The 57,671-nt window shown below is 52.7% G+C and carries 43 protein-coding genes (2 of these 43 cut by a window edge); 40 read left to right on the top strand and 3 right to left on the bottom strand.

The window, feature by feature from the left end:
- The 26 genes from QWJ34_RS20155 to QWJ34_RS20030 form a co-directional block, all read left to right on the top strand.
- Positions 1-108 carry the 3' end of a ComFC family protein gene (locus QWJ34_RS20155; RefSeq protein WP_302730633.1) on the top strand. It extends 897 nt beyond the left edge of the window, so only the last 108 of its 1,005 coding nucleotides appear in the window; its start codon lies off the left edge, out of view; it ends in the stop codon at positions 106-108.
- A gap of 160 nt (positions 109-268) precedes the next feature.
- Entirely contained in the window at positions 269-673 is a 405-nt protein-coding gene (locus tag QWJ34_RS20150; RefSeq protein ID WP_302730632.1) for a TIGR03826 family flagellar region protein, read from the top strand.
- 198 nt (positions 674-871) lie between these two features.
- On the top strand, positions 872-1,147 hold the full coding sequence (flgM, locus tag QWJ34_RS20145; RefSeq protein WP_302730631.1) for a flagellar biosynthesis anti-sigma factor FlgM: 276 nt from the start codon (positions 872-874) through the stop codon (positions 1,145-1,147).
- Between the two features lie 146 nt (positions 1,148-1,293).
- Positions 1,294-1,797 carry a flagellar protein FlgN gene (locus QWJ34_RS20140; RefSeq protein ID WP_302730629.1) on the top strand — a complete coding sequence of 168 codons (504 nt, stop codon included), beginning with the start codon at positions 1,294-1,296 and terminating at the stop codon, positions 1,795-1,797.
- A gap of 21 nt (positions 1,798-1,818) precedes the next feature.
- The gene (gene flgK / locus QWJ34_RS20135; protein WP_302730628.1) at positions 1,819-3,423 is read left to right on the top strand and encodes a flagellar hook-associated protein FlgK; all 1,605 of its coding nucleotides are present in this window, start codon (positions 1,819-1,821) and stop codon (positions 3,421-3,423) included.
- 28 nt (positions 3,424-3,451) lie between these two features.
- Complete coding sequence (flgL, locus tag QWJ34_RS20130) at positions 3,452-4,366, top strand: flagellar hook-associated protein FlgL (protein WP_302730626.1); 915 nt, start codon at positions 3,452-3,454, stop codon at positions 4,364-4,366.
- 17 nt (positions 4,367-4,383) lie between these two features.
- Positions 4,384-4,953 carry a DUF6470 family protein gene (locus QWJ34_RS20125; RefSeq protein ID WP_302730624.1) on the top strand — a complete coding sequence of 190 codons (570 nt, stop codon included), beginning with the start codon at positions 4,384-4,386 and terminating at the stop codon, positions 4,951-4,953.
- A 106-nt stretch (positions 4,954-5,059) separates the two neighbouring features.
- Positions 5,060-5,521, top strand: coding sequence for a flagellar assembly protein FliW (locus tag QWJ34_RS20120; RefSeq protein WP_302730622.1), 462 nt, complete (start codon positions 5,060-5,062; stop codon positions 5,519-5,521).
- Between the two features lies 1 nt (position 5,522).
- Complete coding sequence (gene csrA / locus QWJ34_RS20115; RefSeq protein ID WP_302730620.1) at positions 5,523-5,771, top strand: carbon storage regulator CsrA; 249 nt, start codon at positions 5,523-5,525, stop codon at positions 5,769-5,771.
- Positions 5,772-5,927: 156 nt separating this feature from the next.
- Positions 5,928-6,743: a flagellin N-terminal helical domain-containing protein gene (locus tag QWJ34_RS20110; RefSeq protein ID WP_302730618.1), complete on the top strand. Its 816-nt coding sequence runs from the start codon at positions 5,928-5,930 to the stop codon at positions 6,741-6,743.
- Between the two features lie 198 nt (positions 6,744-6,941).
- Positions 6,942-8,816, top strand: a complete 1,875-nt coding sequence (locus tag QWJ34_RS20105; RefSeq protein ID WP_302730616.1) for a glycosyltransferase — start codon at positions 6,942-6,944, stop codon at positions 8,814-8,816.
- Between the two features lie 681 nt (positions 8,817-9,497).
- Entirely contained in the window at positions 9,498-12,158 is a 2,661-nt protein-coding gene (locus QWJ34_RS20100; RefSeq protein ID WP_302730615.1) for a CDP-glycerol glycerophosphotransferase family protein, read from the top strand.
- Positions 12,159-12,187: 29 nt separating this feature from the next.
- Positions 12,188-12,571: a glycerol-3-phosphate cytidylyltransferase gene (gene tagD / locus QWJ34_RS20095; protein WP_302730614.1), complete on the top strand. Its 384-nt coding sequence runs from the start codon at positions 12,188-12,190 to the stop codon at positions 12,569-12,571.
- Positions 12,572-12,776: 205 nt separating this feature from the next.
- Positions 12,777-13,163 (top strand): flagellar protein FlaG, encoded by a 387-nt coding sequence (locus tag QWJ34_RS20090; protein ID WP_302730612.1) that lies wholly within the window; start codon positions 12,777-12,779, stop codon positions 13,161-13,163.
- 16 nt (positions 13,164-13,179) lie between these two features.
- On the top strand, positions 13,180-14,802 hold the full coding sequence (gene fliD, locus QWJ34_RS20085; RefSeq protein WP_302730611.1) for a flagellar filament capping protein FliD: 1,623 nt from the start codon (positions 13,180-13,182) through the stop codon (positions 14,800-14,802).
- Between the two features lie 43 nt (positions 14,803-14,845).
- Positions 14,846-15,250, top strand: coding sequence for a flagellar export chaperone FliS (gene fliS, locus QWJ34_RS20080; RefSeq protein WP_302730610.1), 405 nt, complete (start codon positions 14,846-14,848; stop codon positions 15,248-15,250).
- Positions 15,243-15,578, top strand: a complete 336-nt coding sequence (locus QWJ34_RS20075; protein ID WP_302730609.1) for a hypothetical protein — start codon at positions 15,243-15,245, stop codon at positions 15,576-15,578. Before fliS ends, QWJ34_RS20075 begins: the two co-directional genes overlap by 8 nt.
- A gap of 270 nt (positions 15,579-15,848) precedes the next feature.
- Positions 15,849-16,046 (top strand): cold-shock protein, encoded by a 198-nt coding sequence (locus QWJ34_RS20070; RefSeq protein WP_037287260.1) that lies wholly within the window; start codon positions 15,849-15,851, stop codon positions 16,044-16,046.
- A 199-nt stretch (positions 16,047-16,245) separates the two neighbouring features.
- Positions 16,246-16,983 carry a hypothetical protein gene (locus QWJ34_RS20065; RefSeq protein WP_302730605.1) on the top strand — a complete coding sequence of 246 codons (738 nt, stop codon included), beginning with the start codon at positions 16,246-16,248 and terminating at the stop codon, positions 16,981-16,983.
- A 210-nt stretch (positions 16,984-17,193) separates the two neighbouring features.
- Entirely contained in the window at positions 17,194-21,132 is a 3,939-nt protein-coding gene (locus QWJ34_RS20060; protein ID WP_302730604.1) for a collagen binding domain-containing protein, read from the top strand.
- 209 nt (positions 21,133-21,341) lie between these two features.
- Positions 21,342-24,887: a collagen binding domain-containing protein gene (locus QWJ34_RS20055; protein WP_302730603.1), complete on the top strand. Its 3,546-nt coding sequence runs from the start codon at positions 21,342-21,344 to the stop codon at positions 24,885-24,887.
- Positions 24,888-25,065: 178 nt separating this feature from the next.
- Positions 25,066-25,548, top strand: a complete 483-nt coding sequence (locus QWJ34_RS20050; protein ID WP_302730737.1) for an Rpn family recombination-promoting nuclease/putative transposase — start codon at positions 25,066-25,068, stop codon at positions 25,546-25,548.
- A 185-nt stretch (positions 25,549-25,733) separates the two neighbouring features.
- Positions 25,734-26,300, top strand: a complete 567-nt coding sequence (hpf, locus tag QWJ34_RS20045) for a ribosome hibernation-promoting factor, HPF/YfiA family (protein WP_302730601.1) — start codon at positions 25,734-25,736, stop codon at positions 26,298-26,300.
- A 197-nt stretch (positions 26,301-26,497) separates the two neighbouring features.
- Positions 26,498-28,948, top strand: coding sequence for a preprotein translocase subunit SecA (secA, locus tag QWJ34_RS20040; protein WP_302730599.1), 2,451 nt, complete (start codon positions 26,498-26,500; stop codon positions 28,946-28,948).
- A gap of 180 nt (positions 28,949-29,128) precedes the next feature.
- Positions 29,129-30,242 (top strand): peptide chain release factor 2 gene (gene prfB, locus QWJ34_RS20035; RefSeq protein ID WP_302730597.1). Its coding sequence is split into 2 segments (ribosomal slippage): positions 29,129-29,200 and positions 29,202-30,242, totalling 1,113 coding nucleotides; the frame shifts between segments, so codons are not numbered across the junction.
- A 10-nt stretch (positions 30,243-30,252) separates the two neighbouring features.
- Positions 30,253-31,134 carry a YitT family protein gene (locus tag QWJ34_RS20030; protein WP_302730595.1) on the top strand — a complete coding sequence of 294 codons (882 nt, stop codon included), beginning with the start codon at positions 30,253-30,255 and terminating at the stop codon, positions 31,132-31,134.
- 178 nt (positions 31,135-31,312) lie between these two features.
- Here QWJ34_RS20030 and QWJ34_RS20025 read toward each other — a convergent pair whose 3' ends face one another.
- Entirely contained in the window at positions 31,313-32,398 is a 1,086-nt protein-coding gene (locus QWJ34_RS20025) for an Rpn family recombination-promoting nuclease/putative transposase (protein ID WP_302730594.1), read from the bottom strand.
- A 289-nt stretch (positions 32,399-32,687) separates the two neighbouring features.
- On the opposite strand from QWJ34_RS20025, the gene argC reads away from it, so the two are divergent.
- The 8 genes from argC (at position 32,688) to QWJ34_RS19985 (ending at position 43,881) form a co-directional block, all read left to right on the top strand.
- On the top strand, positions 32,688-33,740 hold the full coding sequence (gene argC, locus QWJ34_RS20020) for an N-acetyl-gamma-glutamyl-phosphate reductase (RefSeq protein ID WP_302730592.1): 1,053 nt from the start codon (positions 32,688-32,690) through the stop codon (positions 33,738-33,740).
- Positions 33,741-33,786: 46 nt separating this feature from the next.
- Positions 33,787-35,016, top strand: a complete 1,230-nt coding sequence (argJ, locus tag QWJ34_RS20015) for a bifunctional ornithine acetyltransferase/N-acetylglutamate synthase (RefSeq protein ID WP_302730590.1) — start codon at positions 33,787-33,789, stop codon at positions 35,014-35,016.
- Between the two features lie 279 nt (positions 35,017-35,295).
- Positions 35,296-36,063 (top strand): acetylglutamate kinase, encoded by a 768-nt coding sequence (argB, locus tag QWJ34_RS20010; protein WP_302730736.1) that lies wholly within the window; start codon positions 35,296-35,298, stop codon positions 36,061-36,063.
- A gap of 358 nt (positions 36,064-36,421) precedes the next feature.
- Positions 36,422-37,600: an aspartate aminotransferase family protein gene (locus QWJ34_RS20005; protein ID WP_302730588.1), complete on the top strand. Its 1,179-nt coding sequence runs from the start codon at positions 36,422-36,424 to the stop codon at positions 37,598-37,600.
- 114 nt (positions 37,601-37,714) lie between these two features.
- A complete protein-coding gene (gene argF, locus QWJ34_RS20000; protein WP_302730587.1) occupies positions 37,715-38,671 on the top strand; it encodes an ornithine carbamoyltransferase in 957 nt (318 codons plus the stop codon).
- A 125-nt stretch (positions 38,672-38,796) separates the two neighbouring features.
- Positions 38,797-40,026: an argininosuccinate synthase gene (locus QWJ34_RS19995; protein ID WP_302730586.1), complete on the top strand. Its 1,230-nt coding sequence runs from the start codon at positions 38,797-38,799 to the stop codon at positions 40,024-40,026.
- An 879-nt stretch (positions 40,027-40,905) separates the two neighbouring features.
- Entirely contained in the window at positions 40,906-42,309 is a 1,404-nt protein-coding gene (gene argH / locus QWJ34_RS19990) for an argininosuccinate lyase (RefSeq protein WP_302730585.1), read from the top strand.
- 480 nt (positions 42,310-42,789) lie between these two features.
- Positions 42,790-43,881: a GGDEF domain-containing protein gene (locus QWJ34_RS19985; RefSeq protein WP_302730584.1), complete on the top strand. Its 1,092-nt coding sequence runs from the start codon at positions 42,790-42,792 to the stop codon at positions 43,879-43,881.
- 140 nt (positions 43,882-44,021) lie between these two features.
- Here the strand turns inward: QWJ34_RS19985 and QWJ34_RS19980 are convergent, their stop codons facing one another.
- A complete protein-coding gene (locus QWJ34_RS19980) occupies positions 44,022-44,804 on the bottom strand; it encodes an alpha/beta hydrolase (RefSeq protein ID WP_302730583.1) in 783 nt (260 codons plus the stop codon).
- Positions 44,805-45,027: 223 nt separating this feature from the next.
- On the opposite strand from QWJ34_RS19980, the gene QWJ34_RS19975 reads away from it, so the two are divergent.
- The 3 genes from QWJ34_RS19975 to QWJ34_RS19965 are packed head-to-tail and all read left to right on the top strand — an operon-like array spanning position 45,028 to position 48,034.
- A complete protein-coding gene (locus tag QWJ34_RS19975) occupies positions 45,028-45,582 on the top strand; it encodes a prepilin-type N-terminal cleavage/methylation domain-containing protein (RefSeq protein WP_302730581.1) in 555 nt (184 codons plus the stop codon).
- Positions 45,563-46,192, top strand: coding sequence for a type II secretion system protein (locus tag QWJ34_RS19970; protein ID WP_302730579.1), 630 nt, complete (start codon positions 45,563-45,565; stop codon positions 46,190-46,192). Before QWJ34_RS19975 ends, QWJ34_RS19970 begins: the two co-directional genes overlap by 20 nt.
- Positions 46,193-46,240: 48 nt before the next feature.
- A complete protein-coding gene (locus QWJ34_RS19965; protein ID WP_302730577.1) occupies positions 46,241-48,034 on the top strand; it encodes a hypothetical protein in 1,794 nt (597 codons plus the stop codon).
- A 194-nt stretch (positions 48,035-48,228) separates the two neighbouring features.
- Here QWJ34_RS19965 and QWJ34_RS19960 read toward each other — a convergent pair whose 3' ends face one another.
- A complete protein-coding gene (locus QWJ34_RS19960) occupies positions 48,229-53,334 on the bottom strand; it encodes a choice-of-anchor A family protein (RefSeq protein WP_302730575.1) in 5,106 nt (1,701 codons plus the stop codon).
- Positions 53,335-53,761: 427 nt separating this feature from the next.
- Between QWJ34_RS19960 and QWJ34_RS19955 the strand changes: the two genes are divergently transcribed.
- The 3 genes in view from QWJ34_RS19955 to QWJ34_RS19945 are tightly spaced (at most 53 nt apart) and all read left to right on the top strand, a layout consistent with a single transcriptional unit that may run on beyond the window.
- A complete protein-coding gene (locus tag QWJ34_RS19955; protein WP_302730573.1) occupies positions 53,762-55,426 on the top strand; it encodes a GspE/PulE family protein in 1,665 nt (554 codons plus the stop codon).
- Between the two features lie 53 nt (positions 55,427-55,479).
- Positions 55,480-56,529 (top strand): type IV pilus twitching motility protein PilT, encoded by a 1,050-nt coding sequence (locus QWJ34_RS19950; RefSeq protein WP_302730571.1) that lies wholly within the window; start codon positions 55,480-55,482, stop codon positions 56,527-56,529.
- Positions 56,529-57,671: the 5' portion of a type II secretion system F family protein gene (locus QWJ34_RS19945; RefSeq protein WP_302730569.1), read on the top strand. 66 nt of this gene lie beyond the right edge of the window; the window shows 1,143 of its 1,209 coding nt (coding positions 1-1,143); the start codon lies at positions 56,529-56,531; the stop codon falls past the right edge of the window. The genes QWJ34_RS19950 and QWJ34_RS19945 overlap by 1 nt, the downstream gene beginning before the upstream one ends.

The raw sequence follows: 57,671 nt of genomic DNA, 5'->3' as shown, positions 1-57,671 counted from the left end.
TATACGACCGGCAGCACCGCCGCGCTGTGCGCTTCCGCATTGAAAGATCTGCAGAATCTGGCCGGAGTTCCTGTTTCTATTTATGTTTTGACGCTTGCCCGCTCGTAAAATGGCTTGTAATCGCCTGACTTTGCGCTAAAATGGGAAGAGCGGCACAAAACTTAATAAATGGTTCGGTTTTATCCGATATATAGAAGTAAGCGGCCTGCTGATGGAGACAAGTCACAAGTCATAAGGCGCAAGCGAATCACGAAAGGGGAGCCCCGCGATGAATCTGGCGAACTGTCCGCGCTGCGGCAAGTTGTTTGTCATGAATTATAAGGGAATTTGCACGAACTGCATGAAAGACATCGAGGCGGAATACGAGGCGTGCGTAAAATACCTGCGTGAAAACAAAGGCGCGAATATCCAGGAGTTGTCCGACGAAACCGATGTCAGCATTCGTCAGATCACCACTTTTATCCGCGACGGCCGCATTTCGATCGCCAACGCTCCGAATATGGGCTATCCGTGCGAAGTGTGCGGAACCATGCTTCGGGAAGGAAATATGTGCGAGTCCTGCCGGTCCAAGCTGACCAGCGACCTGAGAGAAGCGTCGAAAGCACAGCCCCAGGTCAAGAAATCCAACCCTGGCGGAGCTTACAAAGCGGTCGACCGAATCCGAAACGACTAAAAAAAATCCGGCTCTAGTACCCATAGCTAGGACCGGGGAAACAGAAATAGTCCAAATTTACGCTTGACATTTTTTAAAAATTCTCATTTTAGCTCTAAACAATGATTAAAGAGGCGCCGATAAACTTATTATAAGCTTATCGGCGCTCTATCTATAGCAGGCTAAAATATAAACATAACCTTTAGGAGGTTGAACATAATGAAAATCAACGATACATCGAGAATCGGAGCCGTCAATCCTTACCAGAGAACAAACGAGGCGCAGCGGACGCAGGAAACCAAGAAACCGGAAGCCCGCAAAGACGAAGTCACCATCTCCCCGGAGGCGATGCAAATGCTTCAAGCAGCGAACAAAACAACCGACACCGACCGCACGGCGCGCATCCAGGAACTGAAGCAGCAGGTGGCATCGGGAACGTATTCGGTAGACGCAAATAAAATTGCAGAAAAACTGTTACCTTTTTTGAGTGAATGACCGATAAAGAGGTTAACGGAGTGGGGATTTTTTCAAAGACCCGGCATCGTCCGGTGATTTGAAAAAATCCCCATTCGCATTTTACGGGATATTTTCAACAGAAACGATGGAAGCGAAATATATGAAGGAAGAAAGGTGAGGGGATCGTGGCATTGAATGAGCTGCTCGAGACTTTGGAACAGATGGAGGTCGCGCATCGGCGGATGCTGGAGCTCGGCGAACAGAAAAGAACGGCAATTATGCAAAACGACGTAGATCGGCTGATCGCGATCGCGAATCAGGAATCCAAACTCGTCAAAGCGATCGGAACGCTCGATGACCGCCGGGCCGACGAAGCTCATGCGTTTATGCAGACCAAGGGCATCAAGTCGAAGCTGAACCTGACGATCACCGAACTGGCGCGTCTGGTATTCGACCTGGACGAGAAAGCCCGTCTGCTGGATGTTCAGCAAAGACTGGCGAGCGCGCTCTCGGAGCTCAAGCTGCTCAACGAGACCAACCAGCAGCTCATTCAGCAGTCGCTCTCCTTCATTAACTTCTCGATCGACGTCATGGTTGGCGCGCCGGAAGACAATTACACGTATACGCATCCGTCGAACGGCTATTCGGCCACTACTCGCAATCCGGGCTTTTTTAACGCACGAGGTTAATAAGGGGGACTACAGGACAATATGGCATCTACATTTCATGGAATCGAGACGGCCCGCCGCAGTCTGATGACGCAAAGAGCGGCCCTGGAGACGACCGGTCACAATATCGCCAACGCCAATACGGAAGGCTACACGCGCCAGCGCGTCAATATGCAGGCCTCCATCCCGATGGAAGCCTACGGCGTTTCCCGCTCGCTGACACCGGGTCAGCTCGGAACGGGCGTCGAGTTTACGAGTATTACGCGGATTCGCGAAACGTATCTGGATACGCAGTTCCGCGGCGAGAACAGCTCGCTGGGATCGTTAACGACTCAGGCCGATGCGCTCAGCAAACTCGAAGGTATTGTTAACGAACCGTCGGATACGGGTTTGCGTACAGTCATGGACAAGTTCTGGAACTCGTTGTCCGACTTGAGCAAAGACACCGAAAGCGTTACGGCTCGTAAAGTCGTCAGAGAAAATGCGCTGGCTCTTACGGATGCGTTGAACCAGACTGCCAAGCAATTGAGCGATATGGGCACGGACCTGACGAGCAATATTGCGATCAAAGGCAAGGAAATGCAGTCTTATATGGATTCCATCGCCGATCTTAACAACTCGATTACCCGGATTGAAAGTCTTGGAGACAACGCAAACGATCTACGGGACCAGCGGGATCTGCTTACGGACAAACTTTCCAAGATTGTGAACGTTACAGTAACGGATACGGACGCGGGCTACAACATTACAATGGGCAATCAAGCCCTGGTAACGGGAGCGACGGCGACGGCGCTGCCTGTAGATGGAGCCGCGGCAAAAGGAAGCGCGCTTGAAACGATTCTGTCTAACGCCACCGGCGGAGAAGTTCAAGGCATGTTCCTGGCCCGCGACAAGTATACGGCCGATTATCAGGCGCAGTTGGACCAGGTCGCCAATACGCTGGCAAATGGTAATGTCGACGTCAAGATTCCGGCGGGATCTTCTTTTCCGGAAGGCACAAAGCTGACCAAGGACGTGGTCCTTTCCGACGGCTCGACGCTTGCGGCGGGGACAGGGTTTCCAAAAGGAGCGTCGCTCCAGAGCGATACTACGCTAACGGTTGCCGGCCTTAACGGACTCCATCAGCTTGGCTTTACGACAGACGGAAGCTCGCAGGGCGGAGTCGCTTTCTTTACGAGCAGCGCAGACGGAAGCACGACCGTTACGGCTTCCAATATTACGTTGAATCCGGTCATTTCCAACGACCCTTCCAAAATTGCTTCGTCGCTGCGGCTGGATTCCAGCGGCAGCGCGGTCAAAGGGAATAACGGCCTGGCTCTGCTGATGTCGGATTTGAAAACCAGCAAGTTCGTAACGACCGACGCCTCGGGAACGACGACTACGGCTACGCTCAGCGACCGCTACAGCGGCATGGTGGGACAGCTCGGCATTCAGGCGCAGGAAATCAATCGAAAAGCCGCCAACGCCGAGTCGCTGACCGCGCAGGTGGATACCAGCCGTCAATCGGTCAGCGGAGTGTCCCAGGACGAGGAGATGACCAATCTGGTCAAGTTCCAGCAGGCTTACAATGCGTCCGCTCGTTTTATGACGACCTATGACGAAATGCTCGATAAACTGATTAACAGCACCGGCACGGTTGGCCGATAATCGTTAAACGAAAGGAAGGAGGACTATTATGAGAATTACATCCAATATGATGAGCAGCAGTCTGTTGAACAACCTGAATCGGAATGCGCAAAAAATGACCGATACCCAGCTTCAAATGACGACGGGAATGAAAATCAACAAGCCGTCCGACGATCCGACGGGGATCACGTATTCGCTGCGTTACCGTCAGGAACTGTCTTCGAACTCACAATTCCAGCGCAATGCGGACAGTGCGAGCTCCTGGCTGGAATTTGGCGACAGCATGCTGACGGAAGTCGACTCCATCATGCAGCGTGTGCGGGAGCTGACGGTTAATGCCGCAAACGGAACGAATCCTCAGGAAGCCCATGACAGTATTCGGGCTGAAGTGATGCAGCTCAAGGAGCAGCTGATCGATATCGGCAACAGCCAGCTCAACGGAAAGTACATTTTTAATGGCGAGGTTTACGACCAAAAGCCGTATAACTTTACCAAAACGGACGGATCGTCCGACACGTCCGGTGTCAGATCGTTGGTACTGGATCAGGGCAAAGTCAACTATACGGTAGGCGCGGGCGTTCAGATGGATATTAACACGTCCGGGAATGCGGTGTTCGGCGGAGACGAGGACGACAATTTATTTGCTATCATGAACAATTTGGACAAGGCTCTGGCGGACGGGGATTTGACAAAAATTTCCGACCAGCTGGGCCTGATCGATTCGCGTACGGACAAAGTCTCGGTCGTCCATGCCGGTATTGGAGCCAAGTCCAACCGTTTAGAACTGATTCAAAGCCGTCTGGGCGATCTGGAAACAAACCTGACGGAATTGCAGTCGAAAACGGAAGACGCCGACTATGCGGAGCTTCTGATCAAATCGAAGATCGAAGAGAATGTTTATAACGCTTCTCTATCCGTAGGCGCAAAGATTATCAGCACGTCGTTGATCGACTTCATGCGGTAAAATAAGGAGGGCATCCCATGTCTTCTATTCCTCAGATACAGATCAGACAAACACCGGCTTTGCTTGGCATGGAGACGACCAAGGGAGAGATGTCGATCCGTCAGCCGAAGCCGGAAATGCATCAGGAAACCGATCGCGAGCAGTGGGATATCGAGCAGTATAAGCCGGAGCTGACGATCGACCAGAGCCGGGCCAGGTCTGCCTATACCGGCGGAACGGTGCTTGAAATGAACTCGAGGCTTACTGCCGGCTTTCAGCAGAACTTTCTGCAAGGGTTGGCGGATCGGGCACAGATGGGAAACCAGCTGGCTGCAATCCAGAAACCGGGCAATACCATAGCGGAAATTTACGGCGGAGACGACAAGCCTTTTCCCTTGCCGGAATTTCGAGGTCCTGCTTCCATGGCTAACGTAGACGTGCATTTTGAAGTGAGACCGACCCGTATTGACTTTACGCCGGCCAAAGTGAATATCAGAATCGATACCGCCGCGCCGGAAATCAATTACGATCCGGGCAAACTTAGCATCTATCTGCTGCAAAAAAACTCGTTGGAGATCATTCCGCCTGCGATCGATACGGTCCGTTAAAACAAAATAAAAGTCATGGATACGCGAGAGATTGTGGTCTATGGCTTTTTTTTATTCTATAATCGCTGTAAAGATCTTATATAAGCCAATTGAGGAGTGAATTCGATTGATTATCGAAACATCGTCTTTAGGAAACATAGAGATTACGGTAGAGCAGATCTACCGCTTTGAGAACGGGATCCCCGGCTTCGAAGAAGAAAATGAATTTGCACTGCTCCCCGTGGAAGGCAGCCCGTTTTTTCATTTACAGTCGTTAAAAGAAAAACATCTTTCTTTTTTGCTGGCAGATCCGTTTGTCTTCTTCCCGGAGTACGAGTTCGAGCTCGGCGATTCCGATTCGGAAGAACTTGAACTGCAAACCGGCGTCCAGGTCCGCTGCATTGTCACGCTACGCGACGATATCGAGAAATCGACAATGAATATCCTGGCTCCTCTGGTCTTGAACCCTGTCAAACGAAAAGGCAGACAGATTGTCCTGCATAACTCTGCCTACGCTACAAAGCACCCTCTGTTTGCTTCTGAGGCTGCCGGGCAGTCCCCATCCGATTCTATCGAAGGAGGCGCGTAACATGCTGGTACTGTCGAGAAAGAAAGGCGAGTCGATCGTGATTCAAGATCATATTGAAGTTACGGTTCTGGCTGTAGACGGCGAGACGATCCGTCTCGGCATTCAAGCGCCCAAGGAAGTCGATATCTTCCGTAAGGAAGTCTATCTGTCCATCCAGGAGGCCAACCGCGAGTCGGCTGCGCCGCAAGCGCAGAATCTGGAGCGTTTGATGCAGCTGATGGCCGTTCCAAAAAAATCCGGACAAAATTAAAAAAGATCCTAAAATGCTATAAACAAACCCGCAGCAGCGCCGATATATATATCATAAGCTGGTGAACAGGGGCGGCCGACCTCAAGAGCCAGCTTATAGCAAACAAATCATCCACATGGACGTGGAACTAAACAATTTCAGGGAGGAAATACCACAATGATTATCAACCACAATATCGCAGCAATGAACACTCACCGTCAGCTGAACACGAACACTGCCAACACGAACAAATCCATCGAGAAACTGTCGTCCGGTCTCCGCATCAACCGCGCAGGCGACGACGCTGCCGGCCTGGCAATTTCCGAAAAAATGCGTGGTCAGATCCGCGGTCTGGACATGGCTTCGAAGAATGCGCAAGACGGCATCTCGCTGATTCAAACGGCTGAAGGCGCGCTGAACGAAACACACAGCATCCTCCAACGCGTACGTGAGCTGGCAGTTCAATCCGCGAACGATACAAACACTGACGACGATCGTAAAGAGCTGCAAAAAGAAGTAACCGAACTGACAAAAGAAGTAACTCGTATCTCGACAGACACCGAGTTCAACACCAAGAAACTGCTGAACGGAACCGGCATCAGTAATGCAGTATTCCACATCGGCGCTAACACAAGCCAAAACATCAAGCTGTCGATCGGCAACATGGGCGCTGCTTCGCTGGGCATCAACTCCGTATCGATCGAGTCGCAAACCGGCGCTAACGCCGCAATCTCCACTCTGGACGCTGCAATCAAGAGCGTTTCGGCTGAACGTTCGAAACTGGGCGCGAACCAAAACCGTCTGGAGCACACCATCAACAACCTGGGCACGACTTCCGAAAACCTGTCGGCCGCTGAATCCCGTATTCGCGACGTAGACATGGCGAAAGAAATGATGGCTCAAACGAAGAACAACATCCTTGCTCAAGCTTCGCAAGCGATGCTGGCTCAAGCAAACCAACAGCCGCAAGCTGTACTGCAATTGCTCCGTTAATCTTCGTCGCTTTGCAAAAAGGTTTCCGTCCACAAGACGGAAACCTTTTTTTTGTTTATGCGTTCCATAAATGGTTGGTGCAAATCCTGTATACATAAGATAATCTGAAAAGAAGCGGAATTTGAGTTAATCATAAAAAGCCACAGTGCCGATAAAGAAGTATAGGGTTTTTTACTTCGGGACGAAAGGAACGAATTGATGAAAAAAACAATTTCGTTATGTATGATCGTAAAAAATGAAGAACAGTATCTAGAGAAATGTCTAAAAAGCGCGAAACCTTTTGTAGATCAAATCGTTATTGTGGATACGGGATCCGTCGACAACACTTTGGATATCGCGCGTAGATACAATTCGGAAATCCACCATTTTGAATGGATCAATGATTTTTCCGCTGCCCGAAACGAAGCTATCAAACATGCAACCATGGATTACATCCTTGTGTTAGATGCAGATGAATATCTTACGGACGAAGCCGATCTCCAGTCGGATTTGGCAGATGGGAAAGACTATTATTTTATAAAAATTCATAATCTTTTGTCTAGAGATCTTGCGATTAATCATTTGGCAATTCGACTCTTTATCAATCATAAGGGTCTTAGATATCAGTATCGGCTTCATGAACATTTGAATACGATGGAAACTAAGGGACTTGAAGCAGGCTACGCCGATTCTTTAATTATGCACGCTGGCTATACCGATGAAATGATGCAGGATCGGGACAAAGCACAAAGAAATATGCCTCTAATGCTGAAAGAAGTAGAAGAGAATCCGAACGCGTACAACCTGTTTAATATGGGACGCATGTACATGTGGCTTGGCGAACACGAAAAAGCGATTGATTATTTGAAAAGAGCGTATCCTCTAAGCAAAGGGCTGAGCAATGCTCCAGAACTGATTTCAACACTATGTAAGTCTTTAGGTGAATTGGAACGCTATGAAGAAGCCCTAACTATATTGAGTGACGCGGTCAATGTTTTTCAGAATGAGGTAGATCTTCTGCATCTTCAAGCATTATTGTTCGAGAAAGCCGGGTATAAGAAAGACGCAATAGAAACCATGAACGTATGTTTGGAACTCGGAGACCAAGGTATTACAGTGGCTGAAGGCTACGGCAGCTACATCGCTCATTTTAGGCTCGCAGAATGGTATGAAGAAAAATATAAGCTGTTGGAAAGTTACGAGCATATTACACAGGCTATGAAACAAAAAAAAGATTTTACTCAAGGCCTGTATAAGTATTTGAGTATTGTGAAAAAAGCTAATGTTCCATTGGAAGATGTAAAGGGAAGTATTTCACGATTTTTTTCAATCAATAACTTGGAAAATCTTAAAAAGATTCTTGAAATTTTTTATGCAGCCAAACATCCGCTCTTATCCGCTTATTTGAAAGATTACAACCTACAGGTTGAACCTTACGTACATGCGGTAGGGGCGCAATATTCTAAAAATTATAAACAAGCCCGGGACATTTGGCTTGGTCTGGAACAGGTTTCTCCGATTAATGAGGTTGATATTGTTCTTCTTGCTTTTATTCTTCAGGAGGAAAGCTTAATAGAAAAAGTTATTCCTTCTATGAATTACAGTATCAATGAAAAGAAGCTGCTAAAACGGGTTGTAGATAGAACCTCTAAACCGGAAGGGAAAATTACAACTACTGTAGAAAAATTACTTTTGGAGATGGCAACAGGCCTTATCGAATTACAGGAGTACAATGCATTTGAAGAGATGCTGCAATGGATTTGGGTATGTTCGCCTAAAGCCAAATACGAGATGTGCAAGAGGCTGATTGCTTATGGATTTACTGAAATAGCTATAGATTTGCTGTTGCAAATCTTTAAGGAGCAACCTCGTAATCCCAATGTTATAGAATTATTAGGCGATGTTTGTGACCATGTAGATTATCAAGAGGATTCTTTATTGTTTTATACAAAACTGATCGAAATCAAGCCTAGCTATCTAGCATATGAGAAGCTTTATGATCTTTATGAGAAGATGGGGAAAAAGAGTGAAGCTAAGAACCTTAAGCAGCTGATCCATTATGAATACCCGCTATCTTTATGGGCTTCGGAGTAAGTGTTTCGTGAATATATAGGACTCAATGCTAATGACTTGAAAATCTTTAAATAGAATATTTGAATTCGTTATCCAGCATATTTCCAAGGAGGAAATAATAGAGTTCAAATGATTTAATGGTTAAAATTAAAGACATGAAATATGAATGTTTTAAAATAGTTGAAGGCGAATGTCGTTTAATAAAAAAATATTCAACTGACTCTATTTGATAATGGAGTCGGTTGAATAGTCTAAAAGTCATAAAACTAAATGCATAAAGTATAAAATTCATAACTTGGACATCCGTTTCCAAAAAAACTGTTAGACGCTGGATCTCGTACTTGCTGTTTAGAAACGATATGACGGATTGTAAAATGAAGAAGCTTGGTATTCCAAAAGAATTTACAACTGTGAGAAATCAGTAACTACTTTTTCATTCTTCATTGAACTATAAAAAGTTTCCACTTTACGAACGGAAGTTGTCTTATTTGTATAAGGTCTAAATCATTGATACAAAGTTTTTAAGTATAGAGTAGGATAAGCGGAATGGAATTTGAATTTGCTATTAATCATAAAAAGCCATATTGTCGATAAAGGTATATAGGATTTTTCATGCTTTGGATAAGAGAAATGAGCAAAAAAAAGTATTCTTTGAGTAAGTATGTGAATAGATATGAATAGTACTCTAGGAGGGTTAAAATATTGAACTTAAAAAAACGCGTACTTGTAGGAAGTCCAATTAAGCAGTCTCCAGCTATTCTTCAGGAATTTTTAAACTCACTTAGTAACTTGAAGCAAGATACGTATGAGTTACATTACTTGTTTTTAGATAATAATAATGAGCCCGCTTCTAGTCAATTGCTTCAAGAATTTTCTAAGGACAATGATAGCGTCATGATCCACAACTACGATAATGAAAATCATTATGTTAAAAATGATTTGACTCATAGCTGGAATGAAACACTTATATGGAAAGTTGCGCACATGAAAAACATAATCATTAATATTGCACTTGAATATAAATATGATTATTTGTTTTTCATTGATTCAGATATCGTACTGCATACTGATACTATTGGGAAATTAATTCAAGCAGAAAAAGAAATCATTTCGGAAATATTTTGGACAAAGTGGCAACCGGACTTTCCTGAGCTTCCTCAAGTTTGGCTTCAAGATCACTATAATTTATTTACCAAACATAGAGATGAGCAAATTTCAGAAACAGAAGCTTTGCAAAGACAAAATGATTTTTTACAAAAACTTAAGAATCCAGGTGTATATGAGGTTGGAGGTCTAGGAGCCTGTACATTGATATCTCGTGAAGCTTTGCTAAAGGGAGTTAATTTTGATGAATTGAAAAATATCTCCTTTTGGGGAGAGGACAGACATTTTTGCATCAGAGCTGCAGCGCTTAATATTGGAATGTATGTGGACACGCATTATCCTGCCTATCATATTTATAGAGATACTGATCTAGAAGGCATACAGAATTATAAGGCAAGAAACAGGAAACTGGATAAAATAGGTGGTCTAGATAAAGAGAAGGATGGAGAAATTTTTAAAGACGCTATAGAAGAATATTTAATACTTCTCTTAGAACAAGAACAGTTAGATAAGGCTTCTGATTTTATTTTATGGCTCGAAAAAATAGAATTAGAAGAAGCTTTTATAAATATAATGAAGTCACGATTATTTATTAAACAAGGAAGATTAAACGAAGTTTTTAGCTACCTTAAAGATTTGGAGGAAAGTGCTACCGATAAAAGAGCAGGACTTCTTTTAGCAGATCTAGCTCAACAAAATGGAGAAATATATAAAGCTTTGAAATTATACGATAAATATTTAGCTATAGGAGATACGCAAAAATCTAAAGCTTTTGAATTGCTGAAACGATTGGATAAGCCTAAAATTTCTTTAATAAGCTCCAATAGCGCGGGTTGTAATGCTACAGCTTTATGGGAAAATATCCCTTCTAATTTTCAGCAGAATTACGATGTGAGAGTTTTTAAAGAAATGCCGTATAACGAGTATGACAGTTTTGTTGAAGAGAGCGATCTTGTTGTTACAACACAAGCAAATTATCCCTTTAACGATAAGCAAATAAATTTGGAACTATGGCATGGCTTTCCTTTAAAAGCTATGGCCAATATGGATGTAGGAGATAAAAGGACTGCTCAAACAGTGAAAGACTGGTGGGGGAAAATAGATTTAATATCATCGTATTCAAGTACATTTAATACAATTTTTAATGCTTGTATAGGGACTGATATTCGAAAGTTCCATATTACAGGTGCACCAAGAAATGACTTACTGAATAAAGGGAATAGAGCTTGGTTAGAAAAACAATTTAATATTAATTTAGAGGCACAAAAGGTTGTTTTTTATACTCCAACATTCCGTTCATCTCACTTTAATCCGAATAAAAACGAAGGAAGCAAACAATGGAATAATCTATTTGGATTTGAGAATTTTGATTTTGCTTCTTTTAATGACTTTTTAGAAGATAATAATATATACCTTTTCACTAAGTTGCATTGGGTAGAAGAGAATTTGCTTAAAGAGCAACTTAAACTTTTAAATAGTTCACGGGTGAAACTTATAGAAGAATCGCAGATCGAAACGAATAATTTAGACTTTTACGAAATTCTCGGAGCAGCTGATGCTCTTATCACAGATTATTCTTCTATTTATTTTGATTACTTGTTATTGAATAGACCAATTCTTTTTATTCCTGTAGATATAGATATTTACAAGGATAAAAGAGGTTTTTTACTTGAGCCTTATGATGCTTGGACTCCAGGACCAAAAGTTACAAGCCAGATAGAATTCCAAAAAGAGTTGTTGTTTAGCTTCAATAATCATAGTTATTTTGAAACAGATAGAGAAAAGCTTAAAACTATAGTACATCACTATCGTGACTTTTCTTCTAGTCAAAGGGTTTGGAGCTTGGTAGAAAAAGAGCTGGAATTAAAGCGACTTAATGAACTGTATCAAAATCATCAAGATCAGAACTCTTTAGCAATAGAATTGAATAGCTTGATTGAAATGAATAACTTCGAAGAATGTATGAACTTAGTTCAAACAAACGAGAGACTTATTTTGCAAAATGCAGAGCTAAGTAGTATGGCCGCATCGGTATACTATGCAAACAATGATTTAAAGAAGTCTTTATATTTTTTGAAGAACGCCGTTCTTATCAATCCTTGTTATTTTGATGCAATATATAGCCTCGCTTTAATTCACGAGCAGTTAGGGAATCATGAAAAAGCCCTCCTGTTTTACGAAAAAGCCTATCACTTTTCTCTAAACGAAAAAAGCGATCAGGAAGTCGCCAATAAATTGAGGTTATTAATAAGAGAATGAAAATTGACAATCATAAAGGAGGAATAGGAATGGAAAAGGTTATTACCTATGGCACATTTGATTTGCTCCATTATGGTCACATCTTGCTTTTGGAACGCGCTAAGTCTTTGGGGACGCATTTAACGGTTGGGTTGTCTACAGACGAATTTAATACTGCTAAGGGAAAACAATCATATTTTTCTTTTGAGTTAAGAAGAAAGTTGTTATCCGCTATCAGTTATGTGGACGAGATTATTCCAGAAGAAAATTGGGAACAAAAAAATCAAGATATCGTAAAAAATAATATTGATGTTTTTGTAATGGGTGACGATTGGCTTGGCAAATTTGATGATCTTCAATGCAAAGTTATTTATCTCCCTCGAACTCCTGATATATCTTCAAGCGGAATTAAAAAAAACTTGATTATTCCTTAAATGCACTTATAAAGCACTTAATGGAATATGCCGCATATAAGTTGAACATTAAGAAGGAAATGAAAGAGCTTATTTATTTGAAATTATGATATCTCATATAGAGCCAATATATAAACTCTACCTACCGAGTTTATATATTGGCTCTTCATTTTTTTAATACAGCGCCCGATAAATATAATAAATACGTTAAGACGGAGGTTGTCAGATGAATCTGCAGTTTTCTGTATCGGCTGGTGTGTCTGGAGGATCGATACAAGCCGGACAAACAAGCAGTGCATCTTCCAAAGCGGACAGCCAATTGATTCAGTCAGCAAGAAGCGGTGGAGAATTAAGCAAACTTACAAATCAGGGTGTGGCGGTCCCGATCGGCGACGAGCAGCTGATGAAAGCTATCGATCGTGCTGTAAAAGCGCTGCAAGGGCCGGAAACGACACTCGAAATCAATATTCACGAAAAAACACATCAGTTGATGGTAAAAGTTCTGAATAAAGAAAACGGAGAAGTGATTCGCGAGATTCCTCCGGAGAAGACGCTGGATCTGGTCGCCAAAATGATGGAGATCGCCGGAATTTTAGTGGATAAACGCGTTTAGGGAGGAGAGTTAAGACATGGTTTCAAGAATTAACGGTTTCTCGGGTATGGATATTGACAGTTTAGTTAAGAATCTCATGACCGCCAAAAGAGCACCGTTGGACAAATTGAATCAAAATAAGCAGATCCTTCAATGGCAGCGTGAAAGCTACCGGGAAGTGAACAGCACACTCTACAACTTGAAAGCCAATAAACTGTCCGTAGGCGGTGCCAACAGCTATCGGACTTCCGCCGCATTAAATACACAGGTAGCCGTCATTAAGGATAGCACGGGTGCCGTTACCGATGGGACGACAACCGCTGTAAAAGCGGAAGCCACCAGCTCTGCAAGCGGGATTCCGATGAAAGTCAGTGTAAAGCAGCTGGCGACCGCTACTACGGTCAGCTTAGATAAGCTTGGCAGCGGTTATGGAACAACGATGTCGCTGGGAGCGATCGACACGAAGCAAAGCGGAAGTTCGGTCGGTTCTTCGGGTACTTATAATCTTACGTTCAACGTCGCTAATGGTAAAAACGATGACGGAACGGATAAAATCGAACAAGTCCAATTTAAATTCAAAGAAGGAACTACCCTGGCTTCCGCAATTTCTCAAATTAACGGAAATGCAAAAGCCGGCGTCAAAGCCGCTTTCGACGATGTAACGGGACAGCTGGTGCTCTCTTCGAAAACGATGGGCGAACAAGCGGTCAAGATCGATACGACCGATAGTTCTTTTCTGGATCTTTTTTCGAAATCTTCTGGCAATGATTCAATGGATGATCGAATTCAAGCAGGCACCGTTAAAGGGCAGCAGGCTATTTTCTCGATCAATGACGGTGCGGATATCAAACTGGACAGTAACTCGGGAACTTATAACGGTGTGAAGCTCACGTTTCAGTCGACTACGGGAACATGGACCAAGGATGCTTCCAACAATCTGGTTTCAAGCGACGATAAGCCTTTGACAATCGCGACTCAAGTCGATACGACCAAAGCGTTGGCGACGATCAAATCGTTTATGGAAGATTACAACAATCTGATCAGCTCTTTTAATACTAAAATTAATGAAGCCCGATATCCTTCTTTTCAGCCTTTGACTACGGAACAGCGCTCCAGCATGAATGAAACCGATATTAAAGCCTGGGACGAAAAAGCCAAAAGCGGTATGCTTAAAAACGACCCTTTTATCAAATCTTTGCTCTCCGATATGCGTTCTACAATCAGCGCTCAAATGGGCGGGCTCGGCGCAATGGGGATCACTACCGGAAGTTACTACGAAAACGGCAAACTTTATATCGACGAAGACAAATTCAAAGCGGCGGTTGAAGCCAACCCGCAGCAGGTTTCCGATCTTTTTCAGGGAGCCGCAGGCAGTACGGACACGTCGATCTTCGGGAAATTCTCCAAAGCGATTGATAAAGCGATGGGAAGTATTGCCGAGCGCGCGGGTACTTCCAAATTTAGCGGCAGTCTTACCGACACGTTCAAAACGGAAAGTGTCATGGGACGGCAATTAAAACAATTCGACAGCCGAATTTCTACGCTTACCACTCAATTAAACGACACGGAAACCCGATATTATAAACAGTTCTCCGCAATGGAGAGCGCAATGTCCAAATATCAATCTCAGTTATCCCAATTGACGGGAAGCTCAAGCTAACGCAAACAAGCCAATTCTATAAATTGATAAAGGGTGGATAATGATGATGAACTCTCCATACGAAAGATATCGCCAGACGGCCGTACAGACTTCTCCTGCCCAACTGCTGATCATGACTTACGACGGTGCGATCCGCTTTGTAAAAACGGCTTTGGAAGGTATGGAAGCTCACGATAACGAGAAGACAAACCTCTTTCTCGGAAAAGCCCAAACCATTATCGCCGAGTTGATTACTACGCTCGATCGTTCTTATGAAATTTCAAAAACTCTGTATTCTTTGTATGAGTACATGAACTACCTGCTTATCCAGGCCAATATCAAAAAAACCAAAGAACCTGCCGAAGAAGCGCTTCAGTATCTGCGTGATTTGAAAGAAACCTGGGTACAAGCAAGCAGACTGGCAGCGGCAAATCCCACTCCGTCGGTAGGAACCGCTGTTAATGTCTGATTCGATCACCCGGCTCGAAGAGCTGTCGGCGGATATCCAGGCCAGGCTGGGGTTGCTGACCTACGAAGAGCTGGGAGATATGATGGACCGCCGGCAGATCATCGTAGACGAGATCGAGAGCGAAGCGGCAACAGCGCCGTTGTCGGCTGCAAACAAAGAACGTATCCGCAGTGTGATTGCAATGGACGAACGGATTGCGGTACGAATCAACTTTCTGCGCAATGAAGCGGCTCACTGGCTGCAGCAGCGCAATCAGGCCAAAGCCCAACGCAGTGCTTACGAGACGGCTTACACACCCGATGCCTATCTCGTGGACAGCCGCAAGTAAAAGAGCAACATTAAACAGTAAGAACTCCATCATACAAATGGAGTTCTTTTTTTGGGAAAAATGTTTGAAAATTGATTCGCTTTTTGCGATTTTGGGTATTTTATCAATAATCCCGAATCTGTATATTCACCTGACTGAATTGTTGGCTTTTAGCTGGAATATAATTGAATGAAACTATTTTATATTCCAATTGACAGTCGAGAATACAGGGTGGTATAGTCGAAGAGTGGATCACACATTTTTATTTGATAACGAAGGGAATGTTCGTGCATGCAAGGTAAAGTAAAATGGTTTAACGCAGAAAAAGGTTACGGTTTCATCGAAACGGAAGAAGGCGGCGACGTTTTCGTACACTTCTCGGCGATTCAAATCGAAGGATTCAAAACGCTGGAAGAAGGACAATCCGTTGAGTTTGACATCGTTGAAGGCGCACGCGGACCGCAGGCTTCCAACGTCACTCCTCTGTAAGTCGTCATAAGCCGTATACCTGACCTACATAGATGATTAAGCTCTAATGATTTATGCTGGTTAGAGAGTACACATGGCTCAGCCGGAAAGCTCCGCTCAGGCGGAGCTTTTTTTGTGCGGAAAAGGGTTGAATTCAATCAGGGACTGCCGATAATAATAGGAGGGAAACAGCTATTTACCTTGCATAGGGGGCTTGAAAATGGAGAAAGGCGAGAAAGATATCGTCTATTTGTATTCATTGTTTTTTAAAGTGCTAAGCTACGTATCAATATTCGAAGGAATCGAGTTTTTAAACAAAAAGTTCGCTATCTTCAAGCCGGGCTTTACGCGTAAGACCAGAGTGGAACTGTGGGTTTTTTTGAACTTTGTGCTTTCTATGGCTGCAATGTTTATAGTTTATCTGTTTGACGAAGCCGCATGGTTTTCCTATATATTGCTGGGGTATGGTGTACTGCGTACATTTGAGATCGTGATTACACAAGTGAATATTTTATTGTTCGATCAATATCGGGCTGAATTAAAAAAGAAAAAAGCGATTCGGCAGGCCCGGGATCGAAGAGATTGGATTGCCGAAAAAGCTTTGCGTAAAAAGGCGGCTTATCAGCTTGTCGGATTCCGTAGAATGACCATTTTACTGATTCACAATTTTTTTGAAATTATATTTTGGTTTGCAGTATGTTATTTGGTAAGCGCTCAATCGTTCAATATCGATACCGATATTCATAATCCTCTTTCCCAGGCTTTGTATATCAGCTTTGTCACAATGACTACTTTTGGACAGGCTAATTTCGGAATCAAAGATCAAGTGAGCATATCGTTAATTGCCGTTCAGTCTTTTATCGGCCTGGTTATGACGCTGCTTACGTTTGCGCGTTTTGTCTCTTTGCTGCCAGGTATAACTTCGAAAGATTCCCACGAAAACGATGAAAACCAATGAAATAAACTTAGAAGTATGTCAGAAAAAATATTACAATTATATTTTATTTGTATATTAATTCTTTATTTAAAGTTTATAAAAACCTCTTTTCGTTTAAGCAAACGAAGGGGGTTTTTGTGTTTTGCAAAGCTATACTTTGTCGACAGCAGGTACTGCAGAAAGGGCAGGTGAAGAGTGACGAGGAAAATCGGAGTAGCGTTTATTGCATGTATGCTGATCCTACATAGCTTGCTGGGCTGGGGTGGGGTTGACGGACAGGTCCGGGCCGAAGCGCCGGAAGCGCGGCCGGCCGGAGAACAGAACCAGGAACAGCCGCAGCAAAGCGAAGCCGGAGTCTCGGATAATGGAACCCTGGCTGAACCTATCGAGACTCATGCGGCCGAAAACGAAACTCGGGCGACCGAGACCGAATCGGCCGGAACTGAAGCGGAGCAAGCGGAATCAGGCGAGCCCGAACCAACCGGGGACGAGCAGAACGATACAAGGATTTCCGAATCGGCGGCGGTCGAAGAAGACGAGCAAAGCGCTGCCGATCCGGCTGCTGCCAAAGAAGACGCGGCTGACGATCTTGACGAAGAAGCCGCCGTGTATCCGGCGAATATCCTGACCTCGGTTAAGCTGACGGATGAGGAAGGCCGCACAATCGAGGGAGACGCAGGCGAAGTGAAACGATTCGATCCGCAGTCGACAATCCTGCTGAATTATAGTTGGGCGCTTCCGGGCGATCATACGTATAAAGCGGGATCGACGTTCGAATTCGATCTCCCGTCGGAATTTCGCATTTATACGGAGATCCGCGATGTGCCGCTGTCTATCGGCGAGGGGACGCAAGAAGCGGTCGGAAGCTTCGGCGTAACGACGGACGGACATGTCACCGTGACGTTCAATCGTTTTGTCGAAGAGTATTCCGAGATTTCGGGGACGCTGACCGTTCGGACGGAACTCAAGGAAGAAGCGGTCAAAGAAAGCACGGAAGTCCGCATCCCGTTCCCGATCGGGGACACCGAGCGTGTTGTCGTTCTGGTATTGCTGCCGAAGAACGGAGCGCTGCTCGATAAAAAAGGCGAAGCAAACAGCGGCGGAGGCTCGATCGATTGGACGGTCGATATCAACACGTCGCTGCAGCGTTTGAACGGGGTGGTGCTGAACGATAAGATCCCCGACGGGCTGACGCTCGACGCGGAGTCGGTGCAGGTGTATCGTCTGCAAATCTCCGCGTCCGGCCAGCGAACGCTCGGGGAACCGCTGCCGAAAGAAGCGTATACGCTGGCTGCGGACGAATCGGGCGAGCTGCGCGTTGCTTTTGGCGCCGAGTCCGTTGTTAAAGAGTCTTATCGAATCGTATACAGCACGGGCGTGGGTGCGGGCGCGCAGACGCAGTTTACGAATACAGCGACTCTCGCTGCGCAGGGAATCGAGCCGGCGACGGCATCGGCGACCGTGACGGTTAAGCGCGGCGAACTGCTGAGCAAAGCGGTCGGCGCGTACGATCGCGAGTCGCAGTCGATCGACTGGATCGTACGCTACAACGCCGGCTCGCTGACGATTCCGGCGAAGGAAGCGCTGCTGCAGGATCGTTTTAACAGCGGCCAGAAACTTGTCGAAGGAACGCTCAAAGTCACGGAAACGGGGACTAACCGCTTACTGGCCGAAGGTACGGATTATACGGTGAAAACGGTGCCCGTGTCTGGAGGGAGGACCGGTTTCGACCTGCAGTTTGTAAACGAGGTGAAGTCGGCGCATACCGTTACGTACCGTACCGCAGCGGCCGGAGCGGTGTACGCGAACGACCGGATCACCAATACGATTACAACGGGCAAGATCAGCAAATCGGCTTCGCAGACGCTGCAGCGCAGCCTGCTGACGAAGACGAATACCGGAGTAAACTACAAGCTCAAAACGGCGTCGTGGCGCTCGATCGTCAACGAAGACCGGTTCAGCATGGAGAATGCGGTGCTGACCGATACGTTTACGAACGGCGGTCTGGAACTGGTGCCGGATTCGCTCAAAGTGCTGACGTCGACCGGAAAAGCGCTGCCGGCCGCGGATTATACACTGACGATTCCGGAAGGGAACCGGTCGGGGTTTACGATTCGGTTTAACCGGACGCTGACGGACAGCGTGACGGTTACGTATACGACGAAATTCAATCAAACGTGGAAAACCGATCGTAAGCAGGCCGACTTCGTCAACAGCGCAAAAGTAGTCTGGAGCGAGAGCAGGAATTCGCGCAGCCGCGAAGTAGTCGCCCGTTTTACGCCGGATACTTTGACGCAGCAGAACGGATCGAAATCCGGCAGCTATAACGCGCAGACCAAAGAACTGACCTGGGACATTAAAGCGAACTATAACAACCTTGCTTTGAACGGCGCGGTGCTGACCGATACCATCCGGACCGGGCAGCGTTACGTAGAAGGCTCGCTGACCGTGCACAATCTGGTGCTGACCGGTTCGAAGAACGGCGCGCAAAAAGGAGCGGTGGCGAGCCCGGCCGACTATAGGGTGACGCCTCCGGACGAGTCGAACGGCAATGAACTGCGAATCGCGTTCAACAAGCCGATCGACACGCCGTACTGGATTACGTTTAAAACGACGGTGGACGGACAGATTGTCGGCAGTTCCGCGGTGAACGAAGCTTCCCTGGACAGCGAAGGCTCTTCGCTGGGAACCTGGTCGGCGAGCGTGCCGATTCCCGGCGGAAGCGAGTACGTTTCCAAGACCGGCGCTCAGCAGGGAAGCCGGATCGACTGGAACGTGACGATCAACCGGGGACAATCTTACGTGGAAAATGCCAAGGTGACGGATACGCCGACGCGCAACCAGGTATTGGACGAAGAATCGTTCCGTGTATACCGGGCGGATGCCGCGGCGGACGGTTCGCTCAGCCGCGGCCAGGAGCTTGTAAAAGGCCGGGACTATACGCTCAAGATTACATCCGGCGATACGGAGCGGTTCGAACTGCTCTTCGCCGGCCCGATCCGGCAGGCTTTTATCCTGGAATATCAATCGGTGCTGTACGCCTCGGACCGCGAAACGGTAAGCAACGAGGTGAGCTTTGAAGGCACCGGCGTGACGACCGGGCAGGTCGAGAGCAGCCGTTCGATCGTGGTGCGCACTTCTTCCGGTTCCGGTACGGGCGCCGGCGTGCGCGGAGCGTTGGAAGTCACGAAAGTGGACGCGGCCGATCCGTCCAAATATTTGGCTGGAGCGACTTTTGAGCTCCAGGATGCCGCCAAGCGGCGTCCCGCCGTTACGCGGACAACCGACGAGAACGGCCGGATTGTGTTCGGACAGCTGCTGTACGGCAGCTATACGCTGACGGAGACGCAGGCGCCGGAAGGCTACCGCACGGACGAGGCGCAGCGCGTCCGTACGGTAGTGATCGACGCAAACGCGCGTCAAGAAGGCGGCCTCAAGAAGCTGACCGTCGCCAACGAAGCGGCGCCGGTCGTGCCGGGCGAACCGGGAAATCCGCCGGATAGCGGGACTCCGGGCGAACCGGGAACCCCGCCGGACGGCGGAACCCCGACAGAACCGGGCATTCCGCAGCAGCCGGATACTCCGGTTCCGACTGGGCCCGGCGTCCCGGTAACTCCGGGACCTCAGCCCGAGCAGCCCTTACCGGGCACGCCGCCGAACAATCCGGATAATTCCGGCCCGCCGGCCGTGCCTGTAATCCCGGATGAGCCCGGGGCCCCTGTACCGGACAGCGATGTGCCGCAGGGCGTTCCGGTTCCCGGCGAACCGGGACCTTCCTCCCCGCCGCAGATCCCGGAACCGGCGTCGGATACGCCGGTAAGCGATCCGGCAGAGCCGCAGCCCGAAGTGCCGGTTCCGGGCGACGACACGCCGCGTGGAACGCCGCAGATCCCGGCGCCTGGGCAGCCGGAAACGGCAGTACCCGGCGAACCGGTTCCGCAGGGGATTCCGCCAATTATGCCGGCAGAGCCTTATGTGCCGGTTCCAGGCGGCGATATTCCGCAGGAAACCCCGCCGACCGTGCCGGGAACCGTCGTGCCGGAAGGCGCGCCGATTCTGCCGCAAACCGGCGAAGAAAGCCGGCTGCCGTTTGCTCTGGCCGGGCTTGGTTTGTTGGCCATAGGCTTTTTACTGCACCGTTATGCCAAAACCGCAAAATCCCAGAAATAAAAGAAGCAGGCAAAAAGCCCTACTACGCTTGAGAAAGGCGCAGTAGGGCTTTTTATAGCGTTATATTCAAAATCTATATAAAAAAGAGGAACTTTAGGTTTATCGTCCCGCATTGGTGTTTAACATAGAATGATATTGAAAAGGCCTTTTTACATGGTTTTTTAGTCTCTGGGGTTACCAAACGACATCGAGGAGGGATAGTGCAAAGTATGGGTAAAAACAGAAAGTTTTGGGCCGTATGTCTGGCGCTGGTGCTCGTATTACATACTATTTTTGGCATAGGGATCGGACGTGCACAAGCGGAAGAGGTGACTTCGGACCAGCCTGCACAGCAGGAAACGGTTGGAGCGGCTGTAGAAAATGACAATCAGACGGAATCCTCGCAGCCTGCAGCGGAAATTACAGGCGAGGAAGTTACCGAAAGTAGCAGTACGGAAGCGCCGGTAGTCGAAGCGGCTGCCGGTGAAGAAAGTACCCCGGTACAGGAAGAGGCTCCGGCGGCAGAGGAAGAAACTCCTGCTGCAGAACCGGGAACTTCGACAGATAACGAGCAAACGCCGGGAACCGAAGTCGAGACCCCGGCAGCGGGCGAAGAGACTCCGGGAACCGAAGTCGAAGCGCCGACAGAGGGCGAAGAAGCTCCGGATACGGACCTTGAAGCTCCTGCGGACGACGAAGAAGCTCTGACGGACGAAGAGAAAGCCGCGCTGGAAGAAGAGGCGGAAGCGAAGCTTGCCGCAGAAGCGCTTGAGCAGCAAGAAATTACGGAAAACATCCTGACCGGCGTTACGCTGACGGACAAAGACGGCAATGTGCTTTCGCCGAATGACCCGAATGCGAACTTCGATCCCAACGGCGAGATCAGACTGGACTACACCTGGGCGCTGCCGGACAACAAGTACGGAGCCGGCTCGACTTACGAGTTCGATCTGCCAAGTGAATTTGCAATTTACAATGTGATCAAATCGGACATTACTGCCGCCGATTCCGGAAATGAAACGGTGGGCTCGTTCGAAGTTACAATCGACGGGCACGTAACGATCACGTTCAACGACTACATCGAGAACCATTCCGATGTAAAAGGAACGCTGACGATTGTGTCTTCGCTGAAAAAGAAAATTGTTGATGGCGGAGAAGAAGTAACGGTTACCCCGATTGAAGGCGGAGCCAACTACATCTTGTATCCTGTCACTAAAAAACCGTTGAAAATTCACAAAACGGGTTGGGAAGACAGAAACGGCGGCATCAAATGGACGGTAAGTTTGAATACGGACTCGCAGCGCTTGAACAATGCGGTTCTGACCGATCCGACTCCGCAGGGACTGGATCTTATCGCAAATTCGATCCAAGTTTACAGAGTGGGAGCGTCCAACAGTGAAGAGCTGGTCGATCCCGGCGCTTATACGCTGGATACCGCTTCGGGCAATATCAATTTGAAACTCGGCGATATTGCCAACGAATACCGTGTTTATTATTCGACGGAAATCGGTTCGGGTACCGAAACGAAATTCGTCAACACGGCAACCTTGTCGGCCAGCGGCAAAGATCCGGTGAGCGATTCCAAGACCGTGGAGATCGAACGCGGCAACGGCGTACTGAAGAAAACGGGCCGGATTTCCGATTCCGATCTGCTGAACCGGACGGTCAAGTGGACGATTCAGTACAATATCAATGAAGCGAACATCGCCAAGAACGACGCTCTGCTGCACGATTCTTTCACAACTACCGGAGAAGGCGTTTCCAGCTCGTTCCAGAAGCTGCTGCCGGATTCGTTCGTGGTTCGCAGCGAAGGTCGAACGCTGGTAAAAGGAACGGATTACACCGTGACCGAGTCGGGCAGCGGATTCGATCTGCAGTTCCTGCACGATATCACCAAGCTGGTCACCATCGATTACCAAACGACCGCGGCAGGTACCACTTATCTTCAAAACGACGCTACAGTAACCAATACGGTCACTGCCGGCGACAAGCAGTCCCAGGATTCGGTGGAACTTGGACGCAGCAATATTTTCTACAAGCTGAACACGTCGGTCGACTATAGCAAGAGCCAGACCGGCTGGCAGATCTTTGTGAATACCGATAAGCTGACAATTGAAAATGCCGTAGTTACGGACTATCTCCTCAACGGCGGCCTGACTCTGGTAAAAGACTCCGTAGGTGTGCAAACGGGCAGCGGAACGCCGGTTGACCGGTCCGCTTACACGTACACGCCGGCCAACGACGGAAAAAGCTTTGTGATCCAATTTAACCGTCCGATTACCGAGCAGATTGTCATTACGTATACGACGGATTTCAACGAGAACAATCTGGATGTGCCCGAGAACGGATTCGTAAACAGATCGATCCTGAACGGAACGATTAAGGGCGAAGCCATTACAAGCACTTCGCAGGTCGGGTTCTATCCGTACAAGCAGCCAAGCGGCAACGGCAGCGAATATGTTTACAAATACGGCGACCAGCTGGGCGACCGCATTGCATGGAACGTAGTGATCAATAGCGGTAAACGGACTGTGTCGAACGCCAAAATTATCGATACGCCGACGCCGAATCAGCTGCTCGATCGCGATTCGTTCCGTCTTTACAAAGCGACTGTGGGAGCCAACGGTTCGATCGCTCTCGATCAGACTCCTTTGAAGGCAGACACCGATTATACGATTGAATTCACAGGAAATCCCGGTGAGCAGGAGACGTTTACGCTCTCGTTCAAGAATCAGATCGACTCGGCTTATGTCCTGACCTATTCTTCGCTGATCAAGGCGAGTGTAAATGACGCGATCAGCAACAAGGTCAGCTTCCAAGGTGACAATGTCAACACCGTTACAACCGAGCCGACCACGGTTATCGTAAAAGAATCTTCGGGTTCCGGTTCGGGCTCCGGGGTGCGCGGCGCTCTGGAAATCACCAAGGTCGATTCGTCCAATCAATCCAAAGTGTTGGCCGGCGCTACTTTCCAACTGACCAACAATAACGGACAAGGACAGCCGATTTCGCTTACGACCGACGCAAGCGGCAAGATCAAGTTTAACAATCTGCTGTACGGCACTTATACGCTGACCGAAACGCAGGCGCCTTCGGGCTACGCGATCGGCAGCGAGGGCGCAACGCGCAGCATCGTGATCGACCGCAGCGTCATCGACTCGGGCGGCGTGAAGCAAATTACGATTGCCAACACGCCAAATAACGGCAACCCGGGCAATCCAGATAACCCGGGCAACCCAGGAAACCCCGACAATCCGGGTAATCCTACAAACCCGGGCAACCCGACCAATCCCGGAACGCCAACAAATCCAGGCACACCGACAAATCCGGGAACGCCTACCAATCCGGGCACACCGGTAACGCCGATCATTCCGACGACGCCGGATACGACCATTCCGGATACGACGGTACCTTCGGGCCCGCCGATTATCCCGGATACGCCGGTCGATACGACAACGCCGGAAAATCCGATCGACACGACGATTCCGGTGCCGGACGAACCAACGCCGCAGGGTCCTCCGATTCTGCCGGCGACGGACGAGCCTTCAACGCCGATTCTGCCGATTCCGGACAGCACGGTACCGCAGGATACGCCGGTCATTCTGCCGGACGATACGATTCCGCAGGGAGTACCGGTCATCCAGGGTACGGTCGTATCGAGTGAACCGACTCTGCCGCAGACAGGCGAGAGCAGCAAGCTTCCGTTCGTAATGGGCGGCGCCGGTCTCATCCTGCTCGGGTTTATCCTGAGACGGACGGGACGCGTATCGAAATAAGCTTAATCCGGCTGTAAGGTCTCACTCTTACAGCCGGCAAGCCCTTTTCTTCTCCTTTACCGGAGCGGGAAAAGGGCTTTTTTACTTGGACTGAGGCGGTACCGATCTGTGCGGCGGATGTTATAATGAAAGGGATACAAGTTCAACCCCATCATGAATCGAACGCAATTTTTATTGAATTCGAGAATATGAAGACAAGGATCGAAGTTTAAAGCTGACGGATGATCTGGAGGTTCGTTTTATCGAGCTGCCGGTTTTTAATAAGATTCAAAAAGATTTTGCCGATCCGCTGCACCGATGGTTAGTTTTTATGAAGCAGGATATTTCGGGACCTCAGTTAAAGGAGCTGATGGAAATGGATAAAGCGATTTGTCGCACGGAGGAAAGATTGGAGTATTTCAGCGGAAACGATGAAATCAGACAACTCTATGAAGCCAGGGAGTTTGCCAAGTACGAACTGAACGGTATGCGCAGAGCAAGCAGAGAACAGGGCATGGAAGAGGGATTGAAAGAAGGCATCAAAGAAGGAGTTAAAGCAGCCAATCTTGCCAGTGCCCGCCGTATGCTCGACAGGAATCTCGACATCCCAATGATAGCGGAGATTACCGGCCTTACAGAAGAAGAAATTGGCTCGCTGAAGAACGGCAGCCAAGAAGGATAAGCGCAAATCGAACGCCCTCCTTCCGTTTGCCCTCCACCCATACCGGTTAAAGAAGAGTATGAACCCCAGCCGCAAAAGCGCCGGGAAGAAGTAGGCGAACCGGTCTCCCGAATTCGTTTACACGATTTTTACTCGGCGCTTACATTGTGGTATAATGAAGGTGTAATCAGAAGGAGGAGTGCCCTATGGATTTTGCGATTCGAGGACAACAAATTGAGGTTACTGATGCTCTGAGAGACTATGTCGACAAGAGACTCAGCCGGCTCGACAAGTACTTCGATATTCCCCCTGCTACGGAAGGTACGGTTACGCTCAGCGTAACGCGAGGCATTCACAAGGTAGAGGTGACGATCCCTCTTCCGGGCGGTATTTTCCTTCGCGCGGAAGACCGGAGCGATGACATGTACACGTCGATCGACTCGGTGCTGTCGAAGCTGGAGCGCCAGATTCGCAAGCACAAGACCAAGATGAACCGCAGATTCCGTCAAGACGAAAGCCTCAAGGGGCTGTTCGTGGACGAGGGTACCAACGCTTCCGTTTCCCCGTCGACCGACGAGGAGGAGGCCGAGGAAGAACTCCAGGTTGTGCGCAACAAGCGCTTCCTGCTCAAACCGATGGACGTGGAAGAAGCGATCCTGCAGATGAACATGATCGGCCACAGCTTCTTCGTTTTCTCGAACATCGACACCGAGACCGTCAACGTGGTTTATCGCCGCAACGACGGGAAATACGGTCTGATCGAGCAGGAATAATTTCGGATTTTCACAAATCCATCACGAAATTTCAAGAAAATGAGCCTTGTCCGCACCGGATGAGGCTCTTTGTGCGTATATAATATGTTGGAAAGTTTCACGGATACCGGCCGGACGCCGTCTTACGCGGTTGCCCGTGCCCGCTCAAGCTGGTACAATTTAGGCAAACCATCCGTTTTGCACGAAAGGGGCACAACATGTTAGGACTTGTCAAAAAAATCTTCGGGGATATGAACGAACGGGACGTCAAGAAGTTCATGCGCACCGTAGACATCATTAATAAAATGGAACCGGATTTCGAAAAGCTGACCGACGAACAATTGAAAAACAAAACCGTCGAATTCCGGGAGCGTCTGGAAAAAGGCGAATCGATCGACAGCCTGCTGCCGGAAGCGTTCGCGACGACGCGCGAAGCCTCCAAACGCACACTCGGCAAACGTCATTACGACGTCCAGCTTGTCGGCGGTATCGCTCTGCACAACGGCCGGATCGCGGAAATGAAAACCGGGGAAGGCAAGACGCTGGTCGGCACTCTTCCGGTTTATTTGAATGCTCTTCTGGGCAAAGGCGTGCACGTGGTTACGGTCAACGACTATCTGGCGCAGCGCGACAGCGAGGAAATGGCGCAGGTGTACAACTTCCTCGGAATGACCGTGGGGCTCAACCTGAGCGGTATGGCGCACGAACAGAAACAAGCGGCTTACGCCTGCGATATCACATACGGAACGAACAACGAGTACGGTTTCGATTACCTGCGCGACAACATGGTGTTGTACAAAGAACAGATGGTTCAGCGTCCGCTGTATTTCTGTATTATCGACGAAGTGGACTCCATCCTGATCGACGAAGCGCGTACGCCGCTGATTATCTCCGGCCAGGCCCAGAAATCGACGGAGCTTTATTTCCTGGCCGACCGCTTCGTGAAGCGTCTGCAGGCCGAAGAAGACTTCACGGTCGACATTAAAGTCAAATCCGTTTCGCTGTCCGATAAAGGCGCCGCCAAAGCGGAACGCGACTTCGGCATCGACAACCTGTACGACCAGAAGCACGTCACGCTCAACCACCATATCGTACAGGCGCTCAAAGCCAACGTGATTATGCGCCGCGACGTGGACTACGTGGTCGTGGAAGACGAAGTCGTGATCGTCGACGACTTTACGGGCCGCCTGATGGCGGGACGCCGCTACAGCGACGGTCTGCACCAGGCGATCGAAGCGAAGGAAGGCATTACCGTTCAGAACGAGAGCATGACGCTCGCGACGATCACCTTCCAGAACTACTTCCGGATGTACCGCAAGCTGGCCGGCATGACCGGTACGGCGAAGACCGAGGAAGAAGAATTCAAAAAAGTATACGGCCTCGAAGTGCTGCAGGTACCGACAAACCGGCCGAACCAGCGGCATGACGCTTCGGACGTCGTGTACAAGAGCGTAGCCAGCAAGTTCAGAGCCGTGGTCAGCGAGATCGAAGAACGCCATGCGAAGAATCAGCCGATTCTGGTCGGTACGGTCTCGATCGAGAACTCCGAACTGCTGTCGGAAATGCTGAAGAAAAAAGGCATCCGCCACCAGGTGCTGAACGCCAAGTTCCACGCCGAAGAAGCCGAGATCATCTCGAACGCCGGGCAGCCGGGCGCGGTTACGATCGCGACCAACATGGCGGGACGCGGTACCGATATCATGCTCGGCGAAGGCGTGCAGGATGTAGGCGGACTGCATATCATCGGGACGGAGCGCCACGAATCGCGCCGGATCGACAACCAGCTGCGCGGCCGCGCCGGACGCCAGGGCGATCCGGGCTCGACGCAGTTCTACCTGTCGCTGGGCGACGAACTGATGAAGCGGTTCGGCGCGGACAACGTGCTGAACATGATGGAGCGGCTGGGCTTCGAAGAAGACCAGCCGATCGAAAGCCGCATGATTACGCGCGCGGTCGAATCGGCGCAGAAGCGTGTCGAAGGCAATAACTTCGATACGCGTAAAGTCGTACTCCAATATGACGACGTGATGAACCAGCAGCGCGGCGTGATTTACAAACAGCGCATGGAACTGCTGGAAGCCGAGAACGTCAAGTCCATTATCCTGGACATGATCAAAGCGACGATCGAACGCGTGGTCGAAGCGCATACCGGCGACGATATTCCGGAGAACTGGGAACTGGAAGAAGTGGCGGAGTACATCAACGCCAAGCTGCTTGAAGAAGGCGAGATTAAGCGCGACGAGCTGTGGGGCAAAGAAGCTTCCGAAATCACCGAATATCTGTACGATAAAGTCCTCCAGCGCTATAACGAACGCGAAGAATCGCTCGGCGAAGAAATGGTCCGGGAATTCGAGAAGGTTATCGCGCTTCGCGCGGTCGACCGCAAATGGATGGACCATATCGACGCCATGGATCAGCTGCGCCAGGGTATCCACCTGAGAGCGTACGGCGGCACGGACCCGCTGCGCGAGTATCAGTTCGAAGGCTTCGAAATGTTCAATCAGATGATCGCCAGCATTCAGGAAGAAGTTTCGACGTATATCATGAAAGCCCGCGTCGAGTCGAACCAGCAGCGCGAAGCGGTTATCGACGAGAAGAAGATCAGCACCAACAGCCCGGACGCCGCGGAGAAAAGAGTTTCCCGCAAAGAGCGCCGCGCGCAGCGCTGATTCGGCTGCGGAGCGCGTTCGCGGACGTTTAGCCGTATTCGGCGGTGCGAAGTCATGACTTAGCCCGGCCCGGTTTCCGGAAATACTTCCGGGAGCCGGGCCGAAGGGCTGTTTACGGGCGGAGCGCCGCTGCATCGATTTATAAAACTGCACACCAGACTATCCACGAGGTGAGGACAAATGATCGATCCGAAAGTGAAGCAGGATCTGCGCGAGATGGCGCAGAAATTAACCAACCTTAGGGGGTCTCTTTGACTTAGATCTTAAGCAGGAGATGATCGCCAACTACGAAGAAAAAATGGCCGCGCCCGATTTCTGGGACGACAGCGACAAAGCGCAGGCGTTGATTGCGGAGATGAACGCCGTCAAGGGTTCCGTCGATCAATATGCAAAGCTGCAGCAGGATTACGACGACGCGTCGCTGATGGCCGAACTGGCCGACGAAGAAAACGACGAAGAAATGGCTGCCGAAGTGGCGTCCGGCATCGACGAGCTTGTCGAGAAGATGAACGCGTTCGAGCTGCAGCTGCTGCTCAGCGAGCCTTACGATAAAATGAACGCGATCCTGGAACTGCATCCCGGCGCCGGCGGCACCGAGTCGCAGGACTGGGGACAAATGCTGCTGCGTATGTACACCCGCTGGGCCGAGAAGCGCGGCTTCAAAGTCGAAACGCTCGACTACCTGCCGGGCGACGAAGCGGGGATCAAAAGCGTCACGCTGCTGATCAAGGGCTATAACGCTTACGGCTACCTCAAAGCGGAAAAAGGCGTGCACCGTCTGGTGCGCATCTCGCCGTTCGACGCTTCGGGCAGACGGCATACTTCGTTCGTATCGTGCGACGTGGTGCCGGAAATCGACGACACGATCGATATCGAGATTCGCACGGAAGATCTCAAGATCGATACGTACCGCGCCAGCGGCGCCGGCGGTCAGCATATCAATACGACCGACTCCGCCGTCCGGATTACCCACCTTCCGACCGGCGTGGTCGTCACCTGTCAGAACGAGCGGTCGCAGATCAAGAACCGCGAGCGCGCCATGACGATGCTGCGTTCCAAGCTTTATGAACGCAGGATCGAAGAGCAGAAGCAGGAACTGGCGGAAATCCGCGGCGAGCAGTCCGAGATCGGCTGGGGCAGCCAGATCCGTTCGTACGTATTCCATCCGTACAGCATGGTCAAAGACCATCGGACCACGCACGAGACGGGCAATATCGGCGCGGTAATGGACGGCGAGCTCGATCCGTTCGTCGACGCTTACCTGCGCAGCCAGCTCAAAGTTGAAACGGAGTAAAGCGGAAACCATGCAAACCGGCAGAGTCCGAAGAAAACCGCTGATTCCGATTGACGGACCCGGCCGCAACGCGGTCGACGCCCTGCTGATCGTACTCGGTTCGTTTATTACCGCCGTTGCGTTCAACCTGTTTCTTCTGCCCAACCGGATCGCGTCCGGCGGCGTATCGGGACTTTCGATCATTATCGAAGCGTGGTTCGGGATCGAACCCGCGTTTTCGCAGTGGCTGTTCAATATTCCGCTGTTTATCGCCGGCGTCGTATTCCTGGGCAGGCAGTACGGCGTGCGTACGCTGATCGGCACCGTGTGCCTGCCGCTGCTGATTTACCTGACGCGCGACTGGCCGGTTCCGACCGCCAATCCGCTGCTGGCTTCGCTGTACGGCGGAATCGGCGTCGGTTTGGGACTTGGGATCGTGTTTCGCGGCCGGGGCTCGACCGGCGGGCTGTCGATCGTGGCGCAGCTGCTGCAAAAGTATACCGGGCTCAGCCTGTCGCTGTGCGTGATGCTGACCGACGGTACGGTAATCGTGCTGGCGGGCTTCACCCTGTCGATCGAAAACGCGCTGTACGCACTGATCGGTCTGTATGTAACGGGCAAGGTGATCGACGCGGTCGAGATGGGGCTCGGCTATACCAAGGTTGCTTATATCATCTCGGATAAACGGGAAGAGGTCACGGAAGTGATTCTGCGCGATCTGGACCGCGGGCTGACCGAACTCAGCGGCCGCGGCGGTTACACCGGCGAATCCCGTCCGGTCCTGATGGTGGTAATCGGCCAGAGCGAGACGAGTCGGCTCAAAACACTGGTACGCTCGGTCGACCCGGGAGCATTTGTGGTGATCAGCAACGCTCAGGAGGTATTGGGCGAAGGGTTTAAGATTCAGATGTAAAACTCCTGCGTAAGGATAACCAAATACGTAAAAGAAACGTCTACCTGTGCTGTGCTCGATTTCATTGGATCGCGTACAGGTTGATGCGTAATTAAAAGCCGTTTCCCGGGAATTCAACCGGGAAACGGCTTTTTTATAAACTGACAGGTTTGGCTTGTCGTGAGGGGAAAAGAGCGAATCAGCCCAGCAGGCTGGAGAGCCGCTCGACTTCTTCTTCCGCCAAACCGGAGATTCGCGCGGCCTGCCGCGTCTCCATTCCTTCGGCCAGCAGCTTGAGTGCGATTTCGCGCCGCGTTTCTATTCGGCCCTGCTCGAGACCTTGCTCAAGACCTTGCTCGAGACCTTGCTCAAGACCTTGCTCGAGACCTTGCTCGAGACCCTGTTCGAGACCCTGTTCGAGACCTCGCTCTAAACCCTGCTCCAGTCCTTCTATACGGCCTTCTTCCAGCCCTTTCCGCCGCATTTCGTTATATCCGTCGCGCAGCACTTTCGTCACATTCGAAATCATTTCCTCCGCTCCTTTCGGATCGTTGAACTTATCGAGCACCGGACCAATCACTTCCGTTTCTTTGGGATTAACGATCTTGAACCAGGACTTGAACAGCTGAAACAGTTCCGGGCTGAGTTCTTTGAGCACTCGGCTCGATTTCATCAGCCGCTCGGCAAGCCGGATACTGTCCTGCTGTTTCTCTGCCAGAAATACAAGCCCGATCAGATTCTCCATCTCTTCCAGCTGCCATTCGTCCAGCCGCTTAACATCGAGCAGAATATAGCGAAAATCCAACAGCTCTGCGCCGAAATGCTCCTGACCGTCCAGCGTTTCGCGAAACGAACGGGCCGCCGTCCACGGAGCGCTGCCGTTGTACAGAATGATCGGCACAATCGCGGGAAGCCGATGCGACTTACGCTTCTTCTCCGATTGTTTGGTGTTGCGCAGCAAGTCCCGCCAGATCTCCGTCATATACGTTAGCAGCCGATGCGGCATCTGAAAATCGACTTTCGATTGCAGTTCAAGCAGTATATAGAAATAAACGTTCTGTCCGCGAAGCCTCGCCCTGTAGACCAGATCGGCTTCTTTTTCTCTATAATCGCTCAAAATGTATGACTTGTCGACCCTCGTCAAATCCTGCGGCAAAATCTCTTCCGTCCATCGCCGCCCTCCGAAGCTGTGCAGCAGTTCGGCAAACAGTTCGCGGCTGGACAGCAGCAGTTTGTACGCTTTGTCGTACGGATGATGCGCGGAGCTTTCGTTATCCCATTCCAAACCTATTTCCCTCCCATCGATCGAATTCATATTTAAAAAGGAATACTTTTCGATCGCGCCTGGGAGTGTGCGCCGGGATCGTTTATTGTATGCTTATATTATAGTCGAAAAGCGATAGAAAGGGAATATATGTTCCTATATAGCTTTTTGCTTGTCGTCTTTCACAGAATGTGAACTTTTTATCGGTTAGGTTGTATTTATATAATATTAAACGTATAATAATACATAATTATTTCGGTTTCATGCATATCCATCTAGAGAGAACCGAAGGAGCGGAGGCGGAAACGGTATGAGCAACGGCAAGATCAAAGCGGCAATCGTAGGCGCGACCGGATACGGAGGCGCGGAGCTGATTCGTCTGCTGCACCATCATCCCTATGCGGAAGTGTGCTGCGTCCTCTCGTCGTCGAGCGGCGGCACGCCCCTTAGCGCGAGTTTTCCCCATTTAACGAATATTATCGAGCTGGAGCTTGAAGCCATCGAGCCCGCGGTATTGAAAAACAAAGCGGACGTCGTGTTTCTTGCGACTCCGGCCGGCGTAAGCGCCGAGCTGGCTCCGAAGCTGCTGGAGCAGGGACTGAAAGTGATCGACCTGTCGGGCGACCTGAGGCTCAAAGACGGGGCGGTTTATGAAAAATGGTATAAGCGTTCCCCGGCTGCAAACGATATGCTGGAGCGAGCCGTATACGGCCTGAGCGATGTGTACGGCGAACGGGTATCCGGGCAGCCGCTGATCGCCAATCCCGGCTGTTTTCCGACCGCGACGCTGCTTGGACTGATTCCGGCGGTCAAAGAAGGCTGGATCGATCCTGCCACGATCATTATCGATGCCAAGACCGGCGTATCCGGCGCGGGACGCGGGACCGGGCTCGGCACGCATTACAGCGAAATCAACGAAAGCGTGAAAGCTTACAAAGTCAATGCGCATCAGCATATTCCGGAGATCGAGCAGGTATTGACGGAAACGGCCGGCCGGGAGGTGGTCGTGACGTTTACCACGCACCTGATTCCGATGACGCGCGGCATTCTGAGCACAATCTACGCTTCGGTCGACGATACGCGCGCCGCGCAGGATTTTATCGATTTGTATCGAACTTTTTATGCAGACCGTCCGTTTGTGCGCATCCGCGAAAACGGCATTTTGCCGGCGACCAAAGAAGTGTCGGGCTCGAATTACTGCGATATCGGCTTCTCCGTCGACGAGCGCACCGGCCGCGTCACGATTGTGTCGGCGATCGACAATATGGTCAAAGGCGCGGCGGGCCAGGCGATCCAGAATCTCAACCTGATGATGGGCTGGGACGAGGCGGAAGGGCTGAACTTTATTCCGGTCTATCCTTAACTTTTAGATTTCCCAAGATTCCATACGCGAAAGGCGGACATGTCTCATGGCAGTTCCTTCTTACACCGTCGTCGACGGCGGTTCGATCATTACCCCGCGGGGGTTCCGGGCGGCCGGACTGCACTGCGGGCTGAAAAAAACGGACAGAAACGACATCGGCGCCATCGTCTGCGATGTACCGGCGGCATCGGCGGCTGTGTATACGACGAATATTTTTCAGGCGGCTCCGCTGCAAACGACGCGCGAAAGCCTGAATAACGGCGTGCTGCGCGCCGTGATCGTCAACAGCGGCAACGCCAACGCGTGCACGGGCAAACAGGGCGACGCCGACGCTTACGAGATGCGCAGGCTGGCCGCGGAAAGCTTCGGAGTAAGCGAAGAAGACGTCGCGGTCGCTTCGACCGGCGTCATCGGCGAGAATCTGAAAATGGACTGCGTGCGCGACGGGATCAGCCGGCTCGCAGGAGAGCTGACGGACGACGCGGACGGCGGCGAGCAGTTCAGCCAGGCGATCCTTACCACCGACCTTGTAAAAAAAGAAATCTGCGTTTCCGTAAGAGTCGGCGGACAAACGGTGCGGATTGCGGGCGCGGCCAAAGGCTCCGGCATGATCCATCCGAATATGGCGACCATGCTGGCTTTTGTGACGACGGATGCGAAGATCGGCAGCGAAGCGCTGCACGGCCTGCTGCGGCAGGCGACGGACGATACGTTCAACATGATTACCGTGGACGGCGATACGAGCACCAACGATATGCTGGTCGCGCTGGCGAGCGGGCTTTCGAACCAGGCGGACGAGCTGAACGGGGATCATCCGGACTGGAACGTTTTTGCCGAAGCGTTCGGCCATGTGTGCCGGTATCTCGCCAAAGCGATCGCCAGAGACGGAGAAGGCGCGACCAAACTGGTCGAAGTCATCGTCGACGGCGCGGAGAGCGGAGAATCGGCGCGGGCGATCGCGAAGACCGTGATCGGCTCCAGCCTGGTCAAAACGGCCGTATACGGCGCGGACGCCAACTGGGGCCGCATTATCGCCGCCGTCGGCCGCGCCGGTGTGCCGGTGAATCCCGATACGGTCGATATCCGGCTCGGCGGCATTGTCGTGCTGACCGCATCCCAGCCGGTCGCGTTCGACGAAGAAGAAGCGCTGGAGTATCTCAAAGGCGATACCGTGCAGATCTCCGTCGAGCTGAATATGGGCGGGGCGTCGGCGACAGCCTGGGGCTGCGACCTGACGTACGATTACGTGCGGATCAACGCGGCGTACCGGACCTGAGCGGATAGGAAGCGGACGATCTTGATAAACGCGGATCATTCTTATAAAAAAGAACATCATTCGTAAGCGATAGACATATAGGGTATCCAAACAATGCCGATCCGGGGCGCAGGCGAACGTAAATCCCCGATTAAGAAATGACGAGGGACTGGATCGGCCGGAAGGAGCAGTTGAATGCCTACAAACCGACAGCTTTATCGTTTCCCCGGCGACAGCGGCGCTTCGTCTGCACCGCAGACCCGACCGTCGAACGCGGCGGGCGCGGGCGCTTCGTTCGTCATGAAATGCGGCGGCAGCACCCTGGCTGCGCTGCCGGAAGCGTTCTTCGCCGATCTGGCGGAGCTGCAGCAAAGCGGCGTGCGGCCGGTGATCGTGCACGGAGGAGGCCCGGCGATCTCCGGGAACCTGGAGAAGCTCGGCATCGAGACGGAGTTCGTGAACGGGCTGAGACGGACGACGGAGGACGTGCTCGACGTCGTCGAGATGGTCCTGGCCGGGACGATCAACAAATCGATCGTGCGGCGCATTCAATCGGCCGGCGGCAAAGCGCTCGGCCTGTCCGGTTCGGACGGCTCGCTGATCCAGGCCGAGCCGGTTCCGAACGCCGACGAAGTCGGCCTGGTGGGCGATGTCGTCCGCGTGGAAGCGGACATCGTCGCCGGCATTCTCGGCATGGGATATATGCCGGTGATCGCCCCGCTCGGCGTGGACGCCGCCGGTCAGCGCTACAACATCAACGCCGACACCGCCGCCGGAGCGGTGGCTTCCTTCATCGGCGCCGAGCGGATGATCGTCGTCACCGACGTGCCCGGCATCCTGAAGACGGTGGACGGCGTCAAAACCGCGCTGCCTTCCGTCACCTTCGCCGAGATCGAAGAGATGATCGAAAGCGGCGAGATCTACGGCGGCATGATCCCGAAAGTCCGCGCCGCCATGAAGTGTATCCACGGCGACGTCCGCGAAGTCGTGATCGTCGACGGCGGCGAACCCCGCGTCCTTACCCGCCTCCTGTCCGGCGAAGCTATCGGAACCGCCATAAGGCGATGAGGGTTGGAGAGAATTGAACGTTAAATAGAGTTCAAGCAATAAAGCTTACTCAAGCGATAAAGCTTGAATAATAGAACTCAAGCAATAAAACGCAAGCAATGGAACTGTACTTAAATGCGAGAGAATCGATACATCAAAATCGATTCTGTGTCCCCGTTCTTAATTTTTTGAACGATCACGACGAGCAAGCGTAACAGGCGGAGGGAAAAGTCCGATGAAGAAGCGCCAGCGTTCGCCTTTGAAATCGGGAAACTACCATCAAAAAATTCAATCAAGTTTCCCGATTTCAACAAGCGATCGTAATGGACTTTTCCCGCAGCCCCTCCCGCACCGCATACCAGGAAGGAGCGTGCAAAACATGTCTTCATTATTCCAAACCTACGCCAGATACCCTCTGGCTTTCGTCAAAGGCCAGGGCAGCTGGCTCTGGGACGACAAAGGAAACAAATACCTTGACTTCATGAGCGGCCTGGCCGTCACCAATCTCGGCCACGCGCCGAAGAAAGTCTCCGACAAGCTCAAAGAACAGATCGACACCCTGTGGCATACGTCGAACCTGTTTATCGTGCCGAAGCAGGAAGAAGCCGCGCAAAAATTGGCCGAAGTCGCGCAGGCCGACGCCGTATTCTTCTGCAACAGCGGAGCCGAGGCGAACGAAGCCGCGATTAAGCTGGCTCGCCGCTACTTCCAGAAAGTCAAAGGCGAAGAGCGTTACGAGATCGTTACGCTCGGCAAATCGTTCCACGGACGCACGCTGGCGACGCTGACCGCGACCGGACAGGACAAAGTCAAAGAAGGCTTCCTGCCGCTGCCGGCCGGCTTCGTCACCGTACCGCCGAACGATATCCGGGCAATCGAGGATGCGGTCAACGAACGCACGGCGGCCGTCATGATCGAGATGGTGCAGGCCGAAGGCGGTGTATACCCGCTGGACGAAACGTACGCCAAGCAGATCGAACAGCTCTGCCGCGACAAAGGCATCCTGCTGATCGTCGACGAAGTGCAGACCGGCATGGGCCGTACAGGCGCCTGGTTCGCGCATCATCGCTACGGACTTAAACCGGATATCTTCACCGTCGCCAAAGGCGTCGCTTCCGGCTTTCCGGCCGGCGCCATGCTCGGACGCGAATATTTGAAAGAAGCGTTTATCGCCGGCAGCCACGCTACGACGTTCGGCGGCACGCCGCTCGCGTCGTCCGCCATTATCGCGACGATCGAAACGATGCAGGAAGACGATCTGCCGCAGCATGCGGCGAAGATCGGCGAGCTGCTCGCCGGCGAGCTGCGCAAAGAGCTGGGCGATCATCCTTTTGTCCAAGAAGTCCGCGGACTGGGTCTGCTGATCGGCATCGAGTGCACGGGACCGGTCGGCGATCTGGTGCTCGAAGGCCAGAAGCGCGGTCTGCTGTTCGTCACCGCCGGACCGAACGTGATCCGTCTGCTGCCGAATCTCTACGTGAGCGAAGAAGAAGTCCACCAGGCCGTCAACCTGCTGACTTCGATCATTCAGGAGAAAGTGCCGACGCACAGCGTATAGAAAAGCAAGCGCGGCGGCGAAGAAACGCGTATCCAGCGTTTGGCGGGCCGGGCCGCGAGGACGGCTCGCAGACGCTTTTCTTTTTGCCAAGAAACGAACCAAGGAGGCTTATTCATGGACTTGACCCAACAGGCTCACGGGCACGCCCTTAAAGGACGCGACCTCGTCGAACTGACCGACTATACGACCGAAGAAATTCAATACCTGCTCGATCTGGCGATCGAACTCAAACGCAAACAGAACACGAAAGAGATTTTCCGGCCGCTCGAAGGCAAAACGCTGGGGATGATTTTTGAAAAGTCGTCGACCCGCACCCGCGTCTCGTTCGAAGTGGGGATGTTCCAGCTCGGCGGACACGCTCTTTTTCTCAGCAAAAACGATATCCAGCTCGGCCGCGGTGAAACGATCGCCGATACGGCCGGCGTTCTGTCGCGCTACCTGGACGGCATCATGATCCGCACCTTCGGCCACGAAAACGTAACGGAGCTGGCGAAATACGCGGATATCCCGGTCATCAACGCGCTGAGCGATCTCGGCCATCCGTGTCAGGTGCTCGCCGATCTGCAAACGATCCAGGAGCACAAAGGCGCGCTGAGAGGCAAAAAGCTGGCCTATGTCGGCGACGGCAACAACATGGCCCACTCCCTGCTGCTCGGCGGCGTGAAGATGGGCATGGACGTCAGCATCGCAAGCCCGGAAGGGTACGAATCGGATGCGGAGATCGTGCGCCAGGCGCAGGAGATCGCAAGCGAAACCGGATCGAAGATCGCCATCGTGCGCGACGCGCGCGAAGCGGTCGAGAACGCCGACGCCGTGTACACGGACGTCTGGGCGAGCATGGGCTTCGAGGAAGAGCAGAAAGTGCGCGAGCAGGCGTTTAAAGACTATCAGGTCAACGAAGAACTGGTGAGCGGCGCCAAAGCGGACTATCTGTTCCTACACTGCCTGCCGGCGCACCGCGGCGAAGAAGTGAGCGCGGGCGTGATCGACGGCAGGAACAGCGTGATTTTCGACGAAGCCGAGAACCGTCTGCATGCGCAGAAAGCGGTTATGGCGACCCTGATGGCGTAATACTCAAGCACAAGGAAAGCGGCGAATCCCGCGAACAGGCAGGAGAACGCCGCTTTCGCGCCGAACAAGGGGATGAACGGTAAACGAGAACGTATCGACATTTTAGAGCGGAGGAATCAGGAACCATGACTAAAGAAAAAATCGTGCTCGCGTACTCCGGGGGACTGGATACGTCGATCATTTTGAAATGGCTCAAAGAAACGTACGACGCGGAGATCATTGCTTTTACGGCGGATATCGGTCAGAAGGAAGAACTGGACGGCCTCGAAGAAAAAGCGCTGGCGACCGGAGCTTCCAAAGTCTATATCGACGATCTGCAGGCCGAATTCGCGTCGGACTTCATCTACCCGATGTTCCAGGCCGCGGCGCTGTACGAAGGCCAGTACCTGCTCGGTACCAGCATCGCCCGTCCGCTGATCGCCAAACGGATGGTCGAGATCGCCCGCGCCGAAGGCGCGACCATGATCGCGCACGGCGCGACCGGCAAAGGCAACGACCAGGTGCGTTTCGAACTCGGCGTCGCCGCCCTCGCGCCGGATATCCAGGTCGTCGCGCCGTGGAGACTCGACGAGTTCCGCGAAACGTTTCCGGGCCGCGCCGAGATGATCGCTTACGCCGAGCAGCACGGCATCCCGGTCACCGCTTCCGCCGCGAAGCCTTACTCCACCGACCGCAATCTGCTGCATATCAGCTACGAGAGCGGCGTGCTGGAAGATCCATGGTTCGACCCGAGCGCCCCGGAAAACAAAGAGATGTTCCTGCTCAGCGCGGACCCGCAGGACGCTCCCGATCAGCCGGAAGAACTGGAGATCGAATTCGAACAGGGCAACGCGGTATCGCTGAACGGCGAGAAACTGAGCCCGCTCGAAGTGATGAACACGCTGAACGAACTCGGCGGCAAACACGGCATCGGCCGCGTGGACATGGTCGAGAACCGTTTTGTCGGCATGAAGAGCCGCGGCGTCTACGAGACTCCGGGCGGCACCATCCTGTTCACCGCGCACCGCAAAATGGAATCGCTGACCATGGACCGCGAGGTCATGAACCTGCGCGATTCCCTGCTGACCCGCTACAGCACGCTGGTTTATAACGGCTTTTGGTTCGCTCCGGAGCGCCTTGCGCTGCAGGCCCTGGTGACGGAAAGCCAGAAAAACGTGACCGGTACGGTCCGCGTGAAGCTGTACAAAGGCAATATCATCGGCGCCGGCGTCAAAAGCCCGGTCAGCCTGTACAACCCGGACATCGCCACCATGGAAGCCGACCCGAGCCAGGCTTACGACCAGAAAGACGCGACCGGCTTTATTCGTTTGAATGCTTTGCGGCTGAAAGTAGGAGCCGGGGTCGAGCAGAAGTAAGCTCGGAAAGGCCTATGCGAGAGGGAAAGGCAGATTGGGGACGCCGGGAAAGTTCCGTTACGGTCGCTTGTTGAAACCAGGAAGAATGATTAGATTTAAGTGGAATCTTCCCGGTTTCAAAGGCGAACGCCAGGTCTCCTTCACGGATCTTTCCCTCTGCCCGCTGAGCCTTTCCGGGTGCAGAGCCTCTCACCCGCAGGGGTGAGAGTGGGGAGGGGCATCCGGCTTTCACTGTAAGCCGGATAAGACCCGGGACCCTGCGAAGCACGATCTTGCGAAGCCAATACTGCCTCTTCGCATTGGAACCCGGCCGGACAAGAGTCGCGCAGCGCTCTGCCTCCGGCCCCGGGTCTCGGTCGAACAGGAGCGGCGAAGCGCTCCGCCTTCGACCCCGGGTCTTGGCCGAACAGGGCGTGCGAAGCCGCCCGCCTTCGGCCCCGGGTCTTGGCCGAACAGGGCGTGCAAAGCCGCCCGCCTTCGGCCCCAGGTCTTCCGGTCGAACAGGGCGAGGCGAAGCCGCCCGCCTTCGCCCCCGGGTCTTCCGGTCGAACAGGGCGAGGCGAAGCCGCCCGCCTTCGGCCCCGGGTCTTCTGGTCGAACAGGGCGAGGCGAAGCCGCCCGCCTTCGACCCGCGCGAGTCCCACACACGCGCTGCACAAGGCAGCGAACAGCTGCCCGCGCCGTGCTCGCCCGCTCGGACCCAGGCCGCGGCCGCCGAAGGCAGGCCGGGCGGCGGCACACGGCACCCGCAACAACCAATAAAAAAAGCCGAACTTCCCATACTCCTCGAACGGACGCCTTTACCTTACAGGTGTCCAGAGGGCGGTAGCCCTTTGGGGCCCTCCCTCGGGGAGGGTTTGGGAGGGGAAAGGACTTCTGATGAACAAACTCTGGGGAGGACGCTTCACCAAACCGACCGATCGTCTGGTCGAAGAATACACCGCCTCCATCAATTTCGATAAAGCGCTGGCCGAGGAAGATATCCAGGGCAGCCTGGCGCATGTCGCCATGCTGGGCAAGTGCGGTATTATTCCGCAGGAAGACGCCGATACGATCTCGCAGGGGCTGATCAAAGTCCTGCACAAGATCGAAGCCGGACAGGTCGAATTCTCCGTGTCGGACGAAGACATCCATATGAATATCGAGAAGCACCTGATCGAAGAGGTGGGACCGGTCGGCGGCAAACTGCATACCGGACGCAGCCGGAACGACCAGGTGGCGACCGATATGCACCTGTATCTGCGCAGCCGCGTCGTGGAACTGACGAATCTTGTCCAGAATGTGCAGCAGGCGCTGCTGGAGCAGGCGAAGCAGCATACGGCGACCATTCTGCCGGGCTATACGCATCTCCAGCGGGCGCAGCCGATTCTTTTTGCGCATCATCTGCTTGCTTACGTGTCCATGTTCCAGCGCGACGCGGAGCGGCTTATGGACAGCTACAAACGCATCAATATCCTGCCGCTGGGCGCGGGCGCGCTCGCCGGTACGACGTTCCCGATCGACCGCCATTTCGTGGCGGAGCAGCTCGGCTTCGACGGCGTGTACGAGAACAGCCTGGACGCGGTCAGCGACCGCGACTTCATCCTGGAGTTCCTGTCCGGCGCTTCGATCCTGATGATGCATATGTCGCGCCTGTGCGAAGAATTGGTACTGTGGAGCAGCACCGAGTTCGGCTTCGTCGAACTGGATGACGCGTTCTGCACGGGCAGCAGCATCATGCCGCAGAAGAAGAACCCGGATGTGGCCGAGCTGGTGCGCGGCAAGACCGGTCGCGTGTACGGCAACCTGATGGGTCTGCTGACGGTGCTCAAGTCGCTGCCGCTTGCTTATAACAAAGACATGCAGGAAGACAAAGAAGGCATGTTCGATACCGTGGCGACACTCGACGGCGCGCTGCGCTTGTTCGCGCCGATGATCGCGACGATGAAAGTCCGCACCGGCCGCATGCGCGAAGCCGTCAACAAAGACTTCTCGAACGCGACCGATATCGCGGACTTCCTGGTCGGCAAAGGCCTGCCTTTCCGCCAGGCGCACGAAGTCATCGGCAAAGCGGTGCTGTACTGCATCGAGAACGGCAAATATCTGCTCGATCTCAGTCCGGACGAATTCCGCGAATTCTCCGACCTGTTCGACGAAGAGATTTACAACGTGCTTCAGCCCGAGAATGTGGTCAACGCGCGCAACGTCTACGGCGGCACCGCCGCGCCGCAGGTGGAAGCGGCGATCGGACGGGCGGAGCAGACGCTGGAACGCACGACCGAATGGCTGGAAAACCAGAATTAAGTTTCGCGGATTCCGTAAATACGCTTGATCATGGACCGATCCATATGAAAAAAGCATAGTCTCGACATAAGCCGTCCTGCTAAGCGACTTGTCTCACCCAGATGTACGGTTTCGCCCGTCTGAACCGCACTTAGACCGTGTGCGATTCAGCCAGACGAAATCCTACTATTTAAGATGAGACAAGCTGCTGGCGACTTGTCTCACTCAGATGTACGGTTTCGTCCGTCTGAATCGCACTTAAACCGTGTGCAATTCAGCCAAACGAAATCCTACTATTTAAGATGAGACAAGCTGCTAAGAGGCGGCTTTTTTGCGTTAATCTTCCCGAATGGCTTGCTTTTTTAAGCATACCTTCTATTATCCGAGACAATCCGACTCATTTCGACTTAGCGCGTCTTTGCAATATAAATGGATTAAGGTAAAATATAGGGGGAGCGGCCTGGTTTAACAGGCTGAAGATTGCGAGGCATATACCGGATTATGTTCAAAGAGTTATTTGTAAATTTCACCGTTTTGGCGACGCTGCTGTTTTTCGGAAACATTCTGCTGAACAAAGTCAACCGATCGCGGTTTAGGGACAGCCGATGGAAGTCCTGGGGAGCCGGTGCGGCGCTCGGGATCGTCGGCATCGTTTTGATGAAATTTTCGTTTCCGCTCAGCGATCACGCCGTCGTCGATCTGCGTCAGACGGCTATTATTATTGCCCTTTATATCGGAGGCATTCCCGCCGGCTTGACGGCCAGCGTGGTGATCGCGATTTTTCGGATGTTTTTTTTCGGAGAGTTCGGCTATTCGTCGATAATCGGCGCGGGCAACGCGATGCTGACGTTTGCGCTCGCGGCTTCCTTTTTACGTCCGTACAAGCTTGAACCGGTTCGCTGGGGCTTTGCTTTTTTTGTGCAATTTTCCGTGTTCCTGCTGAGCTTCTTTCTTGTCGTGGGCGTGCAGGCGTTCGATGTGGTTCCGGTGTACGCGCCGATCATTATCGGGGACGGAGTGTTCACTTTCCTGATGCTGCGCCATCTCAAGCGGTCGAACGAGCTGTTTATGTTTATGGAAGAAGCGGCGCACAAAGACTTTTTGACCGGATTGAACAACCCGCGCGCTTTTCATCTGCTGTACGAACGCCGGGTAAGCCTGACCGTGAAGACCAAAGAACGGTTTGCGCTGATTCTGCTCGATATCGATCATTTCAAGCAGATCAACGATACGTACGGACACCCCGGCGGCGACGCCATTCTGCGGCAGTTCGGCGCGCTGCTGCCCATGAACACGCCGTCCAACAGCTACTGCGCGCGTCAAGGCGGCGAAGAATTCGCAATTGTGCTCGACCGCCTGAACGATCGCGAGATCGGGGAGGTATCGGAGCGGATTCGCCTGGCGGTCGAAGAGCACCCGTTTGTGCTGGACGACGGTCGCATCCTGCGCCTTACCGTGTCGATCGGCTACGGCTCGTCGGACAGCGGTTCGCCCAAGACGCTTTTCAACCGTGTCGACGAAGCGCTGTATCGGGCCAAGGAAAAAGGGCGCAATCGGGCCTGCGGCGTGCTGGAGCTCGACGAACAAAGTTAAACGCACCGCGGGTTTCGCAATCGGTTTCGATCCGCTTGGATCGCCGCTGTAGAAGCAAGTATGCAGCACGAGTTTTCATAAAAAAGAGCTCCTGTCCGCTTCGTTCGCGGGACAGGAGCTCTTTTTGCATATAATGAAGCCTACTTTTCTTCCAGCGGCAGCCACTCCAGCACCTGCTGGATCATACGGTCCCAGTAGCCCCATTCATGCTCGCCCGGGCCTTCGTTATACGTGAAGTCGAGTCCGCTGGATTCCGCCGCTTTTTTAAACGTCTGGTTGTCCCGGTACAGAAAGTCTTCCGTTCCGCAGCACTGGTACAGCTTCGGCTTGGGAGCGTCCGATTGCGCCGTGCGGTCCAGCAGGAACAGCAGATCGTCTTCGCTGCCGCGCACGGCGCGTTCGCCGAAGATGGTATCCAGCAGGCCGGATCGCGGGTTGTCGGGATTCTCCGTCATGGTTGCGATATCCAGCGCGCCCGACAGACTGGCTCCCGCCGCGAAAAGGTCCGGACGGCGCAGCGCCAGTTTGAACGCCCCGTAGCCGCCCATCGACAGCCCCGCCGCAAAATTGTCTTCGCGTTTATCCGACAGCGGGAAGAACGAGCGCGCCAGCTCCGGCAGCTCCTCGCTGATAAACTCCCAGTACTTCTCGCCGTATTCCATGTCCGTGTAGAAGCTGCGGTGCACCTGCGGCATCACGACGGCGATTCCGTAGGAAGCCGCGTAACGTTCGATCGACGTGCGCCGCAGCCAGATCGAATCGTCGTCCGACAAGCCGTGCAGCAGATACAGCGTTTTGTGCGGCCCCGGCCGCTTTACATTTTCCATCCCGATCTGCGAACGCGTCTGCTGCGGCAGAATAACGTGCATCGACGTGCTGAGCCCGAGGGATTCGGAGTAGAAATTGCAGGTAATTAAAGCCATGTATTTATTCCTCCTGTAAAATGTCTTGTTGTAAACGTTATCTTGAAAAACTTCTCGCTTCGCATCTCCTTTCCTGCCGGGCCGCCTCAACTAGGGTCAAAAGACCCAAACAATCATTGCCGTGCCTGCCAACTGGCGCATATAATGAAAGAAGTAAAAAAGACCGATATATACGGTGTGTTTGTGTACAGAAGCTTCGATAGGCGCGAAAGGAGGAAGTTCCTTGTTGGCAAGGTTGAAGCGGGAGGAAGGGTTTACGCTGATCGAAGTGCTGGCGGCCATGCTGATCCTGGCGATCGCGGCGCTGGCTTTTACGGCTTATTTCGGCAACGCCCTTACTTACTCGAAAACGAACCAGAATAAAACGATCATGTCGAATCTGGCGCGCAACGCGCTGGTGTATATGCAGAAGCAGGATTTCGACCGGATGGGAGCTTATTTCGTTTCCACCAATGCTGCTCAGGCAAACGGTAAAGCGGCGATTACATCCGATACGTTCTCGACCTGCGCCGCTTCCGATACGGGGGTTTGCGCGTTCAAAAATATTTTTAAAACCAAGGATCTCGGTACGCTGTCCGCAATCCTGAGTCCTTCGGTCAACGGGGTGGCTTATCGGATTACAATCGCTTACCAGCCCGGGTTATCTACGAAAAACGACGGCAGCAATCTGCTGCTTCCGATCAGCGCGACGGTGAGTCCGGCCACGGCGGGAAGCAGCGGTCCGGGAGCGGATTCGGTGACGGTGGAGGGGTATGTCAATGCGGAATCGATTCGTTAAGCTGCTGCGCAGGGAAGACGGGGTTACGCTGATCGAGCTGCTCGCCGTTTTGTCGATTCTCGGCATGGTGCTGGGTATTATCTCGGCGACGATCTTTTTCGGCTTTCGCAGCTATAATCGGGTCGGCATCGAGAACGATCTGCGCGAACAGGGCGATATTCTAATGTCCGCGGTCATTACGGAGCTGTACACGTTCGCGCCGGACCGCGTATACCCGCTGAAAGACGATCTGGGCAATAATATCGGGATCCAACTGGTGCACGAGAACACGGACGGCAAGCCGAATATGGAAACCGCCGAAGAAATCGTGATCCAAGACCACCAGCTGCAAATTCACAAGCCTGCGAAGAAAGAAACAGACAGTTCCGGCAGCAGTTCTTCGCTTATTCCGGAGGAGCCGGCAGACCCTTTCCAGTCGACCCGAATCAAAGGGGAACTGCTGGTATCGGAAACTTCGCCTAACGCGGATTCGTCGATCGGGCTCGAAGGCGACAATCTGGACGTATTCGGCTTTATCGAGACGGGGCTGATCAATATCAAGCTGGTCATCGTGCTGGGAGACGGAACGAACAAATCGCAGATCGAGCTGGAAAGCCGGTTTGGCTTCTGATCGAAGGGAGCGAGGCAGATCGCAATGAACGAAAAAGGAGATCATTACATGCAACGGTTGCGGGAGGAAAAAGGCTCGGCGCTGGTCATGGTTATGTTTATGATGCTGATTCTGACGCTGCTCGGCGTTGCCGTGCTCAGCGCGACGGTCGGAGGCGCCAGGCGGACGCTTACGCGCGAGAACGATATTCAGAGTCTTCAGCTGACGCAGAAGGTGCTCGATGAATCGGTGGCTTATATTTCGTCGAAGATCGATCTGGCAGCGGCGGCTTCGGGCGTGACTTCCGATACCTTGAAGCCGCTGATCGACGGGATCGTGGCCGGCATACCGTTGAAGTCCGCAGATAACGATAATGCGCAGACGGAGAACTTATACGAAGCCAAAGGAAGACTGCTTGAAAAGCCCGGCGTGGCTGATGTCTTCAAAGATCTGCCCGTAGGCGATCCGCGCAAGGGAACTGCTTATATTATCACGCTCAAAGCGGCCGGCGAGGTCAACGGAGTGAAACGCACGCTTACCCAGGAAATGCGGGTCAATATGTATCCGGACTTTCTGCAGTACGCGTTCGGTTCGGAGCAGAACCTGATCTTGAACGGCGCTCCTTATATCGTGGGGAATATTTATGCCGGGGATAAGCTGGTCGTGACGAATCATCCGCAGTATATCTATGAAGGCAAATCGCTTGCGACAAACAGCGTATTTCCCAAGATGACGACAGACGGCCAGGTCTATATCCAAAGCCTGGACGGCTTCGTCAGTTCGGAAAACGGAGCGCCTTTGAGCCCCGTAACCTCGGGAGGAGACTCGGCCGTCGGCAGCCGCGTGCAGCAGGCGCTCGGTGTCGGGGTATCGCAGATCCATATCAAAGACCGGCAGAAGTTCGTACAGATCAATGTGGAGAGTTCGTTTCTGGACAAGCTGGCTGCTGCGGTTAACCTGACCGGCGTAACGCAGGCTTCCTTGCAGAAAGCATACGCAGGGCAGTCGGGTTCGGCTTCTAATCGAATGGCGGCTGTCGTCCAATCGTTGGGAAGTACATCCGTTTTTCAGGCCCAAATGCCGGAGAAACCGGTTCTGGATACGCTGCCGATACTGAGCGCCGATCCGACCGATAAAGAGCTAAGCGATTATAACGCGGTTGTCAAAAGCAACCAGGATAAAGTCGAAAAATACAACAACGCAATAAACAAGCTAAAAACAGCACTCGCTTCTCTAAATAAAACAACGGTCTTCCAGGGCGACCTGCTAATCGACGGTAAAACGTTCGACAGCATCGGCACGAGCGACAAAAACAACTGGCTGATCGTGAACGGCAATCTGACGCTCGCCGGCGGCAGTCAGCCGGTTTCTCTGGCCAGCAACGTGCTGGTGACCGGCAACGTACGTTTTAAAGATTCCGCGGCTGTCGATTCGACCATGCTGACAATGGGCAGCACAACGATCGAAGACGCCGTCATTACCGGCATCGCGGGCAAAGAAATCGTGCTGATCTCCAAAGGCGAAGTGCTGCTGAACCGGGTCGACGCTTTCAGCAGCGCCGCCACGTCGGTTCTGCGCGGATTCTTCTACACCGACTCGACGGCTACCCTGTACGGCGTCGGCTCGAACTTCGCGCTGGAGGGCGGATTTTTTGCCAAAGGCGATCTCACGGTCAACGCGGTTGTCGGCGAGTCCAAACGCGGAACGGGAGATATCGTATTCGCTCCGCAGTCTTCGGCGCTCCAGGACAGCACCTCCCGATTCAAAGTGCATTATAACGACGAAGTGTATTCGCACCAGGGCAGCTGGCTGCCGCAGGTTCAACAGGTCAGTATCAGCGTAGGACAGCTCAAGATGGAATAGATGGCCGGAAGAAGGAAAAAGCGTGCATGCGACGATTGGCCGACAGGGCCGACCGGCCGCAGCGCGCTTTTTCGTTTGGCCGAATGTACGGCAATTAAAAGAAGCCCCTGAACTCCGCGGCAATGCGGGGTTCAGGGGCTTTAACAGGTTTGTATGCTGTCGATCGTTTTGGAGCGCGAGGGATGGAAACCGGATCAGTACCGGTCTCCGCCCGTATCGCCGCCTCCGCTATCGCCGCCGCCCGGGTTGTCCGGATTTCCCGGAGTGGTTGGGGTAGTCGGATCGGCCTTTTTGAGCACCTGGACGATCGTCCAAGCCTGTACCGCAGGAAGACCCGGACCCGGCGAAGGGTAGTTGACTGTGATTCGCGTTGCGCCTTCTTTGACGGCGGTAACGATTCCTTTGTCATTCACGGTCGCATTACCGACCGTTGCAACCTCCGGATTGCCGCTGCTCCAGTTCAACTGGGGAAGGATTGCATCCATATCGAGCTTGCCCGGAACCACATTGAGCACGTCTTTCAAGCTGTTTTTCTCACCGATATAGAGTGTGATCGGGCTCGGCAGCTGAAGCTGCTGCAGATAAGGAACGATTTGAATATCCCGTGTTTTCGTCATACCGCCGACCGTCAGCGTTACTCGTACATAGCCGCCTTCGCTGCCCGCATTGATCGTAGGCGCTGCGGTAGAGGCGCTGCCTGCCTGGAATGTGGCGTACGGCGTACCGCTCGAAGAATCGACGACCAGATTGCCGCTGGCATCTTTCTTCAAGTTCGTAACCGTCCATGCGTAATTGGTCGGCTTATCGGTCCAGTTCTCCGGCTGATACGTCGCGAAGACCGCGTTCAGGCTGCTGGACTTTCCGATAAAGAGCTGCTCGGGGCCTCCGATTTGCAGATCGACGACGCGGATGGCTTTAGTCGCGTCGAGTTTGACCGGGCTGTCGCCGCGTGTAGTGAAAGCGGCTCCGACCGTCACCAGCCCCGGCGTATTCGACCCCGTAAGCGTATTGGTTCTTACCACGCTGCCGGCCGCGGTACTGCTCAGCTTTCCGCTGTCGCTGCCCGAATTAACCGTCCATTGAATCGAGGACAGATGAACGCCGGCCGGTTGAATTTCTGTATTCAAGCCGATTGAACGGCCGACTTCCACCCAGGTCGGTCCGGTAATCGCCGCGCTGGTAAGCGGGTTGAGGACGTTGATCTTGGCAGTCGTTGTAAAAGGTTTGACCACACCGGTAAGCGGGCTGGCCATGCTCGCCGTGACCTGGAGCGTCACGGTTCCCGCTTCGACGCCCTGGAGCGAAACGGTCTGGCCGTTAACGCCTCCGACCAATTTGGCTTTGCCGGCGTCTCCCGCGCCTATTAACGTCCAGGTGATATTGCTCAATTGACGCGCTGCTCCGGCCGACACCACCTGCAAATCGCTGATGGTTTCGTCGACATTGACGTTCGGGCCGCCCTGGATCAGCAGCCCCGGCGATTCGACCGTGACTTTCGCTGTCCCGACAACTCCGCTGCCGTCCGCGGCTTTCGCCGTAATCGTCGCGACCCCCGGCTTAATGCCGGTGACGGTACCCGCCAGGATCGTTCCGTTGTTAAGGACCGTTGCGATCGTCGGGCTGTCGCTCTCCCAGGTGACTTTCTGGTTGTCCGCATCCGCCGGTGCAATGACCGGAATCATCTTCGTCGTTTCGTCGACCCAGATCGTTTGAGGCGTGAGCGCGATACTGGTTACTTTGACGATAGCGTTGAACAAAATATCCGGGAACTGGATCGTGCGGGTTTCGCCCGGAGTCGTCGCTGCGACCGGAGCGCTGCCGGCGAATTGGGCCAGATGAATCGATGTCGAGCCCGTAGTCGTATAGGTACCCGCTACAATCGTTCCGTATACATCGCCGCCCAGGAAGTTGACGGTGGACTGCGGAGCAAGGATCGTGCCGGAAACGGCAATCCCGTTGATTGTCACGGAACCGCTGCCGGTGTAGTTGATGATGACACGATCCGCCGTAACGCCCGAGAGATTATATCCTCCGTAGAATTTGACGTCGCCCCCGGTCACGTTGAATACAACGGTAGAGCCGGCAGGCGCCTGGATTCTCAAGTTGTTTCTTTTGGCAATGAGGTTGTTCAGTTCGGTTGCGTCGATCTTAAACACATTCAGTGTAGGATCGGTACCTTTGAACAGTACGCTGTCCATATCGTTGGTGAATGTCCAGGCTCCGTTTGTCGTAAGAGCGGCATAAGCATTCGACAGGCTGATTAACTGCTGTTTGGCGGCCGAGAAATCGGAAACGCCTTTGGCGTTGGTCGTGTTCTTCTGTGTATCGAACTTACTCTTGATCGCGGCGGCGGTGGATTTGGTGATATACGAATTGGTTACGTTGGACGTGCCTCCGTAAGTCGTGCTTCCGCCGTTTACTCCGCCGCCGGTCATATTGAAGTTTCCGACTGTGTAGAAGTTCAATCCGCTGCCGATGTAGTAGTTGCTCAGGTTCAAATTACCGCCGGCCCAAATGGAAGAACTGCTGAGTCCGTTATCGCCGTTAAGCGTAACATCGTTGCCGGCCATGATGACCGTATTGCTGATTCCGAACTGCTTGGAAGTAAAGCTGCCGTTTGTCAGAATCGGACCGTTGCTGACGGAACCGCCGGTAATCGATACATCTCCGTTCGCGGAAACCGTCGGGAAGGAAGCATCGTACGAACCGAGCTGCGTTCCCATATCGAAGCCGCTGAGAGTAGCGGGGCCGTTGAATAACGTTCTTCCCTGAATCGAGCCGCCCGAAATGGTGGTCGTGCTGCCGCCGAGCGTAATCAAGCTGTAGCCTTTCATCAGATTGACTGCCGCCGTGCTGCTCGCATTATCCGCTACGCCGTGAATATCTTCATATCCCAGTCTGGCCTGATTCAGGCTGTACGTTCCTTTTAAAGTCGGAACGACATTGAGATGGAACGACGACGTGCTGCCCGAGTTCGGAACGTAAGACGAGCCGCTCAGCGTGTACGTAATCTTGTCTAAAGGTTTGCTCAGCGTATATCCGGCTGCCAGCGTTCCGGTCTTGGTCATGCCGGTCGGAAGTGAACCGGAAATCTCGAGTCCCGCCGGCAGTTTCTCCGTATAGACGATATTGGAGATCTCCAGCGTTTTGAGTCCCGTTTCGCCGGAGCGAATATCCGCGGCGGGAATCGACTGCGGCGTTACCGTATACGTCATGCCGACCGTACTGCCTTTAAGAAATTCGTAGTTGGCCGGCACCGTGTCGAGCGTCCGTCCGGTTTGCAGGTTGGCGACTACTTTTTGAATCGTCAGATCGATCGTCTTAACGACCGAAGCACCCTGTTTGTCGTGCGCCGTGATCTCGATCTGGACCGTACCGCTTGCCAGCGGCAGCGGATTTTTGAATTTCTCCGTAATAACCTGGCCTTTTTGCACCGTCTTCTCGGCGATTGCCATACTGTCCACGTATTGACCGTTGACTTTGAATTTGACCGACGAGTATACGTTCAGGTCTTTCAGGTCCAGGTCGTCGACCTGGTAGCTGAATACCAGATCGCTCAGATACGAAGGCTTTGTCGTTTCGCTCGCCGTCGGCGAGATTACGGTAATCGTCGGCGCATGGTTCGAACCGATAAAGGCGCGGAACATCGTATTGACGAACAGCTTTTGTTCCCATTCCGGGAATTTCGTATTCGTATGGCCCGTACCCGAGTAGGTCACGTTGCCTTTGGAGTACGTGTAATAATGATCGTAAGAATCGTCGCTGTCGCGTTTGTACGTATCGTTGCCTTCGCTCACGATGTTGTACCACGGCACGATATCCGGATCTTCCAGATCGAGCATATAGTACTGGTCGTGCGTCTGCGCGATTTGTCCCACGTAACCGTTCGTGTTGCTCGGAGTCTGCGAGAGATCGAACGGGAATTGGGTCAGCATGCCGGTATTGACGACTTTGGTGCGTGTCGACTTGTTCGGAGCGCCCAGGCCCATATTGGTGTACAGCCCCGTTTGGCCGGTTGTCTGCTGGAAGTTCTTGATCCACGGATTGGAAGTATTGCCGATCATCGTATCGTGGGTGAACATAACGGCCTGCCCGGTCTTGATAAAAGCGTTGACCCCGGCCGCTGCGACATCCGTGAGGCTGCCCGACGTCTGCGAGTTATAATTGTCCACGAAACCGAAAATGATCATATCGTACTTGCCGTTCAGGTTGGCGTACGAATTAACGTTGCTTGCGGTATTGAAATCGCTGAACAGGATCGGCGTGATTTGGATATTGTAATCGTTCGTCGACAAGTAGGACTGATTCATATTTGTCGCGGTAAGCAGGCTGCTGGCACTGTTGTTCGGCATGACTTGAAGCACTCGGATGACGGTCTGCTTGTCCCGGACGCGGAACGCGCCCTGCGCGTAATCGCTTTGTCCGTTGGCGGTAACGACCAGTTTCCAATAGATCGGCCCCGAGAACGTCTGAGGCAGTTTGTAAGTCAGCGTTCCGGCGCGCGAGCTCAGTGTGGAACTGGCGACTATATTCTCGTCGGACAGGGCCAGCGCTTTGTCGACGCTCGCATACAACTTGGCGTTGACCGGTGTGGAGAAGTCTTTGACGTTGTTGGCATTGAACGTAAAAGTCATCGTATCGCCGGTCGTATAGATCGTAGTCGATCCGCTGAGGAAATCCTGCGGCTTGGCGACGACTTCCACCTGCGGGCGCTGCTTGTAAACGGCGCTGCCGTCCTTGATCTTCTGAACCACATCGCTGCCCAGCGTTGTGTCGCTTACGAACAGCGTGGTGCTGGGACGGGTGGAGGAATTATAGTATTTGCTGTAGAGCGCGTACAGGTTGCCCGTAGGGCTTTGCTTTGCAATCGAAGTGTGGAAAATAACCGGCAGGCCTTTGAGGATATAATTGCTTTCGACCTGTCCCGCTTTGAGCTTGGTGATATCGTTCAGGATACTTGTCGTATCGTGTGCTTTCTGCTGCTCGACACTGGGTCCCGTCGTAAACGTCTGCGGCAGGGCGGTGCTGTACGATCCTTTGCCGAAATAGATCGCGTCGTATTTGCCGTCGAGTTCGTCGCGCATCGCGACGAACGTCTTCATTCTCATCGTGTCTACGGTAACGTTGGCTGCTGCGTTCAAAGCCGTTTTGAGCGCATACGTTCCATCGTCCGAAATTTCCAGAATCTTGATCTGGTAAGCGGGCTCGCTGTCGGCCATCGCTTTCCAAATCCCAAAAGGAACGCTAACCAGCACCAAAGCCAGAAGCACAGCCCATATTCCCACAAGCTTTCTTTTCACCAATATTCCTCCCCAAAAGTGGTCTTTTCTTTATCGCGTAATCCGTACTTGCTCGGTTATGATCGATCGTACCTATAAATTCCAGTTATCGGTATCGTTTTGCTAAATAAGTTGTCAAAAACGTCCCTGTATGGGTTATAATCATTTTAGGCCATAAGCCTTATCTTCACAATACTAATTACTTATAACCAAGCAAGGCATTTTAAACACGCCCGCTTTTAAGAACATTTAAAGATTTTCTCGAATTGCTATAAAAAAGCCCCCGTAATTCTTCGATATATACAAAGACACTGTCGACCGGTGCGATTTCCTTTTCCGACATCCGGTTTCCGTGCTTAGCGAACCTTCTTCTTATGTCGGCTGGATCGGGCAAAGTTTGAATCTCAATTTCAATATAAAATAACGAAATGGCGGAGATGAAGCGGGAATGGCAATCGTGAAGAAAAGACTCGGCGACCTGCTCGTCGAAAACGGCATTATTTCCGAAGAACAGCTGCAGCAGGCGCTGGTCGAACAGCGGGAGACGAAGCGCAAGCTCGGCGACCACCTGATTGCCCAGGGCACCATCACCGAACAGCAGCTGATCGAAGTGCTGGAATTCCAGCTCGGGATTCCCCACGTCAGCCTGTTTAAATATCAGATCGATCCGGCGATCACCCAGATTATTCCGGAAAGCATGGCCAAGCGCTATCAGGTGCTTCCTTTTATGAAAGAAGGCGGCAAGCTGATGGTGGCGATGGCCGATCCGCTCGACTATTTCGCGATCGAAGACCTGCGCATGAGCACCGGCTTCCGCATCGAACCGGCGATCTGTACGCGCGACGAGCTGCAAAGAGCGATCGCCCGGCACTACGGCCTGCGCGATTCGATGAACCAGATGATGGGCGAGCTGCCCAGCGTGGAGGACATCGAAGAGACGGAGATTACCGACGAAGACTCGCCGATCGTCAAGCTGGTCAACCAGATGATCCAGCAGGCGGTTCAGCTTCGGGCTTCCGATATCCACGTCGATCCCGGCGAAGCCAACCTGGCGATTCGCTACCGGATCGACGGATCGCTGCGGACCGAGCGGATGATTCCCAAGCAGATGCAGGGCTTTATCACGGCGCGCCTCAAGATTATGGCCAAGCTCAATATCGCCGAGCGGCGGCTGCCGCAGGACGGACGGATCAAGATGCAGGTCGATTACCGGATGGTCGATATCCGGGTCTCGTCGCTGCCGACCGTGCACGGCGAGAAGATCGTGCTCCGGCTGCTCGACCTGACGACCGGCGTGCAGTCGATGGACCAGCTCGGCTTCGACGAACGGAACAATACCGTATTTAAAGAAATGATCGAACGTCCTTACGGCATTATGCTGCTGACCGGACCGACCGGCAGCGGGAAGACCACGACTTTGTATTCGGCGCTTAACCACCTCAATACGGAAGAATCGAATATCATCACCGTCGAAGATCCGGTCGAGTACCAGATCGAAGGCATCAACCAGGTACACGTGAATCCGGCGGTCGGCCTGACGTTCGCGGCGGGCCTTCGGTCGATTCTGCGGCAGGACCCGAATATCGTCATGGTCGGGGAAATCCGGGATACCGAGACGGCGGAGATTGCGGTTCGCGCTTCGCTGACGGGCCACCTGGTTCTGTCGACGCTCCATACGAACGATGCGGTCAGCAGCGTCACACGGCTGCGCGATATGGGCATCGAGCCGTACCTGATCGCTTCGTCGCTGATCGGCGTCGTCGCCCAGCGTCTGGTACGCAGAATCTGTCCGGAGTGCAAAACGGTCTATACGCCGTCCGAACAGGAAAAAATTCTTATGCACAATAACGGAGTATTCGCCGATAAGCTTTATAAAGGCAAAGGATGCGGCAACTGCAGCAGCACGGGCTATCGCGGCCGCGTCGCGATTCACGAAGTCCTGCCGATGACCGATACGCTGCGCCGCATGGTAGGCGAATCGGCCAGCATCGAAGAAATGCGGGAAGTCGCCAAGCGCCAAGGCATGAAGTCGCTGCTCGAAGACGGTTTCCGCAAAGTCGAGCTCGGACTCACGACCATGCAGGAAGTAATCAAAGAAACCGTGGCTCACTAACCGATAGAAGTAACACGGAAGTAAGAGTGAAGAAAGCCGAGGAGCTGCTGAAGATGAACGAGAATAAGCGGACAATCGAAGAGCTGCTGCGGGAGATGCACGCCAGGGGAGCATCCGACCTGCATATCGCGGTGGGAGCACCGCCGAGCGTACGCGTGCACGGCACGCTGATGCCGCTGCCCGGCGAGCATGTAACTCCAAGCGAAGCCGAAGCGATGGCGTCGGATCTGCTCGGCGAAGAACGCTCGGCGCGCTTTCGGACCGAAGGCGAGATCGACTTCGCTTACGCGCTGCCCGGCGCGGACCGATTCCGGATCAACGTATACAGGCAAAAAGGTCATGCGGCGATCTCGGCGCGTTCGATCCCCGAGCGTATCCCGACGATGGAGCAGCTCGGGCTGCCGGCGGCGCTCGCAGCGTTGGCTCACCGGCCGCAGGGGCTGATCCTCGTGACCGGCCCGACCGGCAGCGGCAAGTCCTCCACTCTGGCCGCTATGATCCACGATATCAACAGCAGGACCAGCAAGCATATCGTCACGCTGGAAGATCCGATCGAGTTTATGCACGAGCACGGCAAATCGCTGGTGCATCAGCGCGAAGTGGGTCTGGATACGGCAAGCTTCGCGGACGGTCTGCGGGCGGCGCTGCGTCAGGACCCGGATGTGATCCTGGTCGGCGAAATGCGGGATCTGGAAACCATCTCGGCGGCGATCACCGCGGCGGAGACGGGCCACCTGGTCCTGGCGACGCTGCATACGACGGACGCGCCGAAAACGATCGACCGGATCATCGACGCTTTTCCGGGCTACCAGCAGCCGCAGGTGCGCACGCAGCTCGCTTCGGTGCTGACGGCCGTGATCTCGCAGCGTCTGCTGCCGAACCGCGGCGGCCAGGGACGCACCTGCGTGACCGAAGTGCTGGTCAATACGCCGGCCGTCGCCAACCTGATCCGCTCGGAGAAGATCCACCAGATCCGCAGCGTGATGCAGACCGGCAAAGCGCTCGGCATGCACACGCTGGAGATGAATATCCGCGAGCACTTGCAGCGCGGACAGGTTGATCCGGCGGCGGCCAAAGAATACATGACGGAGGTGACCGCCTGATGGCGCAGTTCGAATATCAGGTGCGAACCGGCGGCGGCAAGCAGCTCAAAGGCAAACTGAACGCCAGCGACAAAGCCGCTGCGATGGAAGAACTCCGCAAACGCGGGCTGAAAGTCTTCTCTCTGGTCGAGAAAAACAATACGGTACTGGCCAAAGAGATTTATATAGGAAACCCGGTTAAATCGATTCACTTCATTATTTACTGCCGTCAGTTCGCAACGCTGATCCGCGCCGGCATCACCATCGTCGACGCGACCACCATCCTGGCGGGGCAAACGGAGAGCAAAGCGCTGAAAGGCGCCCTGCTTCAAGTAGCGTCCAGCCTGCTGAAAGGGATTCCGTTCTCGCAGGCGGTGCAGGAGCATAAACGGATCTTCCCGGCTTTGTTCGTAAGCATGGTGCGGGCGGGCGAAGAAACAGGCGATCTGGAAGGCACGCTGGACCGGCTGGCCGTCTTTTTCGAGAAGCAGCACTCGACGCGCGAGAAAGTGAAGTCGGCGCTGACTTATCCGGCGACGGTAGCGATTCTGGCGATTGTATCGACGGTGTATCTGCTCTGGGCGATTGTACCGCAGTTCGTGACGATGTTCGATTCGTTCGATGCGAAGCTGCCGGCGATTACCGTAGCCGTAATGGCGCTTAGCAACAGTATTCAGAACTATTGGTACTTTTGGGGAATAGCAATTTTAATTTTGATTATTGCTTTCTTTGTGGCTAAACGGACAGAAAAAGGATCTTACTGGATTGACTATTTGAAGCTCAAAGTTCCGGTGTTTGGTAAATTGAATCAGAAGAGCTCCATTGCACAATTTACGCGTACATTTGCTTCATTGTATGCGAGCGCGGTTCCAGTGCTTCAATCGCTTTCAATCGTTGAAGACGTAGCGGGGAACCTGGTGATCGGCAAAGTAATCCGAAATGCAGGAGATTCTTTAAGACAAGGTCGTTCATTGGCGGAACCGCTTAAACAATCTTGGGTATTTCCACCGCTTGTAACACAAATGGTGGCAATCGGCGAAGAAACTGGTGCGCTTGGCGATATGCTCGGCAAAGTCGCAGATTTCTACGAAATGGACGTAGACAATACCGTCGATCGATTGAAGTCGCTGTTGGAGCCTCTGTTAATTGTATTTCTTGCGGCA

The sequence above is a fragment of the Saccharibacillus sp. CPCC 101409 genome (assembly GCF_030518235.1).
In the GTDB taxonomy this organism is placed as follows: Bacteria; Bacillota; Bacilli; order Paenibacillales; family Paenibacillaceae; genus Saccharibacillus.
Note: the sequence above shows the minus strand (reverse complement) of the source record. Positions and strands in the feature narration are given on the sequence as shown.

Excerpts from the sequence above, each read along its gene's own strand:
- QWJ34_RS20150 (WP_302730632.1), top strand. The coding sequence starts at position 269 with ATGAATCTGGCGAACTGTCCGCGCTGCGGCAAGTTGTTTGTCATGAAT.
- flgM (WP_302730631.1), top strand. The coding sequence starts at position 872 with ATGAAAATCAACGATACATCGAGAATCGGAGCCGTCAATCCTTACCAG.
- flgK (WP_302730628.1), top strand. The coding sequence starts at position 1,819 with ATGGCATCTACATTTCATGGAATCGAGACGGCCCGCCGCAGTCTGATG.
- flgL (WP_302730626.1), top strand. The coding sequence starts at position 3,452 with ATGAGAATTACATCCAATATGATGAGCAGCAGTCTGTTGAACAACCTG.
- QWJ34_RS20125 (WP_302730624.1), top strand. The coding sequence starts at position 4,384 with ATGTCTTCTATTCCTCAGATACAGATCAGACAAACACCGGCTTTGCTT.
- csrA (WP_302730620.1), top strand. The coding sequence starts at position 5,523 with ATGCTGGTACTGTCGAGAAAGAAAGGCGAGTCGATCGTGATTCAAGAT.
- QWJ34_RS20110 (WP_302730618.1), top strand. The coding sequence starts at position 5,928 with ATGATTATCAACCACAATATCGCAGCAATGAACACTCACCGTCAGCTG.
- QWJ34_RS20105 (WP_302730616.1), top strand. The coding sequence starts at position 6,942 with ATGAAAAAAACAATTTCGTTATGTATGATCGTAAAAAATGAAGAACAG.
- tagD (WP_302730614.1), top strand. The coding sequence starts at position 12,188 with ATGGAAAAGGTTATTACCTATGGCACATTTGATTTGCTCCATTATGGT.
- QWJ34_RS20090 (WP_302730612.1), top strand. The coding sequence starts at position 12,777 with ATGAATCTGCAGTTTTCTGTATCGGCTGGTGTGTCTGGAGGATCGATA.
- fliD (WP_302730611.1), top strand. The coding sequence starts at position 13,180 with ATGGTTTCAAGAATTAACGGTTTCTCGGGTATGGATATTGACAGTTTA.
- fliS (WP_302730610.1), top strand. The coding sequence starts at position 14,846 with ATGATGAACTCTCCATACGAAAGATATCGCCAGACGGCCGTACAGACT.
- QWJ34_RS20075 (WP_302730609.1), top strand. The coding sequence starts at position 15,243 with ATGTCTGATTCGATCACCCGGCTCGAAGAGCTGTCGGCGGATATCCAG.
- QWJ34_RS20070 (WP_037287260.1), top strand. The coding sequence starts at position 15,849 with ATGCAAGGTAAAGTAAAATGGTTTAACGCAGAAAAAGGTTACGGTTTC.
- QWJ34_RS20065 (WP_302730605.1), top strand. The coding sequence starts at position 16,246 with ATGGAGAAAGGCGAGAAAGATATCGTCTATTTGTATTCATTGTTTTTT.
- QWJ34_RS20060 (WP_302730604.1), top strand. The coding sequence starts at position 17,194 with ATGCTGATCCTACATAGCTTGCTGGGCTGGGGTGGGGTTGACGGACAG.
- QWJ34_RS20055 (WP_302730603.1), top strand. The coding sequence starts at position 21,342 with ATGGGTAAAAACAGAAAGTTTTGGGCCGTATGTCTGGCGCTGGTGCTC.
- hpf (WP_302730601.1), top strand. The coding sequence starts at position 25,734 with ATGGATTTTGCGATTCGAGGACAACAAATTGAGGTTACTGATGCTCTG.
- secA (WP_302730599.1), top strand. The coding sequence starts at position 26,498 with ATGTTAGGACTTGTCAAAAAAATCTTCGGGGATATGAACGAACGGGAC.
- QWJ34_RS20030 (WP_302730595.1), top strand. The coding sequence starts at position 30,253 with ATGCAAACCGGCAGAGTCCGAAGAAAACCGCTGATTCCGATTGACGGA.
- argC (WP_302730592.1), top strand. The coding sequence starts at position 32,688 with ATGAGCAACGGCAAGATCAAAGCGGCAATCGTAGGCGCGACCGGATAC.
- argJ (WP_302730590.1), top strand. The coding sequence starts at position 33,787 with ATGGCAGTTCCTTCTTACACCGTCGTCGACGGCGGTTCGATCATTACC.
- argB (WP_302730736.1), top strand. The coding sequence starts at position 35,296 with ATGAAATGCGGCGGCAGCACCCTGGCTGCGCTGCCGGAAGCGTTCTTC.
- QWJ34_RS20005 (WP_302730588.1), top strand. The coding sequence starts at position 36,422 with ATGTCTTCATTATTCCAAACCTACGCCAGATACCCTCTGGCTTTCGTC.
- argF (WP_302730587.1), top strand. The coding sequence starts at position 37,715 with ATGGACTTGACCCAACAGGCTCACGGGCACGCCCTTAAAGGACGCGAC.
- QWJ34_RS19995 (WP_302730586.1), top strand. The coding sequence starts at position 38,797 with ATGACTAAAGAAAAAATCGTGCTCGCGTACTCCGGGGGACTGGATACG.
- argH (WP_302730585.1), top strand. The coding sequence starts at position 40,906 with ATGAACAAACTCTGGGGAGGACGCTTCACCAAACCGACCGATCGTCTG.
- QWJ34_RS19985 (WP_302730584.1), top strand. The coding sequence starts at position 42,790 with ATGTTCAAAGAGTTATTTGTAAATTTCACCGTTTTGGCGACGCTGCTG.
- QWJ34_RS19980 (WP_302730583.1), bottom strand. The coding sequence starts at position 44,804 with ATGGCTTTAATTACCTGCAATTTCTACTCCGAATCCCTCGGGCTCAGC.
- QWJ34_RS19970 (WP_302730579.1), top strand. The coding sequence starts at position 45,563 with ATGCGGAATCGATTCGTTAAGCTGCTGCGCAGGGAAGACGGGGTTACG.
- QWJ34_RS19965 (WP_302730577.1), top strand. The coding sequence starts at position 46,241 with ATGCAACGGTTGCGGGAGGAAAAAGGCTCGGCGCTGGTCATGGTTATG.
- QWJ34_RS19955 (WP_302730573.1), top strand. The coding sequence starts at position 53,762 with ATGGCAATCGTGAAGAAAAGACTCGGCGACCTGCTCGTCGAAAACGGC.
- QWJ34_RS19950 (WP_302730571.1), top strand. The coding sequence starts at position 55,480 with ATGAACGAGAATAAGCGGACAATCGAAGAGCTGCTGCGGGAGATGCAC.